The sequence below is a fragment of the Rhodococcus sp. APC 3903 genome (assembly GCF_030407755.1).
Taxonomy (GTDB): Bacteria; Actinomycetota; Actinomycetes; order Mycobacteriales; family Mycobacteriaceae; genus Rhodococcus_F; species Rhodococcus_F erythropolis.
Window position 1 is genome coordinate 1 of record NZ_JASDCV010000006.1, and the last position, 56,022, is coordinate 56,022.

Below are 56,022 nucleotides of genomic sequence, written 5' to 3' on the forward strand. Positions count from 1 at the left end.
ACGCATCGCCCACAACAGGTTCGAGCATCAACAACCGCGCCAACCCGACCAGCAGGCTGCACTCACCGATCTCGAGATTCGTCGAACCATGCAACCACTGAGCGATCGCCCGAAAACCCTTCCCGCCGAGAACCTCCCGGGAAAACATCTCCACAATCAGCAACACCAACCGCGACTGCAACTCGTGTCGGACACGCACCAGATCCAGAACCTCCCCCTTGAGGCCCTCACCATCCAGCTGCCACGCATCCCGACTGTTCATACCGAAAGTTTAATCGAACATACTTTCGAGAACCATAGACAAAACGGACGACTTATATCGCCAACGCAGCCCGATGCCCCTCGATAACCGCTGCGTGCGAACGTCTCGGAGACAAGGCGTCACCGATGCGAAATATCTCGAAAGAACTTCCCTGCAAGGAGTTCCACAACTCGTCGACAGGTTCCTGCGGTGTCGCGAAGACCACCCAGTCGACCGCAACTTCCTCGACCACACCCGTCGGAAGGTGAACCAAGCTCACGGGCGGCGAGGCTCCAGTGCTCACCGAAGTCACCATCAGATCCGTCCGTTGCACGATCGACTTCTCGAACGCCCGGCGGTTCCACCCCTCGAAATCCAGGGTGACGCTCAGATCTTGGGCAACCACCATGCCGTTGGTCGCGATCGTGACAGCGCAACCTCGATCAGCCAGGAATTCAGCCACCGACGTACCTTGATGGAATCCCAACTCGTCGTATACGAGCACCGTTCCGCTCGGCAGAACCCTGCCGTCGAGAACGTCTCGAACACTTACGACACGCTCTGATCCACCCGCCCACGTTGGGCGCACGGGCCGCGCGCCGGTTGCGATCACGACCACGTCGGGCGCCCGTTCCTCCACAATCGCAAGGTCAGCTCCAACACCCAGCTCGATCGTCACACCGCTTCGGCGACACTCCGATTCGAGATTTCGCACGAGGTCGGCGAGCTCACGGCGAACCGATACCACCGAGGCGGTAAGAATCTGTCCGCCAAGTCTTCGTTCACGCTCGAACAGCGTCACCGCATGACCTCGCTGGGCCGCGGTGGCCGCAGCTTGCAGGCCGGCCGGGCCGCCGCCAACTACCACCACCGTGCGGCCCCGTCGCCGCGGCATCGGCAGTGGGACCGATTCCCGACCGGCGCGCGGATTTTCGGTGCACCCCAACCAACGCCCCAGACCCATCCGCCCGACGCATTCCTGGTTGCAGGACAGGCAGGTTCGCACCTGTGACGATTGACCGGCACGCGCCTTGTTCACAAAATCCGGATCGGCGATCTGCCCGCGAACTACGCCCACCAGATCGCATACACCGTCCTCGAGTGCAGCTTCGGCTTGCTCCGGCGTCTTGAAACGGCCGACTCCGACGACTGGAAGATCGATGACCTCCCTGATCGCAGACGGGACAAAGTTGGCGTAGCCGGTGGGTACAGCCATCGATGCTTCGACCAGATGCAGTGTTTCCGTGGCCATTCCGACGGTGGTGTTAATGTAGTCGACGTGACCGTCAGCTTCGATCAGTTGGGCGGTGGTTACCGCGTCGGACAGTTCGATGCCACCCCGCGTTCCTTCGTATCCACTCAGGCGCACACCGAGCACACGATCCGGGCCGATGGCCTTACGCAGTACCCCGAGCACTTCGAGAAGGAAACGCGCACGATTCGCCACGCCCCCGCCGTAGCGATCGGTGCGCAGGTTGGTCGAGGGTGCGAGAAACGCGCGCACGATGGACGACTGCGACGCCTGCAATTCCACCCCGTCGAAGCCACCGGCGACGCAGTTGCGCGCAACAAGGGCGAACCCTGCGAGAATCTCGGCGATGTCCGCGTCGTCGACAGCTTTGGGCACCTCGCGGAACAACGGATCCGCAACGGCGCTCGGCGCCAACAGCGGCGATCGCGAATAGGTTCCAGCGCCCTGACCCCCATTGTGGTTGATCTGCCCGAGAATCGACGAACCATGTGCATGAACGGCGTCGGTGATCCGCCGGTATCCCTCGATCGCTTCCGGCCGATAGCCCGCAATCATCTTCTCGTACGGTCGATCCGAAGGATGCGTCGAGTGCTCCTCGGTGATGATCAGACCCGCACCGCCGCGTGCCCGCGCCTCGTAGTAGCTCGCGTGCTGCTCCGTCGGCAACCCGTTCTCCGCGTAATTGGTCAGGTGTGCGGAGAACACGACCCGATTGCGGAGTGTCAGGTTGCCCAGGCGCAGTGGCGCGAAGAGGCGCGGGTACGGCGTCATCAGACCTTGGAGTTTCCTTGATCGAGAGCGATATGACTTGCCGTGACGGTGCGTGAACCGTCACCCGCGAGCCACAGAACGGTATCGGCGATCTCGTCGGGTTCGGCGAACGCGATGTCCGAGAGGATCGGAGTGAAGTTGGGAAGGTACTGCGGAAACTTTGCAAATACCTCGAGCGCGCCCTGGTCGACCCCCATCGGCGTATTTACTCCGTAAGGGTGGATCGAGTTGACCCTGATCTTGTACTCCCCCAGTTCCTTTGCCGCGGCCTGCGTCAGACCGACGAGACCGAACTTGGCGCTCGCGTAGTGCGCCTGTCCGGGCAGCGCCTTGAGTCCGGCCACCGAACTGACCACGATGATCGATCCACCGCGCCCACCTTCGATGATCGCCGGCACCGATGCCTTGAGGGTTTTCCAGACTCCGGTCAGGTTGATGTCGATCAGGGTTTCCCACTGCTCGTCCGACATTTCCCAGAATCGATTCCAGTTACAGACCCCGGCATTGGCGACCACGATGTCGAGGCGTCCGAACTGCTCGACACCGTCCTTGACCACCGCGGTGAGCGCTGCGCCGTCACGGACATCTACCTCGCGGGCGAGGATCTTCCCACCCTCCGCTTCGACCAGACGTATCGTCTCGGCAAAGTCCTCGGAAGTTGCTGCGTCGTAAGAATTGTCCGACGCCACCGACGCGCACACGTCGACTGCGATGATCGCTGCTCCCTCGCGCGCCATCTTGACCGCGTGCGCACGTCCTTGACCGCGCGCTGCGCCGGTGATGAAAGCAACGCGACCTTCGAGCGAACGAACTGAACCCTGTGTCATGAGATAGCCCTCTCTGCAGAATTGAAACTCGTTCTAGTAGTAAACCCTGCAAAGCGCCCTTCGCGGATGGATTCGAGAACAGTTCTCGGGGCAACCGAGTCACCCACCTGGATGTCGGCCGCTTCCTTCAGCGTTTCGTTCGGCAGACGGGGCGAGCAGTCGATCACCACTTCACACTCGAGCTGTGACCGCTCGCCGGTATGAACGTGCTCGACGCAGACGGCCCCTGAGGCGATTTCGATGACACGGGACGCGAGCACCCTGGTGACCCCGGCCTGCTGGATGCGCGTGTTGGCGCCGACCAGATCCCCACTCGCACCGAGCCTCGAACCGACGATGCTGTCCGGGGTCACAATCGAGACGGAGACGCCCTGGGCCGCGAGTGCTTCTGCGAGCGCCACCGCGATCGGTCCACCGAGCGGATCGATCAGCGCGACCGGACCCGGCCCCACGGTGGTCAACTTCTCGAAAGCTTCCGACGCATCCAACCACCGAACCGAATCGTCGACCGGATACGTCGGCGGCCGCGCAGCGCTACCGGTGGCAAAAACAATCAGCTCGCCCCGACTACGTGCGTCACTCAGGTCCTGCGCCTCGACCGCCGCCCCGGTCCGCATCGTCACGCCGCTACGACGGCATTCGTCCTCGAGCCACTGTGCGAGGAGTGTGAACCGGCTGCGGCCGTCACCTCGCGCAAAAGTTCGGATCATGCCGCCGAACTGCGATGAACTCTCGACGAGTGTGACCGAGTGCCCCGCCACCGCCGAGATCCGCGCGGCTTCCATCCCGGCGGGGCCACCCCCCACGACCAGCACGGCTCCCGGTGTCGAAATCTGCTCTCGCTCATCGGGGTCCACCGTCTCGAAACCCGCGCTCGGATTCCCGACGCACGTCACGACCGGGTTGCGAGGATCACGCACGAGGCACGTCTGATTGCAAAGCACACACGGGCGTGGACGATCGCCGCGCGCGGCTTTCACGACCAGGTCCGGGTCCGCGATCTGGGCCCTGGTCATCTCGACGAACTCGGCCACTTCCAGCGCTGCACGAGCGTCGGCGATGTCCACGACGCTCCCCTGCACGACAACCGGAATCGAAACCGCGGCCTTGATCTCACGGCACAGATCGAGGTTGAAGTTCGGCGGGCAGTGAAAGTCGGGTCGGTACCCCTCTGACGAATAGAGTCCGCCACGAACGACGACAAGGAGATCGAGTAGTGGCGACAGATCGCGTGCAAAACCGGCGGCGAGATCGGGTGTCAGTCCCGCCCATGGTGCTTCCTCGTCGCAGGACAACCGCAGGGAGACAACGTGGTCCGACCCGACTTCCTCGCGCACTGCCGAGATGATCTCGCGAACAAGGGCAACGCGATCAGTGCCGTATCGGTCTTGCCGAGTGTTGGTCAGACCCGAAAGGAACTGCCGCAGAATGCTTCGAGGACCGGCATCGAGTTCCACTCCGTCCATTCCCGAAGCGATGGCCATTGCCGACGCTTCACGAAAGCCGGCCATCAACTGGTCGATTTCCGGCTGCCCCATTGCCATCGGCAACTCACGCGTCACCGGGTCGGCCACTCTTGACGGTCCCCACAGCACCGATTGGGAGTATGCGCTCGATCCCTGCATGCCGGTATGACCGAGCCCGGCAAGAACCAGCGTTCCGTACGGAGCACATGCGGCCGCGATCGACTGCCACCCCGGGCCGCACTCCGACGCCAGCGGTGCACGCTCGTACGGCCAGTCGTTCTCCAATACCGAGGCCACTTCGGTGACGACGATTCCGGCTCCACCCTCGGCGCGGCGCTGGTAGTACGCACGGTGCCGATCGGAAAGTGATCTTCCCACAGCAAGATTGGTCTCATGCGGACCGAAAACAACCCTGGACCGGACGAAGCGTCCGGCCAGGGTTGTGTGTTCGTCGAGTGTCAACTCACAGCTCTATATCGGAACCGCAATCTCAGCTGGCGCCCAGTGAGCGTGTGAAGCCATCCGGGATCACCAGGTCTGCCGGGCTCAGTTCCGTGATGGACGAGTGGCCAAGGCCCATCAGCCCCGAGTCGATGCCCATCCGCATCAGGTCGAGCACGTTCTCGACACCGGCCTGGCCGTTTGCCGAGAGACCCCACAGGTAGGCGCGCCCGAGCATGACGGCCTTGGCTCCGAGTGCTAGCGCCTTGACGACGTCGCCGCCGCGTCGAATGCCGCCGTCGAGAACAACTTCCACCTGATCGCCCACGGCCTCGGCAATGCCCGGGAGCACGCGGATCGGCGCCGGGGTGCCGTCGAGGTTGTTACCACCGTGGTTGGAGACCGAGATAGCGGAGACACCGGCGTCGACAGCTCGCTTGGCGTCGTCGATGCGCATGATGCCCTTGAGCATGAACGGTCCACCCCACTGCTCACGAAGCCAGGCGATGTCTTCCCAAGTCGGAAGCGGGGTCTGCATCCACTCGCCGTACGCGCCGAAGAACGTCGGTGCCGGCTGGCCGGGAGCCGCGAGGTTGGGTGTTGTCAGGTCGGGGATCTTGCCGGTCTTGGCGAACTCCAGCAACCACTTCGGGCGCATGATGCCCTCGGGAGCGAACTGGAACATCGCCTTGAGGTCCATCTTTTCGGGGATGGACGGGCTGCCCCAGTCGCGACCGTACGAGAAGGACCAGTCGGTGGTGATGATCAGGCCCTTGGCACCGGCAGCGCGAGCGCGCTCCATACGCTGCAGGAGCACGTCGCGGCTGCCGACCCAATACATCTGGAAGAAGACCTGCGGATTGGCCGCGGCAACTTCTTCGATGGACTTGCTGGCGAAAGAACTCAGTCCGATGGCTGTTCCCCGTGCTGCAGCCGCACGAGCTACCGCTACCTCACCGTCGGGGTGCACTGCCTGCACACCTGTCGGTGAAATCATGACGGGCAACGAAATGTCCTGGCCCATAATGGTGGTGGACATCTCGCGCTTGTCCGACAGTCCCGCAGCGTGAGGAGCGAAACCCAGTTCGCTGAATGCCGCGACGTTGTCGTCGACCGTCAGCCCTTTCTCGGATCCCGCCACCAACGCCGCGTACACGGACTTGGGCAACCTCTTCTTCGCACGGCGCTGTGCTTCTGCCACCGTCTCGAAGAAAGCATTCTTAGCCATTGAACTGACCTCTCTGGGGTGCAGCTTTCGCCGCACTGTCGGTATCGCGCAGTAGTTACTGCATTCCCGCAAGCGGGTTTTCGTCACAAATCTTGGCGGGCGGACGCATCATCAGTGTCAGTGGCACCGATGCACGTGGGGTCTTACGTTGACCGGAACGGGAGTGATCGACGCTGGACTTCGGGACCTCTCCCGCCGACGCCAATGCCATTTCACCGTTACCGATGACGCATTCGGGGTCAGGTCCGTCCATCGGCAGTCCGGTGAAGAACTTGGCTGCCATGCAGCCACCCCGGCAGGAGTCGTAGTGATTGCACTTGCTGCAGGCGCCACCGGTCTGCGGCGAGCGAAGCTCCTCGAACAGGTCCGAGTGCTGCCAGACTTCCTGGAATCCACCGTCTTTCACGATGTTTCCGGCGAGGAACTGCTCGTGAATCGCGAACGGGCATGCGTACACGTCACCGACCGGGTCGATCAGGCACACGACGCGGCCCGCGCCACAGAGATTGAGACCGGGCAGTGCGTCGCCGAACGCGGAGAGGTGGAAGAACGAGTCGCCCGTCAGGACGCCTTCACCATTGGCCACCAACCAGTTGTAGAGCTCACGCTGCTGCTCGGGGCGTGGGTGCAGGTCGTCCCACACGTCGGCGCCGCGGCCCGAAGGGCGCAGTCGAGTGATGCGCAGGGTCGCGTCGTACTTGTCCGCGAGAGCCTTGAACTCGTCGAGCTGACTGACGTTGTGCCGCGTGACGACCACCGAAATCTTGGCGTCCTTGAAGCCGGCTTCCTTCAGGTTCGCGAGAGCCCGCTCGGCCATTGCGAACGAACCAGGCCCGCGCACAGCGTCATTGACCTCAGCGGTGGCACCGTCGATGGAAATCTGCACGTCGACGTAGTCACTGGCCGCAAGCCGTGCCGCGACCTTCTTGTCGATCTTCACGCCGTTGGTGGAGAACTTCACGCCAACCTGGTGGTCCGTTGCGTAATCGACGAGCTCCCAGAAGTCGGAGCGTACCGTCGGCTCGCCGCCACCGATGTTGACGTAGAAGACCTGCATACGTTGCAGCTCGTCGATGATGGACTTGCACTGTTCGGTGCTCAGCTCGTTGGGGTCACGGCGACCCGACGACGAGAGGCAGTGCACGCAGGACAGGTTGCAGGCGTAGGTGAGTTCCCACGTCAGGCAGATGGGGGCGTCGAGTCCGAGTTCGAACTGATCGACGAGGCGACCCACCTTGGCGGGCGGAGAGGGCTGTTCAAGAACTGAGGTCATGGCTGTGTCCTCGCGAAGAAATGAAGCGGGCGAACGTGCAGAAGGGCTGTTCCGCACGTGGGGGCGAGCGTCTGGCTCAGACAGGCACGATCATGTGCGAATCGGCGAGAGTGCTCAGCGCGCAGGCATATTGGGGAGCCGCGTCATCTTCGATGCCTTGCGCACGTAGTGCGGACCTGACATCAGGATGGTCTGGCAACGCCTTGACCACCGCAACGATGGTCGTGTTCTTCAGGAACGACAGCTTGCGCGTTCCGAAGTGGTAGAGCAACGCCCCGAAAGGTTCGGGGCGAAGCGCTACCTGCGGGTGGAGTTTCCACCCCGCATCGAGATCCAAAGCAGACACGGTCAGTACACGCCGCACATGCCGTCGATGGAAACTTCCTCAACGAGGGACTCCTCGACGAGGTCGTTCTCGAGCGCCTTGTTGTCACGATCTGACATGGATTCCTCCTGCGGTCGCACTCCGTCTGGAAGTCTGTAGATCAGACTTCCAACCTGGGAGTTGGTGGTCACTAGTGGGACTTCACTGTGACTCGGTTCACCACTGTAATGGCATCGAGTGCAGAATGACACACATGGAGCGAAAAAAGTATGCGTAGCCGCAAGAAACCGTCCGCTCGGATAGGTCGTCGCCCCTCCACAACGAGGGAGGGAATCAGCACGATCGGCATCGAACTGTTCTCCACCGTCGGCTTCAACGAGGTGAGCGTCGACCAGATAGCCGACGCCGCCGGCATCGCGCGTCGGACTTTCTTTCGCTACTTTCCGTCCAAGAACGCCGTCCCCTGGGGCGACTTCGACGGACATCTCGACGAGATGCGCGAGCACCTGGATTCACTGCCCGCTGACATACCGTTGGTCGACGCACTCGAATCCGCATTGTTGACGTTCAACACCTTCCCACCGGAAGAGACTGCGGTACATCGCAAACGGATGGAATTGATCCTCGAAGTTCCGACGCTTCAGGCATACTCTGTGGTGATGTACGAAGGTTGGCGGCAGGTGGTCGCCGACTACGTCGCACGCCGAATGAATCTCGAGCCGACCGATCACGGCCCACGCACGGTCGGCTATCTTCTGCTCGGGGTCGCCATGTCGGCGTACGAACAGTGGCTCACCGACGATTCACTCGAGCTACCGGAACTCTTGAAAACAGGCACGCAGTCCTTGCGGACCGGCATCACCACCTGAGAAGCATCACCACCTGAGAAAGGCGATCATGTCCACCATCACGAACGAACCGGTCCTGGATTCACTGGCACCGTCGACGCCGGGCTTGTGGTCGTTCGGGCATGTCACCGTCGAACGTGTCGATTCCGGTCCGATCTCGCTCGATCGTCGAGGCGGCCGACTCCACGTCAGGCACTCCCTCACTCCCGCCGATCTGAGCGAGCGACTCGTGGCCGGAGTCACCTCGTCGATCCAGGACGCGGAGTTCGGTCAGGACGAATTCGAGTTGACGATGGTCGGACTGGTTCGGTCCACCGTGGACGGCGCTCTCGAATCCTGGACCACCTACTACCGGAACTCCCTTGCCGAACTACTGGACGGCACTGCAGATTTCGCGCCGATTCACGACAAAGCCGAAGAACTGGTTCGCGGTTCCGTACTCGATCTGGGTTCCTGCTTCGGTTTCCTGCCCCTGCGGCTCGCGCGTGCCGGAATGGACGTGACCGCCACGGACATCCTGCCCGGAACGATGATCCTGCTCGACGCGGTAGCCCCCGAACTCGGCATCACGATCGACACGGTGATCTGCGACGCGGGTGAAGTACCGGCACCGGACAACAGCGCCGACACCGTCACCGCAATTCATCTCCTCGAGCACGTCGACGACTCGGTCGGCGAAGCCGTGATCGCGCAGGCACTCCGAATCGCACGTCAACGGGTCGTCATAGCCGTCCCCTTCGAAGACGAAGCCACCGCGTGCCACGGCCACATCCGTACCTTCGATCTCGAGTCACTGCGTGCGGTCGGCCGGCAGACCGGTGTGCCGTTCGAGGTATTCGAGCATCACGGCGGCTGGTTGGTGCTGGACGCATCGGCCGCCTGAAAAGAACTAACCTTCTTTCAGCGTATGGGCGACAAGTGCATTCGCGTGCCCATGCCCCATCCCGTGCTCCGACTTCAACCAATTCACCAATTCCATGTGCTTGGTGAGGTCTGAGCTTCTGATCAGCTCTTGCCACTCACCGATCGGCCGACCGTATTTCTTCTCGATCGACGGAAAATACGACGCCGGGCCTTTCACGGGTTCAGTCATGACCGGAATCTACCTCCACCGCCCGACAATATTCGCGCACCTGCGGTGCCCGCATGTCCGCACCTGCGGAATCGCTGGGTAGATACGCGACCATCGGATTATGGTCGAAGTACACCCACCCCAGAGCACAGGAGTTCAGCAATGCGACTGTCCACACGAAATCAACTCACCGGCACCATCACCGAGGTCAACCTCGGCACCGTCATGGCAACGGTCAAGGTGAAATTGGACGGCGGCAACCAGATCGTGACTTCGTCGATCACCCGCGACGCCGCACTGGATCTCGACCTCGAACCAGGCCAAGCTGCAACGGTATTCGTGAAGTCCACCGAGGTGACGATCGGCGTCGAATAACTGGTGATCGCTGCGATCAGGGCCGGGTGAGATGCGTGGTCATCGTGTAGTTCTTGCTCGGCCCCGTCACGGTCCAGACGACCGCCCAAGCCGAACCATCTACTGCAGTGACGTCGATTCGCCCGCGGTAGGTGTCCGCACCACACAGGTGCTCGACTTCCTCCCCCGGTGCCCAGTCGTGGAACTCTCTGCCGTCTTCGAATGTCACGGCCCATTCGAGGCCGCGCTCTGCAATGAACAGAGTCCGGAACACTGGCAATTCCAGATCGCCGTCACGCAGAGTGCCACTCTCGTACCAGCGCATCCGACCGTCACCGGCGTCGGAGATAGTGGTCTCGCCGAAGACATGCTTGGTGGAACCGGAAAGGCGGTCGACGATGTCGCGCTCGAAGTGCCACGTTCCTGCCAGCGCCCTCGGCTCGATCTTCGCGTCGTCAACCATGTGACGATTCTAGTGACCCTGGACAAGGACTTGCGAAGGAGCCGAACGCACTGCGGGGAGTATGTTCCGAGTACATCCGGAACACGCAGGAGATTCACACAGACATGAACGATTCGGCCGCCCTTCACCAACGCACAGTGTTCGCAGAAGACCTCGAGATCGGCCAAGTGATCCCATTGGGCTCGTATTCGGTGACCGAAAAGGAGATCGTCGAGTTCGCAACCCAGTGGGATCCCCAGTGGTTTCACATCGACAAGGAAGCCGCCGGGTCCGGGGTCTTCGGCGGGTTGATCGCCAGCGGGTTGCACACCCTGTCGATCTGCCAGAAGTTGGTGGTCGCCAGTCTCTACGACCAGTGGAACGTGATCGCCGGAAAGACCATGCGCGACGTGAGCTTCCTACGTCCACTTCGCCCCGGTGACACCCTGAGCGGAAAGGTCACCGTCGACAACGTCGTGTTCGACAATCGAGCGCGGGGATTGGTCACCATCACAGCGAAATTGGTCGATGCACACGGCAATCGCGTTCTCGACGTGGTCACTGACGCCTACCTGCACTGTCGCCCGACTCGCGGACAGTGAATTATCGGTAAATTCCGCGCCGCATTGTCTGAATTGCCGTACTTTCAGTGACGTTGCGACGCAACAGTACCCATCCCCGCAAACAGGAGTTCCTCACACATGAGCAGCCTCGGCGAGATCAATCCTCTCGGCATTCTTCAGATCCTCATCTACATGCTCTTCGGTGGGTCGTCCAGCACTCCCGAGTAGACCCTAGCTTGCCATAGCCATAGTCAGCATCTAGGGTGCTGACTATGGCAATTAATAGTCAGGCGTCCGCGACGGTAGCGCCGTCGACCGACGCAGCGTGTCATCACACCGAATTCGACTCCAGCTGGCGGAGTTTCGACGGCATTCAGGGCGGACTCGCCGTTGCACGGATGCTGCGAGTGGCCGCAGACGCGTCCGGAGCCGAACCTCTGGCAGTCACGGCGCACCTGGACCGCCCCGTCCCTCCGGGGCCGGCCGAGCTGACTGTCGACGATATGCGGGGCGGGCGGACCGTCAGTTGCCACGTCACGCTGACCGGTTCGGGATCCGCTCTCGTTCGGCTAGCCCGCGACACAGGAGGCACAACGATGTCCGCCCCTGTCGCCGAACCGACTCCGGCCGACCCGTCAACCCTGCCGCCGCTGGAGATCCCGGTGGATTTTGTGCCGTTCTCCCAGCACCTCGACATCCGGCCGATCAATTCCGCGAGGCCGTTCGCCGGTGGCGATTCCCCGGAATTCGACGTCTGGATCCGATTGCTCACAGACCTCGATTTCACGGCCCAAGAGCGCGCCGCGGTCCTTCTCGACGCGCTTCCGCCCGGATTGTTCGCAACACTGACGATGCCCGTGGCTATACCCACTATCGAGTTCACCGCGCATTTCACACCGGAGCACCTCACGGCAGATCCCCGAACACTGTCACCGTGGTATCGCCTACGCCACGGGACCGCCTGGGCGACAGACACTCTCTGTGTTGACGAATCCGAACTATTCGACTCGACCGGACGGCTCGCCGCTCGGGCTCGCCAGCTTCGTCGAATTCTGGGTTGAACTCCCAATTGAGTTCAGCCCTACTACCCCTGGAGGTCGCGACGACGGAACGCAACAAGCGATGCTGTCGAAAGCACTACTGCCACAACGATCATTGCCAGCAGCGGTAGAACTGTCACTGGCTCGGCGGGGGCACCCGGCACGTGGGTGAAGGGTGACAGATCCAGCACTAACTGTGGAAGCTTCAGCAACGTTCCGAGTTGCCCGAGCACGATGCATGCCGCCAAGATTCCCCAGGAGAGCGCCGACGCGTAGGTCGGAAACAGTCCGAAAGCCAACGACACCAACCCCACGACTACAAGCACCGCGGGTAGATAGGCCAAGGCGGCGCCAGTCATCCGGAGTGTGTTGCCGCCGACGTCGTCCGTGACGAGCCCGAAGGCAAATCCGGTGAAGGCACCCATCAAGACGTGCGCGAGGATCACCCCACCCACAACCACACCCAGGTGGGAAAGCATCCACCTCCACCGCGACAAAGAGGTTGCCAGCAACGGTTCGAGCCGTCCCGATGTTTCCTCACCCCGCATCCGGAGAAGACTCTGGACCGAATATGCCGCGATGACAATCGAGGTGAGACCGAGCGCAGTGGCCAAGTACGAATCCACCAGATCCGTACCGCCGCCACCAAGTTTCTCGAACATCTCCGCGGTCTGCTGCGACGATCCCACCATCGCGTCGATCTCGTTGCCCACAGCGCCGTAGGCGAACCCGAGAATGACAACGGCAAAGATCCACCAGAACATCGTCATTCGCTGCATGCGCCACGCCAGGCCCCAAGCCGACGGCAACCACGATGCTGCGGTCGGCGGGCCGGGCCGGGGCTGCACGAGCCCCGCTCCCTGATCGCGATGGCCGATGAGAACAAACGCCACCACCACGTGCACAACCGCAAATCCGATCAGCAACAGCAGGATCCACCAGGCGTCGTCGTCGAAAGGTCTGATCTGTTGCGCCCATCCGATCGGCGAAAGCCACGACAACCAACCGCTCACCACGCGAGTTCCGTCGTCGACGACCGTACTGTTCACGTCGCCGATCGCGCGCAGCATGAAGGCAACACCGATCGCGGCACCCGCCAGACCGTTGGCCGTACGAGCACCGTCGGTGATCTGCGCAGTCACCGCCGCCACACCGGCAAACGCGATTCCGGTCCCACCTATCGAAGCACCCAACGCGAGCGAACCAACGACAGGCAAACCGACGGCGATCGATCCCAGGGCAATTCCCAGTGTCAGAACCACGTTCGCACCGACCGTGACAATCAGTGCGGAGGTCAGAAGCGCTCGCCGACCCACCACCGCAGCACCGATCATCTCGGCACGGCCGGTCTCCTCGTTCTGTCGTGTATGCCGAACCACCGCAAGGGTGCTCATCAATGCCGCCACCAACGCGAACACGAGCACCGACTGACTGGCGACTATCGCGCCCTGCGAATCGCCGGACACGATTCCGTTGGTCGCCAGCGCCACCGGCGATACCGCGGAACTGACTGCGATGTTTCGCAATTCCTCGGGGGTCGAGTACAGCCCGGTCACACTGGCGACGACGAGCAGCATGAACAGGACGATCGAGATGACCCACACGGAAAGCTGAATTCGGTCCCGTCGCAAAGCCAACCGGACCAGTCGGCGCGTGCCGGTGAATTGACTTGCCGAGGCCGGTACCGGTGGAGCGGCCTCGACAACAACGGTCATGGCCGTACACCGGTCTCGGCTCGCAGGTGGACCGAAGTCTCCCTGGCGCGCTCGTCACCGTAATGACGCAAGAAGAGTTCTTCGAGTGTCGGCGGAGTGGAAGTGAGCGCCACGATTCCGAATCCGACCAAGTACGTCATGAGTGGTCCGAGTTGCGCGCTGTCAACTTCGCAGGTGACGTGGTTATCGTCGATCACCGCGTCGTGGACACCGCCGAGCCCGTCGAGTCCGCCGATCTGGCGCTGTGTCTCCGCCGAGATGGACGTGCGCGTGAGATGCCTGAGTTCGGACAGCGTTCCCTCTTCCACCGTCCGCCCGTCGCGGATGATGCTCACGCGATCGCACAGCGCTTCGACCTCGGCGAGGATATGGCTCGACAGCAGGACCGTCTTTCCGGCGTGAGCCACCTCCTCGACGCAGTCCTGAAACACCGCTTCCATCAACGGGTCGAGCCCCGATGTCGGTTCGTCGAGTACGTAAAGGTCGACGTCGGACGAAAACGCCGCCACGAGTGCAACCTTCTGCCGATTACCTTTCGAGTACGTCCGCGCCTTCTTGGTCGGGTCAAGTTCGAAGCGATCGAGCAACTCGCTGCGGCGTTTTCGGTCCAAGCCACCGCGCAGACCCGCCAACAGATCGATAGCCTCCCCGCCGGTGAGGTTGGGCCACAGATTCACGTCGCCAGGCACGTAAGCGAGACGTCGATGCAAGGTAACAGCGTCTCGCCACGGATCGCCGCCGAGAACAGTTGCGTCTCCGGAGTCCGAGCGGAGCAGGCCGAGGAGCACCCGAATAGTGGTCGACTTTCCAGAGCCGTTCGGTCCCAGGAATCCGTGCACTTCACCTGCTGAGACTTCGAGGTCGAGGCCGTCCAGCGCGCGGGTGGTACCGAAGGTCTTGACGAGGCTTTTCACTGAAATTGCCGCACCCATGAATTTGACCGTACGCCGATTTCACAAATGTGTGAAGATAGAAAAGAAGAAAGATCGAAGGGTTCCGATGACCGACACCAGCCACACCGTTGCACCGGACGAGAGCCGACATTTTGTCGAACGACTCTCACTCGTTCTGAGCGACATGGGTTTTCCGCCGATGCCTGCCCGCGTGTGGGCCGCGTTGATGACCAGCGAGACACCCTCGTCCACGCCAGGAGATCTCGGATCCCGATTGGGAGTGAGCCCCGCCGCCATTTCCGGAGCAGTCAGATACCTCCAGCAAGTCGGATTGATCGAGCGAGTGGCCGTCCCCGGATCGAGGCGTCAGCACTACTGCGTCAGCGTCGACATGTGGGCCGACGCGTTTGTCACGAAACAATCGTCCCTCTACCAGGTCTCGGCAGTTGCGGACGAGGGCATTCGGGTCCTCGGTGAAGGCACTACGGCCGGCGATCGTATGGAAGATCTGCGCGACTTCTTCGACTTCATGGCCGCGGAAATGCCGCGCATGCTCGCGGACTGGCGCTCCCAGCGAAAAGACCGGACACCTGGAAGGTAACTTCAGGTTTACCCGCATTTTCGGTGGGGTACCTCAATTCTCGTTCCAGCATGATGAGGTGCGCTGTACCCGAGGAGTTGTTGATGAAGCTGTCGATCAGGGGCGCGAAGACTTCACCGACGCCACCCTCCGCACGAACCGCTTCACCCGAAACCTGTGAACAATCGATTTCCTTGAACCGCAACGCCGCCGGGGCATTCGCCGGCGATCATCACGCACTGTCGAAACTCCTGGCCCGATTGCACCCTCGCGTCGTTCTCTACTATCGCGCCAGGCTTCTCGGGACGCCTGTCGCAACATTCGCCGACGATCTCGCCCATCAATGCACCCTGGACGTCGTCACACGAATGTCCGAAACGATCTCGGCCGACACACGAATCGAGAACTTCGCCTACGAGTTGGCCTCGCAACGGATTGCGTCAATTCCCCAGTCACGCAACATCGACGGACAATTCAAACGCCCACGTCGCCTCACCGACGACCAACGTGAGGTCCTGGTATTGCGAATCGCAGTGGGTCTGACTGCCGAGATGACCGCGTCGACTCTGCGCACAACTCGATCGAGCGTGCTCCTCGTACAGCACCAGGCGCTGCGCGCCTGGGCGGTCTCCGAGCGGAGCTAGATCAGACCTTGCTTACTCGCGGCGTAGACGGCCTCTGCTCGCCGACTCACCTCGAGTTTGCGCATGATGTTGCTGACGTGGAACTTGACCGTGGTCGGCGAGATGAACAATCGCTCACCGATCTTGATGTTGGACAAGCCGTTTGCGAGCAGTCTCAGTACTTCGAGTTCACGATCGGTCAGTCGTTCTTTGGATGACGACTGCCCGTTGAGCGATCGGACGACAGCCGATGCGCTGCGAGAATCGAACGCACTCTCACCCCGCGAGACAGCCCTGATCGCACGCACCAATTCGGTGGTGTCGACGTCTTTGACGACATAGCCGCGAGCGCCCGCGTGTACCGCTCGCACCACCAGTTGATCGTCGAGAAAGGTGGTGAGAACCAACAGTCCGAGCCCGGGATGCGCCGTAGACAACTGGCCACAAAGGGTCAGTCCCTCGTAGTCGGAACTGGCGGATAGTTTCAGATCCATCAAGACGATGTCCGGGCCCACCTTGTCGACCACGGCAAGCGCCTCGGCGAGAGACGAAGCCTCCCCCACGATCTCGAGGTCGCTTTCGCGCTCGAGAACCGAGCGGAGCCCTTGCCGCAAAATTGCATGGTCGTCGACCAGGACGATTCGAACCAATCCCTGAACCGGCGATGCTCCGCGGGTGATGACGGGACGCGCAGTGGTCATGATTCCTCGCTCTCGATTTCAGTGGTGGAGCAAAGATTGTCGACATCCGCCTGGAGCGGAAGTGCCTGTGGCAGTGGTAGTGGCAGTCGCACGAGAATCTGAATTCCACCGATCCGCGCGCGCCGAACTTCGAGCGCACCACCCAACTCGAGAGTTCGTGTCTGCATGTTCGCCAGTCCGCGATGACGGCCGTCGACGTCGTTGGTGGCTGCGAGTTTGAGGATCAGACGCATCCGCGCAGGGTCGCCGTCACCGTCGTCGGAAACCGACAGCAGCACCGTATCCGCTCGATAGGTCAACCGCAGGACCGCTCGACTCGCATGGGCATGCACCGCAACATTGAACAGCGCCTCCCCCGCGATCCGCAGAAGAGCGTGTTCGGCATCGCCTGGAAGCTCGGTCGGGGTGCCGCCGACGCGAACGCTGACCGCCAACTCGTCCGGCATGTGAACCACGCCGAGCTGCTCGAGCATCTCGGGCAGCGACGTCCGGTCCGCGTCCGAGGAATGATTGAGCGCGTAGATCGCCGAGCGAAGCTGCTCGACCGCCCGCCTGGTCAAATCCTTTGCCAAGTCCAGTCTTTCACTGCGTTCCGCCTCCGGGATGTCGCTCCGGCAGACCTCGATCTGCATGCCGGCCGACAACACCGCCTGTGTCACGCTGTCGTGAAGTTCGCGGGCGATCCGGTGCCGTTCGTCGTCGACCACCTGGTGCCGGTGAGCCACTCCGAGTTGACGCTGCGTGGACTCCAATTCACTGTTGCGCACCGCGAGGTCGGCTGCAGTGCGGTTGGCCTCCGCATATGCGTCTTCGGCTCGTTCGAGCAGTAGTTGTCCGCGCTGATAGAGCGCCGAGTTCTGCAGAGCCACGGCAGTCTGGCTGGCCAGAATGCTGAGCACAGCACCGTCCGTCGTGTCGAGCGTCCGGTTGGCCGGCGTCCAGGCCGCAAAGGCGCCGACCACACCGCCGCCGAGCACGATCGGCACAAACGCGTAGTGAGCGTCGATCACCGAGTTGGATTCGATTCTTCCGCACCGGATGTCGTCGAGGCATTCGACGACATCCTCCGGAAGTGGTGGCCCCTCCACGTTGTCGACCAGAAATGGGGTGGCGTCCGGGCCGAGAACCAATCGCCGTGGTCCGGCGTCGGGCAATGTTCCGTCGGCCAAGGCGAAGACTATCCAGTTGGCACTCAGATGAGCACGGGCGGCTTCCGCGACCGCGCAGACGAGGGTTTCCGGCCCCTCGACGGTCCGCACCAAAGCCCGCGAGATCAATTCCAACGCATGCACGACGCGTTCGAGACGCTCGGCAGCGCCGCGGTACTGCGGATAAAACGAACTCTTACCCGAACGTAATCCGGTGAGCCGCGACAGGTCCGCGGTCATCGTCTGCACCGCTTCACCCTGCACCGCATCACCCTGCACCGCATCACACTGTCCCTCTTCACAACGCACCTCGGAACAACGCCACCATCTGCTCCTGCGTCGCTTCCCTGGGATTGGTGGACATGCAGGCGTCGAGCAACGCGAAGCTGGCAAGTCGACTGAGGTCTTCCTCGCGAACACCCAACTCCCCCAGCCCCTTCGGGACCCCAACCTCCCGGGCGAGACGCTCGACCCGGTCGGCCACCGCCAGCGCTGCTTCCTCCGGGGTGCCGTGCTGTTCAGGAAGGCTCAGTGCCGCAGCGATGGCGACAAAGGGGGCAGCGTCCGTCGTGGAATTGAATCGGATGACGTGGGGCAACAGAATTCCGTTGATGACGCCATGTGGCAGATCAAGCATGCCGCCCACCTGATGGCTCATGGCGTGCGCGGCTCCGAGTATCGCGTTGGTGAACGCCAACCCGGCCTCGAGACTCGCCTGCGCCATCACCGATCGAGCTTCCATCTCCATCGGGTCCTGGATCGTGTTCACCAGATTCTCCGTCACGAGGCCGACCGCGCGGAGCGCGTGATGATCGGTCAACGGATTGTGCGCCAGTGAGACGAAGGCTTCGATTCCGTGCGTCAGTGCGTCCAATCCCGTTGCTGCATTGAGCCACTCGGGCATCGTCGTGAGCAACCGCGGATCGATGACCGTCACATCTGGCACGAGGGCACGACCGATGATGGTGATCTTGGTGCCGCGGGTCGTGTCCGTGACGATGCAGAACTGCGACACGTCAGCGCCCGTTCCGGACGTAGTGGGAACCATCACCAACGGCGGGATCGGTTTTGTCGCCTGATCGACACCCTCGTAGTCGAGTATGTTGCCGCCGTTGGCAGCGAGGACGGCTACACCTTTAGCCGCGTCGATGACGGAACCGCCACCGAGCGCGATGATGACGTCGCACTCGCCTTCCTGGTACACCTCGAAACCGGCCGCGATCTCGAAGTCCTTGGGGTTGGGCGTCAGCCCTGACCACACTGTCGCGGTCAAGCCCTGCTCCGTGAGATGGTCCTCGAGTTCGCTGACCCACCCCGCGTCGATCAAGCCGGGATCGGTGACCAGAAACGGGCGGAACCCGCCGAACCGCAGAGTCGCGTGTGCTGCCTCGACCAGGGAACCGATACCGAAGACGATCTCGGGGGCGTGAAATTTGACCAGTCGAGCAGCAGTGCCGCGGCGATGAACACCGTGGTTCACAGCATCCGGATATGCCACGGACACGACCCCACTCTCCTCTCGCGCGGCACCGAGATCACCGCTTCGCGAATTCCCAGCTCGCTCGCCCGAGCACCAACTGGTGTGATCCACCTTACAAGTGCTGGTCCCGAGCCTACGCGGACAGCAGTCGGGGCACACCCACCGAAGGAGAGGCACTTACCTACCCGTTCGGGCAGGTAGTCGTCGCCGGAAAATAGATGGCGCGGCAATCAGGTCCCGTTGTACTTTCGGTTCTGGCCAGAGCGGCCCGTAGTACCGATCCAGAAGGTGTTTATGACCCAGCCCGCGCCGAGCGCGCCTCTCGCCCCTGCACTGCCGGCAACCTCGAGGGTCACTTGCTGACCCCCGAAACGACGGACTGACAGCCGCGAGGCCACTCGGCCTGCTCCTACCTGCTTTGTTCACTCAGCTAGGAGTTCTCCAGTGCCTCAATCGCACAATTCCATCTCGAAAACCGACACCTTCTCGTGCATTCAGTGCGGACTCACCGTCATGACGTACGGCCCCGATGGTGATCGCCGAAACCACTGCCCCAGTTGCCTGCATTCCCGACACCTGTTCGACCAGGTGGAAGGTGGACCGTCGGACTGCGGAATGCGGATGGCCCCCATTTCGATCGCGGTGCTGCGAAGCGGCGATTGGATGATCATCCACCGCTGCGCACAGTGCCTCGAACTCACCTCCAACCCCGTCAGCCGTGACGACAACCAGTTGTTGTTGATGAGGATGGCGGTGCGGCCGCTCGCACAACCACCCTTCCCGCTCGAAGCCTTCGGCGACTTGTGAGGGGTGAGAAAGCAGATGCCACGTAGGAATCCCAGCACCCGCGCGCGGCGGGCACCGCAACGGACCAAGCACGTATTGCACGGAATCGGCGGCGAACAAGGATCGAGCTTCCGTTGTCTCACATGCCGTTTGGACATTTCCACTGCGGCCCCGGGTACCGCACATCGGAACCATTGCCCGAACTGTCTGGCCAGCCGCCACGTCGATGGTCGTGTTCCGGGTGACCGGGCACAACAGTGCAGAGGTGCCATGGCGGCGCTGTCCCTGTCGGTCCGGCAAGACGGTGAGTGGATGCTCGTTCACCAGTGCATCGAGTGCAATACGTTGAAAGTCAACAGGATCGCCGGCGACGACAACGCCCTGGTCTTGCTGCGGTTGGCGCTACGCCCGTTGGCGGATCCTCGACTGGGCTCGCGCGCGTTGCTAGCGCTCTGATCGATCGTCCGGCGTAATCGCGCGGTCCTGCGCGCGATTACGCCGGACGAACACCACGAACACGATCCCGGCAAGCAAGCCGACCGCCGTCGGTCCGAGGACCAGTCCCGAATACAGCCACGGGGCAGGTTCTGCCGGAAAGAGGTCCATGAATATGGGCCCGGTGTATGTCGGCTCGGCAAACGGCTCCCGATAGGACCCGCCGGTGAGAATGTGAGGTGATGCCAACGAGTTCCACCACCACTGAAACACGCCGAGCGCCACCAGCCCACACACGGCGCCGAGCACTGTCAGCGCCGCGATCGGCCGCCAGATCGATCCCCTGATTTCGGACATGAGATCAAACTAGTTCACGACGGATCGCGCAGTGACATCGGTGAAGTGCAGTGACATCAGCGAAGTGCGTGCCCCAGTTCAGCGGCCTTTGCCATCAGTTGCGCGGCATCTCGGGCAACAACAACCTCGTCGCAGATCTCCGAATACTCCGGCATCGCGCACGATGCCTGGTTCCAGTAACGCTGAGGTTCAGGCGTGATCCAGGCCAGACGGTGAACCTTTCGGCGGAGTTCCTCGAGCTTGTCCACCTGTGGGGGCAACCCGTTGCACCGACCGTCGCCCACGATGATGACCGACGTCCGTGAGTTCAAGGTGTTTCCGTGCTCGTCCAACAATTCTGTGAGCACTCGACCGTAATCGCTGCTGGCTTCCAGATCCAGACCCGGGTGCGCAAGTACCGCAGCCAGTGCGCCGTCACCGCTACTGGCGAGAAGGGTGTCGGTCACGTCGACCGGACGATCGACGAATGCGAGGACTTCACAACGATCTGCCCGGCGATGCATTGCCTGAGCCAACCGCAGAGTGAACGCGGTGATCGGGCGCACGGACAGCGACACGTCTGCGATGAGAAGTAGTCGAACACGATCGGGGCGAGGAGCTTTCACGACCAGATGGAAGGGAATTCCGTCGGTGCGCAGACTCGAACGCACCGTGCGTCGCATGTCGAGATGTCCTCGAGAGCGCTCCCGAGGACGAGGCCTGGACGGTCCTCTCATCCGCCGAAGCACCTCGTGGCACGCGAGTTCGATGTCGTTGTGCGTTGCGCCCGCAGCAGATTCGCTGTCGGGCGCATCGGGAGCGCTTTCGGCGAGTGCAGCGGCCGAGAGTGCTTGCACGAACGCTTCGACCGCCTCGACGAGCCGGTTCAGTTGCGCCTGCGTCAGCGGCCGGTCGTCGGAGAGGTCCGCATACGCTTTGCTCGGGTCGTATGCATCCAGCCAGGCGAGGATCGACGTCGGATCGTCCCAGGACAACGAACCGATCACTGCTGCAGCAACACTGGTGCTCAGGTCGCCGACCACTGCCGACGCGGCACGGTCCACGTCGACCGTGTAGCTGACTCCCCGTCGACCGGTCTCCGAACCGGTATCCACCGACAGTTCCGCATCGCTGGACGTCATCGACACATCGTCGTCGTCCTTGTGCGGGTTGAACCCCTTCTCCGCTTCCGGAGTGTCGAAGTAGTCGCCGACCTCGGCTGCACGCTCGTTGTACTCGGCATACCGGCCTACTTCTTGATCCTCGTCGATCCCCAGCGCGGTGGGCAGACCGTCCGCCACCTCGGCGCGCGAAGCCATCCGCTCGGCGTGCGCTTTGCCTGCGGCAGGCCGGAACAGCGCGTCGAACGCCCGATCGAAACCGGCCTGTTCGTGAGAATACTTGGCGCACACTGCCCGAAGACATGCGCGCAACGTCTCACGATCCGAAGCTCCGACCATCGCGAGTACACGCCGAACCTCGATGACCTCGGCCGGTGACGCGGAAACTCCGGCCGCCCTCAGCAATCGGCCGAAACTCGCGGACACCACGTCGAGAACAAACGACGGTTGCCACACGGCGAGGCCACCGAGCGTCGTCATCGCGTCGAACGGATTCCGCTGCTGCCGCGGATTCCCTGTTGATGAGGGTCACGTCCACCCGTGCCCCGGAACACGGCCGTCGTCGTGTTGGCGGGTTTGCTTGCCACCGTGGATCGCTCGATCGGCTCGCCACCGTCACGCGACGGTGATTCGAGACGCTTTCCGTCGAATCGTTCTTTGGCCAGCGTCACATCTGACGAGTACTTGAGCAACGCCGTGAGCAGGATGTCGCGCACCTTGGCGTCGGAAGCGGTGTCGAATCCGCTGGCGGCGAGCACTGTTGCCGCTCTGGCCGCGTCGATGACCTCCGAGATGGACGGGCTCTTGCGCAGCGGGAGATCACGCAAGATGCGAGCCAATTCGACAACCTCGGTGGCCGTAGCCGCATCCACCTCCGGCGCTCGGGCCGTGACGATCTCGCGTTCACGCTCCGACGTCGGATAGCCGAGATGGTAATGCAGACAACGACGCTTGAGCGCGGGTGAGAGCTCGCGGGTGTCGTTGGACGTCAGGATGACCCAGGGCTGCGAGCGGGCAACGAACGTACCGACCTCGGGAATGGTGATCTGCTGTTCGGCGAGAATCTCCAGGAGCAGTGCTTCCATCGATTCCTCGGTGCGGTCCACCTCGTCGACCAGAAGCACTACCGGATCGGGTGAGAGGATCGCTTCGAGCAGCGGACGGACGGACAGGAAGTTCTCGGAGTACAACCCGAAATCCTGATCGGCCAGAAACTTGGATGCTTCGGCGACGCTGTCGAATTCGGAAACCTGATCACTGATCCGGTCACGAAGCATCTGCACGTGCAGGAGTTGCTTCGCGTAGTCCCATTCGTACAGGGCCCGATTGTCGTCCAGCCCTTCGTAGCACTGCAATCGCACCAGTTTGCGGCCCCCGATCGCAGCCAGAGACTTCGCCAGTTCCGTCTTGCCGACACCGGCCGGCCCTTCGAGCAGGAGCGGACGCCCCAGCGCCGTCGCCAGATGAACGACTACCGCGAACTCGTCATCGGCAATGTAGTCCTGCTCTCGCAGAGCATCTTTCACTTCGATTCCGCTGGAGAAACTGCGACCGGACATGGAATACCTTTCGATAGGGGCACAGCCCCTGTGCGCGCTCGAGGAGTCTCTGGACTCCTTAAGCGCGCACGGGGCCGAAGGCCCTGCTAGAAGTACGACTTGTTGATCGCGTGATCGACAACCGGGATCATCGACTCCACAGTGACCTCACGAGGGTTACCCGGGGTGCACCAGTCGTCCTGAATGTGCTCGGAGATGGCGCGCACAGTCTTCTCGTCACCCTTGATGACATCACCACGACCCTCGTACTTCTTGGTGTTCATCTGGTTCTTCGCGTACGAGTCTGTGCGAACCTGCCCGAAGTTGTCGGGGATACCGACGTCCTTGGCCAGACGGATGGCAGCCTCGACGGCAGCATCCGCGGCCTGAACCGTGGTGAGGTTGCGAGTGTCGACACCGAGTGCGCCGGCCAACTGGGCGTAGCGCTCGTAGCGCGAAGGCAGGTTGTACTCCCACACACGCGGCAACGCGATGGCGTTGTTCAAACCGTGGTGGCTGTCGAAGAATGCACTGACCGCGTGCGAGATCGAGTGAACGATGCCGAGGCCACCGGAGTTGAAGGCCTGTCCGGCAATGTACTGCGCGTTCATCATTCCCTCGCGCGCCTTGAGGTTACGCGGCTCGAAGACGGCCTCGCGCAGGTTCTTCGCGACCAACTCGACCGAGTAGATCGCGTTACCGAGCGAAGGCGCGAAATCGAGACGAGAAACGAAAGGCTCACTGCCGTGCGCGAGTACGTCGAAGCCGCAGTACGCGGTGAAATGCTGAGGGCAGGTGTAGTAGAGCAGCGGATCGTCGATCGCCAACGTGACGATGGTCGCCTCGTCGAAGCCCACCCACTTGTGCGGGTTGTTCATGTCCGAGGTGTCAGTGATGACGTATGCCCACGACGTCTCGGAACCCGTTCCAGCCGTAGTGGATACGGCGATGTGCGGCGGGTTCTCCTTGTTGGTGGACTTGGCGAAGCCCTCGAACTCGTTGATGTTGCGACCGTCGTGTGCGATCACGACGCGAGCACCCTTGGCGGCGTCGTGGCTCGAACCACCGCCGATCGAGATGATCGAGTCGCACTTCTCCTTCTGATAGAGAGCCGCGGCCTCCATGACGTTGTAGTCCTTGGGATTCGACTCGACCTTGTCGTAGAGCACGACCTCGACACCCTGGTACTCGATCTTGCCGACGAGTTCCTCGATGATGCCCGAACCGCGCAGACCGGTCGTCATCAGAAGGGTGCGTTTGAAGCCGAGATTCTTGGCCTCCACACCGATGATGTCGTGAGCGCCCACACCCATCAGGGCGCGCGGGAAGGGGTGGAACTCCTTGATCGGAAAGTCCCAGATCTGGTTGAGCTCGATAGCCATCGGTATCTCCTCATGGATGTGCACGAATGTGACTGCGGGAGGGATTCGAGCCGATTCTTTGTGACCGGCGTCTCACCTGGTTCCCACTGTGTACCGACAAACACCCCGCGCACAGACTTCGGCAGCTCAACCGCCCGGACGCCGCCCGCGAACCGCCCGTTCGGGCAGGTCGTCGCCACCCCGGACCGCCAGGAAGGCCGGATCAGACTGCCGTGGTTCCCGCTGATCGGGAACGTGTTGCTCGGCGACTACGATCCCCAGTAGCTTTTCATCACTGCTAACATTGAACTAGAACACGTTCTAAATGTTGCACTTCACTGACCTGCGCTTTACCCAGCTTCACGAGAGGACTAGCTTCGCGATGACGACAGTCGAGGTACCGCACAGCTCGCGATCGGCGGTACTCACCGTGTCCGGAGTCATCGAAGAGACTTCCGACGCCCGGTCGCTGGTGTTCGAGATTCCCGCAGAACTGAAGGACAAGTTCGACTACAAGCCAGGTCAATTCCTGACCCTGCGCATCCCGAGTGATCAGACCGGCTCGGTCGCACGCTGCTACTCCCTGGCCAGTTCACCCTTCACCGACGACGCCCCCAAGGTGACCGTCAAGCGAACCGTCGACGGCTACGGCTCCAACTGGTTGTGCGACAAGCTCCAGGTCGGCGACACCATCGAAGTGCTGCCGCCGTCAGGTGTCTTCACGCCCAAATCGCTCGATCACGACTTCCTGCTCTTCGGTGCAGGCAGCGGAATCACTCCGGTGATCTCGATTCTCAAGTCCGCCCTCACACAGGGCAGCGGCAATGTCGTGCTGATCTACGCGAATCGCGACGAGAAGTCCGTCATCTTCGGCGCCGAACTGCGCGAGCTGGCAGCGCAACACCCCGGCCGCCTCACCGTGGTCCACTGGATCGAAACCGTGCAGGGACTCCCCGCCGTCTCACAACTGGCGACGCTCGCCAAGCCTTTTGTCGCGTACGAGGCCTTCATGTGCGGCCCGGGCCCCTTCATGGACGCCGTCCACAAGGCACTGGCAGAAGCGGGCATGCCCCGCACGCAGGTTCACGCCGAGGTCTTCAATTCACTCGCCGGCGACCCGTTCCGTGACGTCGAGGTAGCCGAGGTCTCCGACGAGGAAGCTGCCGACGCCGCAACCGTCGAGGTCGAACTGGACGGTGAAACCCACACCCTCGTCTGGCCGCGCAAGCAGACGCTCGTCGACATCATGCTCGCCAAGGGTCTCGACGTTCCGTACTCCTGCCAGGAAGGTGAGTGCGGGTCGTGTGCCTGCACCGTCACCGAAGGCGAAGTTCAGATGGACAACTCCGAAATCCTCGACGCCGAGGACGTGGCGAACGGCTACATCCTCGGTTGCCAGGCGAAGCCGATCACCGATCGCCTGAAGATCGAGTTCTGAACCCTGCTTCGATGCATGACGGCCCCTGATTCCCTGTGGAATCGGGGGCTTTGTCATCTTCTGAGCCATCATCCGCGCCATCTTCCGAGTCCCGCCCCGTCATCCACTCCGGCGCCGTTGTGGGCAACCGCCACAGCGCAAGAATCAGCACCAGGGTCACGATCAGGAAGCCTTCACGAAGGACCAACCCCAGCGGCAGCAGGAGCGGCGACGTCTCGATGAACTGCTGCCCCATGCTCGGCCCGCAATAGACGACGGCCAACCCCACAGCGGCCGCACCGAACTGCAGCGGCGATCGAAGCCGAAAGAGAACCGTGACGGCAGCAGGCACGAGATACACCCAGTGATGAATCCAGCTGATCGGCGAAAGGATCGGCGCACTCAAACCGATCACCAACGCCGCATCGACCCCACGACCGACGCGATATACATCTCGGGCGACCCAGAGCGCTACCGCCGCGCACAGCACGGTCAACGGCATCGCCAGAGACGCCGTCCATGTGCCCAGTGCCGCAAACCCGCCCTGCAGTGAACTGTTACCGGCACTCGCGATCGCCTGCCCGCTCAAGTCCACCCGGTCACTGAGGTTCCAGACGACGTCCGACCAGAAGGTCCAGCTGACGGCCGGGTCCACCATTGCTGCGACGGCGGTCGCCGCGGCAAATCCGATCGAACTCCAGATCGCGAGTCGCCACTGCTTCGTGACGACGAAGTAGACGATGAACAGCGCCGGCGTCAGCTTGATCGCGGCTGCGACGCCGATCAAAAGTCCTCGTGGAAACCACCGGCCGAATTTCGAATCGCCTCTGCGGGTCACGTCGAGCAGTACGAGCACCATCAGCACCAGGTTCACCTGGCCGAAGGAGATGTGCGCGCTGACGATGGGTGTCACCGACACGGCCAGGACCAATGCCGCCATGACGAGCGGCCGCTTGGGGACGCGAGCGGGAGTGAACTTGGCGACTGTCCACACCACCGCCGCGATGCACAACGCCGACCACAGCAGATAGGCCGTCCACCAGTCGAAGAGAACAGTCGGCCAGAGGAAGATCACCGCGAACGGGGTGTAGGTGAACGGCATGCCCTCGTCGACGATCAACGGGCCGACAAGGTTGCTCTCGTAGATGTTCGAGCCTGCGGCAAATGCCTGGGCAGCGTAGCGGTAGACGAGAAAATCAACGGGTTCGACGGCCCGAACGGAGTACACGAGATAACACAGAGCTGCGACGCCGGCAGCGATCAGTGAACCGATCGTCACAATTCGAGACGCCTCGACACGGGTGGCGGGCATACCGAGAATCGTCCCACAACCTACCGAGCGGTACTTCGCTAGCGGGCCGCCCGGAAGTGCGCTCGCTCGTCTGCGGTCAGGTGTTCGCACGCGTAGCTCAGCGCCGTGCGTCCCATGTCTGCTGCATTCTCAGTAAGGAAGCCTGTCAACAAATCCCGATCCACCCGCTTGCCCACCTCGCGGAGCATCCAGCCCATCGCTTTCTGGGTCAGGTCTCGTCGATCACCCAGCACCTGCGCGGCAAGCTCTAGCGTGGTCGACGCGTCGCCGCGAGTGATGAATCCGTACGTCGTCAGCAGCGCCACCCGTCGTCGCCACAGGTCACCCGAATCGGAAAGCTCGAAGATCAGCCGGCGATCTCGGTCGTACAGCCAGCCGCCGAGGATCTGTCCGGCGGACGAATCCACCAGATCCCAATTGTTGACCCGCCCGTCCTCGACAGCGGTCAGATAGAAGCCTGCGATGCGAGCGCGGCCCTCGTCGTCGAAAAATTTTGGGCGACTGACTTTTTCGAATTGAGCGACCAGGATCAGCAGCCCGGCCAATCGGTGCTCGTGAACGTCACTGTCGAGAAGGAGACGTATCTGAGGCAACGCGAGTCCGACGTGCTTCTTCACCACCGATCGCGTCTTCGGTACTCGCACGCCGATGAATACGTCACCCTCGCCGTACTCCCCCGGCGCTGTCTTGAAGAACCGCTGCAAGTGGACGGCATCTGCGGGATCCGCGAGGTCGGCCAACTGCTCGATCACGTCCGGGGCACTCGATTGCGTCACCCCAGAACCTTCTCACGGGTCGTCTGTGCGGACTCTTCGATTCTCTCAGCGTCCTCACACCGTCTGCCCTGCTCGGCCACAGGTCGGCAGACGACACTCGAGGACAGTCAGCGAAAGGACCACCCATGATCACCGCCGCTATCGCATTCACCACTCTCACCCTCATGGCACTCTCGGGACATATCGCGGCAAGCGCGCCGCGCGGGCTCGTGGCCATCCGGACGAATGGTCACAAATCTTGATATTCGAGCCTCCGCATCGCCTCTAACTGCAACGCGAATGCAATTGGCGGAGAGTTGATCTCGATCTTCCGCGGGCGTGTACTACAGGTGGACACACTCTCGTCTTTGGAGGTCTCGTCATGAAGTCGTGGAATCGAATGCAAGATGCCGTCGCGGTGGTTCTCGGCGTCTTTGCGGCTCTCTCGCCGATGTGGCTCGACACCACCGATCGGGCAATGTGGTCACTCGTCGTCCTGGGTGTCCTGGTTGCACTGTCGGGTCTGGCGCACATGGCACGTCCGGACATGGCCATGGCGGATTACGCGATGGGTGTTTTCGGCGTCTTGATGTTCATTTCACCCTGGGTGATGAACTTCGACGCTCTGCGCGGTGCGTCGTGGACGGCCTGGGTGGTCGGGGTTCTGACCGTTGTGGTCGCGGTGAGTGCGATGCCGGTGATGAGTGCGCGGATGCATCACGGGGGTCACGGCGGCGTAGCCGCCCATTGACGGAGCGGCTGGATCAGGCTTTGATCGCGCCCAACAACCGCCCGGCGTCGAAGGCTTCGGCGCTGGGCGGTAGTGCGCCCGGACGACCGCTCACGAACACCTCGACGGTTCCCGATCCTTCGCCCGCGGCACCGAGCCCGTCGATCCGCCGCAGAGTCTGTCGTGCAACGGCTTCGGCGCTGTCGAAGAGTGTGACGCCGGCGGGTAACCGTGCTGCGATCTCGTCGGCGAGCAGTGGGTAGTGGGTGCACCCGAGGACAACGCCGCTGACGTCGTCCGGCGTCCGGGCAACCGCGGAATCGATGGCAGCAAGTGCGGCTGCGCGATCACCGAGATCTATCGAATCGGCCAGGCCGTGGCACGGCACTCCGACGACCTTGGCGCCGTTGCCGAACTGCTCGATCAGATCGGCTTGGTACCGGCTGGCCGTCGTCGCGGCTGTAGCCCAGATCGCCACTGAATCGCACGCGGCAGCGGCGGGTTTGATCGCGGGCACCGTTCCGATGACCGGTACTTCCGGCCCGACCAGTTCTCGCACGTGTGGCAGCGCGGTGACGCTGGCGGTATTGCATGGAAGAACGATGACCTGAGCCCCACGATCGAGGCTCCGCCGCACCGCACCGAGTACCCGGTCGACGACCCACGGCTCAGGCTTGGGGCCCCAGGGGGCGCCGTCCGGATCCAGGGAGAGCACCAGATCGAGATCCGGGCGCAGGCGTCTGAGCCACGCAGAGGTAGGGAGCAGGCCCAGTCCCGAGTCGATGAGTGCAACGATCACCGCACAAATCTATCGCCTCGGAACCGGTCCTGCCTCATCCGTTCAGGCCGGTGTGGACTCCAACACGTCAGAGATGGGCGTGCCGGCTGCGATCTTGGCGCGCATCTTCATCACCGCTCCCGCGCTACCTCCGCCGACGACAGCTGCCAGCACACCGTCGCGCTCGTAGTAGGCGACGAACTTTCGGCCGTCGTCCTTGACGATGTGAACGGTGTCCGTGGGTGCGACGGTCCCCAACGCCTGGATCTTGACGTCGTACTGATCGCTCCAGAAGTAGGGAACCTGCGCCGGAGCATCGGGATCACCCGTTCCGGTGAGCGCTCCCGCCAGGATCTTGGCCTGGTCGCCCGCATTGGTCCAGTGCTCGACGCGCTTACGTCGATCACCGATCTGCCAGGACGCGACGTCGCCGACGGCCCAGACGTGTTCGGTACTGGTGCGGCCGACGCCGTCGCAGAGCACTCCGTTGTCGAGTTCGATTCCCGAACCATCGAGCCATCCCGTGACCGGCACCGAACCGACTCCGATCGCCACCACGTCGACCGGGATCTCCGAACCGTCGCTCAAGGTCGCAGTGGCAACCGCTCCGTCGCCGGACAACGAGGTCAAGCCGGTGCCGACGCGGACATCGACGCCCTCGTTCCGATGCAGACGTTCGACGAGGGCGCCAACGGTGGGGCCGAGCACCGACGCCAGCGGTGTCGGCTGAGGCTCGAGCAACACGACGTCGACGCCGTGAGACTTCATGCTGGCGGCCAGTTCGCAGCCGATGAAGCCGGCCCCGACGATCAGCGCACGCTTGCCGGGAGCCAGCTCGGCGCGAAGGGCCAGCGCCTCCTCGATGGAGCGCAGAACGTGCACTCCGGACAGCTCCGGAAGGCCGGCAATGCGACGCGGAGTCAGTCCGGTCGCGATGACCAACTCGTCGTAGTCGAGGGTGGATCCGTCCGCGAACGCCACCGACTTTGCGGCAGTGTCCACCGAGGTCGCGAGCGAACCGAGCTTGAGATCCACCTTGTTCTCGACGTAGAACTCTGCCGGACGCAGCGTCGTCTCGTCCTTGTCGCCGCGGATCACTTCCTTCGACAGCGGCGGCCGGTCGTAGGGCAGATGTGTTTCCCCACCGGCGAGCGTCAACTCACCCTCGAAGCCTGCTCGTCGCAGTTCCTCCACGGTCCGCAGCCCCGACAACCCCGCACCCACGATCACTATCCGTGCCACCACGTACCACCCTGTCCGACCCACGTCACTAGCAGCGCTCACTATGAACGCCGTCACTATTTGACCCCGACTCTGCCATACCAAATGCCGGAGTAGGTGTGGTGCATCCCGCATGGCCACCTACCAGTCACTACAGTTGGAGGTACTTCAGACGCACGCACTGACACATGAGCAGGGAGCCCCCATGACCAGCGATTCCAGTGAAAAGAACAGCGTCCGATTCGGCGCCGACGGTGGCGCGGAACTAGTCAGCACCCAGGGCAAGACGATCATCGCCGACGCCGTGGTCGCCAAGATCGCCGGTATCGCGACCCGCGAGATCAACGGCGTGTACGACGTCGGTGGGGGCACCGCGCGCGCGGTGGGGGCACTTCGCGACCGTATTCCGGGCGCCCGCGTCAACCATGCCCAGGGCGTCGCGGTGGAAGTGGGCGAGAAACAAGCCGCCATCGACATCGGCATTGTCGCCGAATACGGCGTCGCACTCCACGAATTGGCGGTAGGTATCCGCCGAAACGTCATTGCCGCAGTCGAAAGCATGACGGGTCTCGAGGTCACCGAGGTCAACATCACCGTCTTCGACGTCATGCTCTTCGAGGATGCAGAGAGCGGCGGCAGTACCGATCCGGAAGCCAAGCCGAGGGTTCAGTGAGTACCGCCGACGCCGGCCGCGAGATCGACGCGGCCGAGGTCGTCGCCGACGCAGTTCTTGCGATCCCGGAAGTGGCAGATCTGCACGGCGGGCAATTCGGTGAGGTGGGAACCTACCTCCCCGGACGCCGAGTCACCGGCGTCGTCGTCGACGAAAACTCTTGTGCGGTACACATTTCCGTTCACTATCCGGCCGACGTTCGCGGCGTCGCCGAACGCGTCCGAGCGGTGGTGGCACGGTTGGTCGACGTACCGGTGAATGTGACCGTCGGAGACTTGTCGACAGCGGGATATCCACCCGAAAATTCTGAAGATGCAGTCACCGAGCTTTCCACCGTCACCGAGATCGCACCGAACATTCGAGAAGGGAACTGACATGAACAGCACTACCGTCGGACTGCTGGTCGGTCTGCTCCTCGCGCTCGCCGGAATCATGGGCGGATTCAGCGGATTCGTCTTCGCCGTCCTGCTCGGCGCCGCCGGTATGGCGATCGGAGCACACCGCGACGGACATCTCGATCTCGGCGCGATCCTCCGAAGCCGTGGCCGTGGCTGAGCCGACCACTCCGAACGCGGCAGACGATCCCGGCCTACGAGGTTCACTGGTCATCAAGGACCGGGCGATGGCCAAGATAGCCACTGCCGCAGCGGTGAACGTCCCGGGGGTGGTCCGCCAGTCCGGTGGCTTGACCCGCCTGACCGGGCGCGACCTTCCGCGAGCCGACATCTCGATGGGCAGCGACGCCGTGGCCATCAATCTGTTCCTCGCTGTGTCCTGGCCATGTTCGGTCACCGAACTGACCGGTCGCGTGCGGGCAGAAGTCGGGCGCAGCGTCGAGTCGCTGACCGGCCTGCCCCTCCACGACATGAACGTCATGATCGCGGCAACCGAGGGTTCTGACGAATCCTGTGTTTCCGGCGTCGAAAGCGCGGAAGGCCCCGCACAGGAGGCACTCTCGGATCCGATTCCACCCCGAGTTCCCTCCGCGAACCCCGCCGCCGCGGTGTCAGCCGTCGTCATCGCGTGCGGTCTACTCGCACTCGCTTTCGTGGTCTCGCGCGAATGGTTCATCAATCGCGGAACCTTCGATTCGGCGCCCTGGATCCGGAACTCCGTGGAGTGGACGTCGCGTCTGCACTGGCAACCGTGGCTGCTTCCGGTGGCGATCGCTGCCGTTGTCGCGGGTGTTGTCCTGATCATGTCCGCCCTCAAACGCCGGGCGAAAACCCATGTGCCGTTGGGTAACCCGAGTGCATCGACGGTATGGATGCGGCCGACGGACATTGCACGCCTGTGCAGTAGCCACGCAGCGGTCGTTCCCGGCGTCGACTCGGCCCACACCAGCGTCGACCGCAAACACATCAAGGTCCACATCGAATCCACCGGCGGCGATCGAACCGAACTTGCCGCGGCCGTCGACGCGGCAGTTCGGCCTCATCTCGCGATACTCCAGCAGCCACTGCAGCTTTCGATAGTCGTGAGAGAAGCGCCAGTACGACGAAAGGACGCCTCGTGAACCGTTGGATCTCCGCGGTCGATCGGACCATCGTCCTCATCGTCGGAATCGCACTCCTCGCGGCGGGCGCATACGCCATCGCGTGGGACGCGGGTGCCTCACTGATCAGGACCTGGGTGTCACGACTCGATCGTGAGGTCCTCTTCGGTCTTCCGGAGCAGCCTTGGTGGCACTGGGTGCTGTCGGGCACCTTTGTCCTCTGCGTCTTCGCCGGTTTCGGGCTGTTGTACCTGAACCTTCGTCGACGCCGAACGAGCGCAGTCACATTGCGGCACAACGAGTCCGGCACAGACGTCAGTGTGGATCTGGGACCAGTCGCCGACGGCGTAGCGGCAGAACTCGCCCAGCTGAGCGGCGTGCGAAGCACCAGAAGCAAAGCGACGATCGATCGCGGACTGCCAACGCTGTCGATTGTCGTCACCGCAGACCCGGCGATCGATGTCGTCGGCTTCACCACTTCGGCCGAACACATCGCCCGTGCAACCAGGCGAAGCCTCGACGGCTCACCTGTCGCGGTACAGGTTTTGTTGCATCTCGACCGGGTAGAAGCCTCCAAGTAGAAGCACCCCGAACAACCGATCGCAGACCACCTGACCACAGACATAGAAAAGGCGCTCACTCCCCGAAGGGAATGAGCGCCTTTTCTAGTGCTGTGAATCAGCTAGCGAGACAAGAGTCTCACTTGATGATCTTGGCAACCTTGCCGGCGCCGACCGTACGGCCGCCTTCGCGAATTGCGAAGCGCAGGCCCTCGTCCATGGCGACAGGCTGGATGAGCTTGACGGACATCTCGGTGTTGTCACCGGGCATGACCATCTCGGTGCCCTCAGGCAGCGTCACGACGCCCGTAACGTCCGTGGTACGGAAGTAGAACTGCGGGCGGTAGTTGTTGAAGAACGGGGTGTGGCGGCCGCCCTCGTCCTTCGACAGGATGTATGCCTGGCCCTCGAACTCCGTGTGGGGAGTCGTGGTGCCCGGCTTGACGACAACCTGTCCACGCTCGACATCTTCGCGCTTGATGCCACGAACGAGCAGTCCGACGTTGTCGCCGGCCTGACCCGAGTCGAGCAGCTTGCGGAACATCTCGATACCCGTGACGGTGGTCTTGGTGGAGGTCTCCTTGATGCCGACGATCTCCACCTCCTCGTTCACGTTGACCGAGCCACGCTCGATACGACCGGTGACAACCGTGCCACGGCCGGTGATCGTGAAGACATCCTCGACGGGCATGAGGAAGGGCTTGTCCGTCTCGCGGACCGGGTCCGGGATGGACTCGTCGACTGCAGCCATCAGGTCGAGGATGGACTGCGTCCACTTCGGGTCACCCTCGAGTGCCTTGAGTGCCGAGATCGGAATGACGGGGGCTTCCTCGTCGAATTCCTGAGCGGCCAGCAGTTCGCGGACCTCCATCTCGACGAGCTCGAGGATCTCGTCATCGTCAACCATGTCGGCCTTGTTCAGGGCGACGAGGATGTAAGGAACGCCAACCTGGCGAGCGAGCAGGACATGCTCGCGCGTCTGGGGCATCGGGCCGTCGGTAGCTGCGACGACGAGGATAGCGCCGTCCATCTGAGCTGCGCCGGTGATCATGTTCTTGATGTAGTCGGCGTGACCCGGTGCATCGACGTGCGCGTAGTGGCGCTTTTCCGTCTGGTACTCAACATGCGAGATGTTGATCGTGATGCCACGAGCCTTTTCCTCGGGAGCCTTGTCGATCTGATCGAAGGCCGAAGCCTCGTTCAGGTCGGGGAATGCATCCGCGAGAACCTTGGTGATGGCCGCCGTCGTCGTGGTCTTGCCGTGGTCGACGTGACCAATGGTGCCGATGTTCACGTGCGGCTTCGTCCGCTCGAACTTCGCCTTCGCCACTTTGTGTCCTCCTGGACTGTTGTTGCTTGCCGTATGCAGCAGTGCGGTTGGTTGTTACTTGGTCGTGCTTCGTGCCGGAAGCAACCGAGGTCACTTGCCGGCGCGGGCTGGGGAGCTCGCTGTGCTTACTCGCCCGTCGCCTTGGCGATGATTTCCTTCGAGACGTTCGCGGGAACCTCTGCGTAGGAATCGAACACCATGGAGAAGTTCGCACGGCCCTGGGTCTTCGACCGCAGGTCACCGATGTAACCGAACATCTCCGAGAGCGGAACCAGCGCCTTCACGACACGGGCACCACTGCGTTCCTCCATGGCCTGGATCTGGCCACGGCGGGAGTTGAGGTCGCCGATCACGTCGCCCATGTACTCCTCGGGCGTTGTGACCTCGACAGCCATGAGCGGCTCGAGAATGACGGGGCCGGCCTTGCGGGCGGCTTCCTTCAGTGCCTGCGAACCGGCAACCTTGAACGCCATTTCCGAGGAGTCGACGTCGTGGTAAGCACCATCGAGCAGCGACAACTTCAGGTTCACGAGCGGGTAGCCGGCGAGAACACCGTACTGCATCGCGTCCTGCGCGCCGGCATCCACGGAGGGAATGTACTCGCGCGGGATACGTCCGCCGGAGACTTTGTTCTCGAACTCGTAGGTAGCACCGTCTTCGCCCACGAAAGGCTCCAGAGCGATGATGACCTTTGCGAACTGGCCCGAGCCACCCGTCTGCTTCTTGTGGGTGTAGTCGTGCTTCTCGACCTTCTTGGTGATGGTCTCGCGGTACGCAACCTGCGGCTTACCGACGTTCGCCTCGACCTTGAACTCGCGACGCATGCGGTCGACGAGGATGTCGAGGTGGAGCTCGCCCATACCGCCGATGACGGTCTGACCGGTCTCTTCGTCGAGTTCGACCGAGAAGGTCGGATCCTCTTCGGCGAGCTTCTGGATCGCGACGCCCAGCTTTTCCTGGTCGGACTTGGTCTTGGGCTCGATGGAGACCTGGATGACCGGCGCGGGGAACGACATCGACTCGAGGACGATGGGGCTCGCCTGATCGCACAAGGTGTCACCGGTGGTGGTGTCCTTGAGGCCGATCATTGCGTAGATGTGGCCGGCTACGGCCTCGTCTACCGGGTTCTCCTTGTTGGCGTGCATCTGGAAGAGCTTTCCGATGCGCTCCTTCTTGCCCTTGGTTGCGTTGAGCACCTGAGCGCCCGGATCGATACGACCCGAGTACACGCGGACGAAGGTCAGCTTGCCGAAGAACGGGTGAGCAGCGATCTTGAAGGCGAGAGCCGAGAACGGCTCTTCCTTGCTCGGCTTGCGAGTGATCTCTACTTCTTCGTCACCGAGCTTGTGGCCGACGACCTCGCCGATGTCCAGCGGGTTCGGCAGGTAATCGATGACTGCGTCGAGCATGGGCTGAACGCCCTTGTTCTTGAACGCGGAGCCACAGATGACCGGGTACAGCTCGGAAGCGACCGTCATCTTGCGGATGGCGCCCTTGATTTCCTCGACCGTGAGCTCTTCGCCGCCGAAGTACTTCTCCATGAGAGCTTCGTCGGACTCGGCAACGGTTTCGAGCAGCTTCTCGCGGTACTCTGCAGCCTTCTCGACGAGGTCCGCGGGGATCTCTTCGATGGTCGGCAGTGCACCGGTCGGAACTACGCCGCGCCAGGTGATGGCACGCATCTCGACCAGGTCGACGACGCCGTCGAAGTCGTCCTCAGCGCCGATGGGCAGCTGGAGAACGAGCGGCTTCGCGCCGAGACGGTCGATGATGGTCTGGACTGTGAAGTAGAAGTCCGCGCCCATCTTGTCCATCTTGTTGACGAAGCAGATGCGCGGAACGTCGTACTTGGCAGCCTGACGCCAAACCTGCTCGGACTGCGGCTCGACACCTTCCTTACCGTCGAAGACAGCAACTGCGCCGTCCAGCACGCGCAGCGACCGCTCCACCTCGACCGTGAAGTCGACGTGGCCGGGGGTGTCGATGATGTTGATCTGGTTGTTGTTCCAGAAGCAAGTCACGGCGGCAGACGTGATCGTGATGCCGCGTTCCTTCTCCTGCTCCATCCAGTCCGTCGTCGACGCACCGTCGTGCGTCTCACCGATCTTGTAATTGACACCGGTGTAGAACAGGATGCGCTCGGTGGTGGTGGTCTTGCCGGCATCGATGTGCGCCATGATGCCGATGTTGCGGACCTTGTTCAGGTCAGTCAGCACTTCCTGTGCCACAGGTTTCTTCCCCGCTCGTTGCTTGGTTTTCGGGTGTCGGCCGTATCCGGTGTGTTCCACCGTCAAGGCCATGGTCTTTCAATTATGTCTCTGCCGAGGCGAACCTGGCCACCTGCGTCCGGAAACCGGCGAGATGATCAGGTCGCCAACGGCGACAAGCGTCGGAGCCCCACCCGATGGCAGTTGCTCCGACGCTTTACATCACCAGCGGTAGTGGGCGAATGCCTTGTTGGCTTCGGCCATCTTGTGAGTGTCTTCGCGACGCTTCACAGCTGCACCGAGGCCATTGCTGGCATCGAGGAGCTCGTTGGCGAGACGCTCGACCATGGTCTTCTCACGACGTGCACGCGAGAAGGTGACCAGCCAGCGCAGTGCCAGCGTGGTGGAACGACCGGGACGAACCTCGACCGGCACCTGGTAGGTAGCGCCACCGACGCGGCGGCTACGAACCTCGAGTGCAGGCTTGACGTTGTCCAGGGCGCGCTTGAGAGTGACGACCGGATCGGTGCCGGTCTTCTCGCGTGCCTGCTCGAGAGCCTGGTACACGATTCGCTCTGCGGTGGACTTCTTGCCGTCCAGCAGGATCTTGTTGACGAGCTGCGTCACCAACGGGGAACCGTAAACCGGGTCGTTGATGAGCGGGCGCTTCGGAGCGGGGCCCTTACGTGGCATTAGCTCTTCTCCTTCTTGGCGCCGTAGCGGCTGCGTGCCTGCTTGCGACCCTTGACACCCTGGGTGTCCAGGGAGCCGCGGATGATCTTGTAACGGACACCCGGGAGGTCCTTCACACGACCGCCACGGACGAGCACCATGGAGTGCTCCTGAAGGTTGTGACCTTCACCGGGGATGTACGCGGTGACCTCGACCGAAGTCGTGAGGCGAACACGTGCGACCTTACGGAGCGCGGAGTTCGGCTTCTTGGGGGTGGTGGTGTACACGCGAGTGCACACGCCACGACGCTGCGGGCTGCCCTTGAGGGCTGCCGTCTTGACCTTGGCGGTCTTGTCGCGGCGACCCTTGCGGACCAGCTGGTTGATGGTTGGCATTTACCGGCTTTCTTGTGACGAACAGACTGCTCGAGCGAACTCGGGCCGTTCGAAAACGTGGCTGTTCTGAAATTAGGGATCTAGCAGTTGGAGCAAGAGAGCTGCTGCTCCTCACCCACCTCAGAGTCTGTACTCAGCACTTTCATGCCGCGCACTGCCCCCGAGGTCGGGCGTGTCGCATACCCCCACACAGGCAGCCGGATGCTCGTTCATCAGCAGTTTCTGCTCGAACGCGCGCACGGCAATACCTAGCTAGGCACACAGATCGGCCCGGGCATGCCGGACACGACCCATAACGATACCTGTCGGCGCGCCACGAGGTCAAAGCGAGGCCACGGTGATAGTGACCTCACGCTCTGACCAGACACTCTGGCTGCAAACTCAGACCACGCAGCCGGACCGGTCACGATCAGATGCTGCGGTTCAACGTCAACGCGCCGAGCTTTGCCGCAGCCTCGCACGGATCCGCGCCGCCCTGCGGCTCGGTGACCCACCAACCGAACACTCCCCCGGCCGGTGCGCTCGCGCTCACGCCGCAACTCTGCGGATCGGCCGGCTGGCGAACCTCGTAACCGCCACTGCCGTTGATGTCGATTTTCGCCACCACGTATCCCAGATGTTCGAATGCAGCGCGCTCGTGATCGAGGGTGCCCGTCTCGAACCAGTTGAAGGTGATCTTGATCGGACCCGCGGCCCCGATGCCGTCCCAACGGCAGATAGCGCCGAAGAACCCACGCCCGACGGCGTCGGCACCCACGGCACCGGCGATCTGCTCGTCGGTGACGGCCTCGCATTCTTGGAGGACGTTGGCGAATTCCTGGCTGTCACTACCGCCGTAGCTGCCCTCCGCACGGGGAGTCCCGATGACCACCGAGCCGCAGCCTGTCAGCAGAACCAGCGATCCAGCCAGGGCGAGCCCGATCCGTACGCGCTTCACGGCGCCCTCGAACTTCACTGTGCCCTCGAAACTGTTTTTTCCATCAGATCCCGCGCCACCGTGCATGGATCCGCGGTCGGTGGCAGCAAACCGTAGGTGATCGACCAGTGCACGAAGTCTCCGCCGAACGCGATACCCAACTCGCACAGCGAACCTGCCGTGGACGCGATGAAGCCTTGATGACCGCCGATCGTGATGTCGGCGGCGGGACGTCCGAGCAGGTCGGACCCGGCCCGTTCGCGGCCGATCGGGCTACCGCGGTACCAGGAGAAACTGACGCTCGGACCGCTCGAACCAGCGACCTCCCACTGGCAACCGACACCGTTGCGCGTCGTCGTCGCAAAAGCGCCGAGGTTGAAGGCATTGACAACTTCTTCGTCGGTCACCGAGCCGCATTCGGCGAACATCGGACCGGGATCGGTGGGTGCGAGTGCCGGCGAACTGGCGTCGTCGCCCGGCTGATCGACGGCCCCGTCGTCGGAGCTGCAGCCGACCACCGCCGAAAGCACGGCAGCCGAGACCAATACCGAAGTCCCGATCGAAGTGAGGGTGCGTGCGGCCATGGAGCCGACTGTACTTCTCGGTGGCCCCCGACACACGCCACGTGCGCACCTCGCTTATCGGTCGCCGCCACGCCGCTACCGATTCAGGGAGTTGCGACCGGTACCCGAACCAGCGTGGAATCCAATTGCGCCGCCCATTGTTTGACCACCTCGGTGCGTCGCCGCGAGTCGTCGGTCAAGACATCTGCCAGCCCCAGCCCGCGGGCCAGGTCCAGGGTCGCCTGTACCAAACGGTGCGTCACCGGATCGGAGTCGTCGACGCCCAGACTCTCGACGGCCATGCGGTGCGCGATGCGCCCGAACCGTTCCTCGAGGGGCAACACGCGGGCCCGCAGGTCGGGGTCGGAGGCAGCGGCCGTCCACACCTGCAGTGCTGCTTTGAACAGAGTCCCGGTGTAGTACTCGACCAACCGCGAAATGACCGCCTCGGTTCGTCCGGCACCCACCGGAAGGTCGGTCGATTCCTTTCGTGCCTGATCCATCCTGGCGTCGAACATCACCTCGAGCGCCGCGGTGATGAGGTCCTCGCGGGTCGGGAAGTGATGCTGCATCGCACCGCGGGACACCCCGGCACGCTGGGCGACGACGCTCATCGTCGTTGCGCTCCATCCGAGTTCGGCGAGACACTCCACAGTCACTTCGAGCAGGTGGGAGCGCGTGACTCGACTTCGGTCCTGCTTGGGTTCTCGAGTCATCGCGCCGCCATCCTTTCTACCGCTGTGTTCCAGTGCGCAGTTCTACTGCGCCCAGGCTGCTGGACGCTTCTGCAAGAAAGACATCATGCCCTCACGAGCCTCGTCAGAGGAAAACAGCCGGGCCGACTGCGCGATCATCTCCTCGCCGTCACGGTCGAATCCGGCCAGGACCGAACGCGTCGTGATCCACTTCGATTCGGCAAGTCCCTGCGGTGAACATTGGCGCAAGGTGCCGAGCAGTTCGGTGATCGACTCCCCCGTGTCCTGCGACGCGGCGGTGACGAGTCCGATGGATTCGGCCTCGTGCTGGCCGAACTTCTCTCCGGTGAGCAGGTATCGGCTCGCAGATCGCTGGTCGAGCCTCGGTAGGACCGTGAGCGAAATGATGGACGCTGCCAAACCCAACCGTGATTCCGTCACCGCGAAGGTGCTCGCCGGTCCGGCGACGACGATGTCGCACGCCCCGACAAGACCCATACCCCCGGCTCGGACGTGACCGTCGATGCGCCCGATCACCGGCTTGGGAAGCTCGAGAATGCTGCGCAAGAGCGTCAGCATTCCCCGCCCTCGTTCTTTGACGGCCTCTTCCGGTGACGCGGACGATCCGGAAGCCTCGCTGAGATCGGCTCCCGCACAGAATGTTCCACCGGTGTGGGTGAGCACCACCGCTCGAACTGCCGGATCGGCGGCCGCTGACGTCAACCCCGCTTGTAACTCCGTGACCAACCGCGTCGAAATCGCGTTGCGGTTGTGGGGTGAGTCGAGAGTGATCGTGGCAGCACCGCCCGATACTTCGTACCGTACGTATGGCTTGTCCTGATCCGTCATGAGTCTCCTCTTCAGTAGGACCGTTTAGTACGACCGCGGCAGACCGAGAGAGTGCTGCGAGACGAAGTTGAGGATCATCTCGCGGCTCACCGGCGCGACGCGGGCGATACGGGCCGCGCCGAGCATGGCGGCCAACCCGTATTCCTTCGTCAGGCCTGCGCCGCCGTGCGTCTGGATCGCCTGATCGAGCGCCTTGATGCTGGCTTCGGCGGCGGCGTACTTTGCCATGTTCGCGGCTTCGGCAGCACCGAAATCGTCGCCGCTGTCGTAGAGCACCGCGGCCTTCTGCATCATCAGCTTGGCGAGCTCGAGTTCGATCTTCACCTGCGCGAGTGGATGCGAAATACCTTGGTGCGCACCGATCGGCGTCTTCCACACCGTGCGCTCGTTGGCGAACTTCACCGCAGCGTTCAGGGCGTAACGGCCCATACCGATGGCCATCGACGCACCCAGGATGCGCTCGGGGTTGAGGCCGGCGAACAACTGCATCAGGGCGGCATCGGCTTCACCGACCAGAGCGTCGGCCGGCAAACGGACGTCGTCGAGGAACAAGATGAACTGGTGGTCCGGCTCGATGATGTCCATCTCCATCTGCGTCTTCACGAATCCGGGAGAATCCGTGGGGACGATGAACAGAGCGGGCTTGAGCTTGCCGGTCTTGGAGTCCTCGGTGCGCGCGACGATGAGGACCGCGTCAGCCTGATCGACACCCGAGATGTAGATCTTGTTGCCGCTCAGGATCCAGTCGTCGCCATCCCTGCGTGCCGTCGTGGTGATCTGATGAGAGTTGGAACCGGCGTCGGCCTCGGTGATTCCGAACGCCATGATCTTGGAGCCGTCGGCGAGGCTGGGTAGCCACTGCTGCTTCTGCTCCGCCGTGCCGTACTTGCCGATGATGGTGCCGCAGATGGCCGGGGATACGACAACCAGGAGCAGACCGGCACCCTGCGCCGCCAATTCCTCCTGCACCAGCGCGAGTTCGTAGATACCGGCACCGCCGCCGCCGTATTCCTCCGGCAGGTTGACGCCCAGGAATCCGAGTTTGCCCGCCTCGTTCCACAATTCGGTGAGCGGCTCACCCTTGCGCGCCTTGGGCAGCACGTAGTCGACGTAGTTGAAGCGCTCACCCAGTTTGGAAACGGATGCCCGCAGTTCCTTCTGCTCTTCGGTTTCGATGAAACTCATCATGCTTCCTCTTCTGTAGCGGGTTCTTCCACACGTGCGAGTACCGATCCGACCTCGACCTGCTGACCGACGGCGACCGGAAGTTCTACCAGGACACCGGCAGTCGGCGCGGTGACGGTGTGTTCCATCTTCATGGCCTCTAGCCACAGAATCGGCTGGCCGGCAGTGACGGTGTCACCGAGTGCGGCACCGAGGCGGATAACCGATCCCGGCATCGGAGCGAGCAACGAACCGGCGGCGACTTCCGCCGACGGATCCACGAAGCGCGGTGCTGCCGTCAACGCGACCGGCCCCAGCGAGGAGTCGACAAAAATCTCACTCCCGTATGCCGCCACGTCAAACGAACGCCGTACTCCGCCCTGCTCGAGCACTACCCGTGCAGCAGTTGCCGATACCAGGCTCACGTCGTCGAAGCCTTCTGCGTTCAACACGCCGCTTCGGCTCAGGGAGTAGCGGACGTCGTAGTCGCCCGACGCAGTGGAGTAGCTCTTGCTCTGCGGCTGCGACGGGAGGTTGCGCCACCCGCTGGGCAAGCGGCCGATGACGCGCGCCGACGCCCGGTTGTGCGCGGCATCGGCAAGTGCCGCCGCCAGCGCCGAAAGCCTTTCGGCGTCGGTGTCGGCCAGAGGCGTTGACAACTTCTCGAGGTCATGGGTCTCGAAGAACGCCGTATCGGTGTCCCCGGCAATGAAGGCGGGGTGAGCCAGGACATTGACGAGCAGATCGCGGTTGGTGCGCAGGCCGTGAATCCTGGTGCGCGCCAGCGTCGACGCGAGCAGCCGCGCAGCTGCGGTCCGCGTCGGCGCGTACGAGATGACCTTGGCCAACATCGGGTCGTAGTGGACGCCGACAACACTGCCGTCGACGACGCCGGAGTCGAGGCGAACGCCCTGCTCACGCAGAACACTGAATTCTTGCGGGTCACCGGGCAACTCGATGTGGTGAACGGTTCCGCTCTGCGGTTGCCAGTTCTTGGCGGGGTCCTCGGCGTACAGGCGCACCTCGATGGAATGTCCGCGAATCTCCGGCTGCTCGTCCGGAAGCACTTCACCTGAAGCGACCTGCAATTGCAGTTCCACCAGATCGAGTCCGGTGGTGCACTCGGTGACGGGATGCTCCACCTGCAGGCGAGTGTTCATCTCCAGAAAAAAGAAGTCACCCTTTTCGTCTGCCAGGAATTCAACGGTTCCCGCACCCTCGTAGCCGATGGCGTTGGCTGCGAGCCGCGAGGCGTCGAACAGCTTGTCGCGCATGGCGGGGATGCGTTGCACGAGCGGCGACGGTGCCTCTTCGACCACCTTCTGATGCCGACGCTGGATCGAGCACTCGCGCTCCCCCACCGCCCACACCCCGCCGTGGCGGTCGGCCATCACCTGGACCTCGATGTGACGACCGGTCTCGAGGTAGCGCTCACAGAAGACAGTCGGGTCACCGAAGGCGGACTGCGCCTCACGCCGCGCTGCTTCCAGTTCGCCTTCCAGCGCTGACAATTCACGAACGACACGCATTCCGCGTCCGCCGCCGCCCGCCGACGCCTTGATCAGCACTGGCAGATGAGCTTCGGTCACCGCAATGGGATCGAGTTCGGAAAGCACCGGCACTCCGGCGGCGTCCATGATCTTCTTGGACTCGACCTTCGACCCCATGAGCTCGATGGATTCGACGGGCGGGCCGATCCACGTCAGCCCCGCGTCGATGACGCTGCGCGCGAACTCCGCGTTCTCGGAGAGGAATCCGTAGCCGGGGTGAATCGCGTCGGCGCCTGAAGCCTTGGCGGCGGCGATGATGAGCTCACCCCGCAGGTAGGTCTCGGCAGGCGTGTTACCCGGCAGGCGAACCGAAGCATCGGCTTCGGCGACGTGCGGGCTGTCGGCATCCGCGTCGGAAAAAACCGCAACCGTGCCGATTCCGTTCTTGCGGCAGGTTGCAAAGACACGGCGGGCGATTTCGCCACGATTGGCGACCAGTACTGAAGTGATTGTCACGGCGTGCCTCACATACGGAAGACGCCGAAGTTCTCGGTGCCTTCGATCGGGGCGGTGGCAATGGCCGACAGGCACATTCCCACCACGGTGCGGGTGTCTCGGGGATCGATGACGCCGTCGTCGTACAGACGCCCGGACAGGAACATCGGAAGTGACTCGGCCTCGATCTGGTTCTCGATCATCGCGCGCATGCCGGCATCAGCCTGCTCGTCGAAAACCTGGCCGCGGGCCTCGGCAGCAGCGCGTCCCACGATGGAGATGACGCCGGCGAGCTGCGCACCGCCCATGACGGCGGACTTGGAACTGGGCCAGGCAAAGAGGAATCTCGGATCGAATGCCCGTCCGCACATGCCGTAGTGACCGGCGCCGTACGACGCTCCGAGCAGGATCGAGATGTGCGGAACCTTGGAGTTGGCAACCGCATTGATCATCATCGATCCGTGCTTGATCATGCCGCCCTCCTCGTACTCCTTACCCACCATGTAGCCGGTGGTGTTGTGCAGGAACAGCAACGGCGTGTTGGAGCGGTTGGCAAGCTGGATGAACTGCGTTGCCTTCTGGGACTCTTCGCTGAAGAGAACTCCACGTGCGTTGGCCAGGATGCCGATCGGGTAACCGTTGAGTTCGGCCCAGCCGGTCACGAGGGAGGAACCGTAGAGCGGCTTGAACTCGTCGAAGTCGGAACCGTCGACGATACGGGCGATGACCTCACGCGGATCGAACGGAATCTTCAGGTCGGCCGGAACGATGCCGAGCAACTCTTCCGGATCCTCGAGCGGTTCGATGATCTCCGCGCGAGGCGCCGGCCCCTTCTTGGTCCAGTTGAGTCGCTTGACGATCGAGCGACCGATGCGGATCGCGTCCTGCTCGTCGGCTGCGAAGTAGTCAGCCAACCCGGACTTGCGAGCGTGCATTTCGGCGCCGCCGAGTGCCTCGTCATCTGATTCCTCACCGGTGGCCATCTTGACCAGCGGCGGGCCTGCGAGGAACACCTTGGAGCGTTCCTTGATCATCACGACGTGGTCGGACATGCCCGGGATGTACGCGCCGCCGGCAGTCGAGTTACCGAAGACCAGTGCAATGGTGGGGATACCGGCTGCGGAAAGCTGTGTGAGGTCACGGAACATACGCCCGCCCGGGATGAACACCTCCTTCTGCGTCGGCAGGTCTGCACCGCCGGACTCGACCAGCGAGATCACCGGGAGGCGATTTTGCATGGCGATGTCGTTGGCGCGGAATCCCTTACGCAGCGTCCACGGATTGCTGGTGCCGCCGCGCACGGTGGGATCGTTGGCGACGATCAGGCATTCGACACCTTCGACAACGCCGATACCGACCACGGTGCTGGCGCCGACCGGGAAGTCACTCCCCCACGCAGCGAGGGGACACAGCTCGAGGAACGGCGAATCCTGATCGAGCAGGAGTTCGATCCGCTCGCGCGCCAGAAGCTTTCCCCGCTTGTGGTGCCGCTCGGTGTACTTCTCGCCGCCACCGGCAAGCGCCTTGGCGTGCTCGACCTCGATCTCGGCGAGCTTGGTGTTCATGGTCGATGTTGCGGTCTGATACACCTCGGAATTGGTGTCCAGCGTTGACCGGATGACACTCATGACTGATACCCCAATCGCTTGGCCGCGAGGCCGGTGAGGATTTCGGTGGTTCCGCCACCGATTCCCAGAATTCGCATGTCCCGGTATTGCCTCTCCACTTCACTTTCCTGCATGTATCCGAGGCCGCCGAACAGCTGAACGGCTTGGTTCGCAACCCATTCGCCCGTCTCGACTGCCGTGTTCTTCGCGAAGCACACCTCGGCGATCAGGTCGCCGTCACCGGCCATGTACCGCTCGATCACCGAGTGGGTGTACACCTTGGCGACGTCGATCTTGCGGGCCATCTCGGTGACGGTGTTCTGCACGGCCTGCCGGCTGATCAGGGGGCGACCGAAAGTTTCGCGGGCGCGGCACCATTCGAGGGTCAGCTCCAGGCAACGTTCTGCACTGGCATACGCCTGCGCGGCGAGCGCGACACGTTCGGAAACAAATGCCTGGGCGATCTGCGCGAAGCCGCTGTTCTCTGCGCCGACCAGATTCTCCACCGGAACCCGGGCATCGACAAAGGACAGTTCCGCGGTATCGGATGCACGCCAGCCCATCTTCTCGAGTTTGCGTGAGACGGTGAATCCCGGTGTGCCCTTCTCGATCACGAGCAGTGAGACACCACCCGCGCCGGGGCCACCGGTGCGCACTGCGGTAACGACGAAGTCGGCTCGAACGCCGGAGGTGATGAACGTCTTGGCGCCGTTCACGACGTAATGATCGCCGTCGCGCTTGGCTGTGGTTGTCAGATGCCCGACGTCGCTGCCTCCGCCAGGCTCGGTGATGGCGAGCGAGCCGATCTTGTCGCCGCGCAGGGTCGGCTTGACCCACTTCTCGATCTGCGCCTCGTCGCCCGCTGCAATCAGGTGCGGCACCGCGATGCCGCAGGTGAAGAGCGATGCGAACAGCCCGCCCGACGCACCTGCCTGATGCATCTCCTCACAGATCACGATGGAGTCGACGGCGTCGCCGCCCTCACCGCCCGCCGATTCGGGAGCACTGGCGCCGAGCAGCCCGAGAGCGCCTGCCTTGCGGTGCAATTCGCGCGGAATCTCACCGTCGCGCTCCCACTGCGTCAGATGCGGCAGAATCTCCTGGTTCACGAATCCGCGTACGGTCTCGCGAAGCGCAAGCCTTTCCGGTGTGGTCCACACGGTCACCGTGAATCCTCTTTCTCGTCAGTTACGGGGAGTAGCGAAATCGGGATGTCGATGTGGCGCGAACGCAGCCATTCACCAATTCCCTTGGCCTGCGGATCGAACCGCGCCTGCGAGGCAACACCCTGACCGAGGATTCCCTCGATCACGAAGTTGACGGCACGAAGGTGCGGAAGCTGGTAGCGAGTGACGTTCAGGTCTGCTGCTTCCGGTAGCAGTTCCTTGAGCATCTCGACGGTCAGATTGTGCGCCAACCACTTCCACTGATCGTCCGTGCGAACCCAGACGCCGACGTTGGCATTTCCACCCTTGTCGCCACTACGGGCACCGGCGATCGTGCCGAGTGGCACCGAAAGCGAAGACTGTGGCGGCAACGGCTCCGGACGCTCAGGTTCGTCGACGGCTTCGAGGTCCTGCGTCAGCGTCGACGGAGCGATGTCCACGCGAGTGCCGTCGGGCAGTACGGCCACGTGAGGCACCGATCCGGCGTCGACGTAGCCGGGGGTGAACACTCCGTACGGTTGTCCGTTGCTCGGCGGCGCGGTCAGCGAGAAGCCTGGGTAACTGGCAAGCGCCATTTCCACCGCAACCGCAGAGAAGGGACGACCGATCACCTTGGGATCGGAATCGCGAACCACGCAGCGCAGTAACGCACTCGCGGTTTCCTCGGTGTCGGAATCCGGGTGATCCGTGCGAGCGAGAGTCCAGACCAGTTCGGCGGGCTTCTTCGTCAGCCAGGATTCGAGTTGAGTCTTCGCCAGATCGGCCTTGGCCTCGATGTCGAGACCGGTGAGAATGAAAGTGGCCTCGTTGCGGAACCCGGCCAGCGTGTTGAGTGAGACCTTGTACTGCGGCGGCGGAGCCTCGCCCGTGACTCCGCTGATCAGCACCCGATCCGGGCCTTCCTGGGTGAGCACCGCGTTGTCGATGCGGGTGGTCACGTCCGGGCCTGCGTAGCGTCCACCCGTGATCTCGTACAGCAGCTGCGCCGTCACGGTGCCGACGCTCACCTCGCCGTCCGTACCGGCATGCTTGGTGATGACCGAAGATCCGTCCGCGTTGATCTCGGCGATCGGGAAGCCCGGACGGCCCAGATTCGGAATCTCGGTGAAGAACGCGTAGTTGCCGCCGGTGGCCTGGGTTCCGCACTCGATGACGTGGCCCGCCGCGACAGCACCGGCCAGCTGATCGAAATCATCTCGCTTCCAACCGAAATGGTGAGCGGCGGGACCGACGATCACCGAAGCGTCGGTGACACGTCCGGTGACCACGACATCGGCGTCGGCTGACAATGCTTCGACGATGCCCCAGGCGCCGAGGTACGCGTTGGCCGTCAGCGGGGAGCCGAGTCCGAGTTCGTCTGCCCGAGAGACCAGATCGTCGCCCTCGACGTGGGCGATCTTCGCGTTCAACCCCAGCCTGGTGTTGACCTCGCGCAGCGCCTCGGCCAGTCCAGCCGGGTTGAGACCGCCGGCATTCGCGACGATCTTCACGCCCTTGTCGAGCGCAAGTCCGAGGGTGTCTTCCACCTGTCGCAGGAACGTCTTCGCGTAGCCGAGCGACGGGTCCTTCATCCGGTCCCGTCCGAGGATCAACATCGTCAGTTCGGCAAGGTAGTCGCCGGTCAGGTAGTCGAGTTCGCCGCCCTCGAGCATCTCGCGCATCGCCGAGACGCGGTCGCCGTAGAAACCGGAGCAGTTACCGATCCGTACCGAACTCATTTGCCCACCTTCGCTTCTCGTGCGGCTCGTCCCTCGCCGCTGGGTCCGGCAAATGCCTGCGCGAACCCCAACCACTCGTCTGCGTCGGCGCCAACGGCGACCAGATCGAGATCGGCGCGATTGGCACGCTGGGTGACCAGCAGGCAGAAGTCCAACGCCGGCCCGGTCACCTTCTGCGGTGCATCTTCCGGCCCCCAGGTCCAGAGCGAACCGTCCGGCGCCGTCAACTCAACCCGGAAATCGTCGGCGGGCGGCGTCTTCTCGTTGACCGAGTACGCAAAGTTCCGCGTGCGGACACCCAGATGAGCGATGTTCTTGATGCGCGCCGTCGGGGCTCGCTCGACGCCGAGCGCGTCGGCAACGTCCTGCCCGTGCGCCCACGTCTCCATCAATCGCGCAGTTGCCATGGACACTCCGCCCATGGGCGGGCCGTACCAAGGAAACTTGGTACCGGACGGGGCGGCGGTGAGAGCCTCGACGAGAGCGGTGCGCCCCGCTCGCCAATCGGCGAGCAACTCCGCCGGCGGGCGGGCCGCCTGCTCGGCAGCACCGTCGTCGACAAATCCCGCCGGATTCACGAACGCCGCCTTCAACTGCTCCGCAAACCCGTCCGGGTCGGTGATCGCCAGGATCGCAGCACTGTCCGTCCAGTGCAGGTGCCCGATCTGATGCGCGACGCTCCACCCTTCCGCCGGCGTCATTGTCGCCCACTTCTCCTCGGGCAGATCCGCAACCAGGGCGTCGAGGCTCTCGCCTTCGGCCCGCAAGTCATCGATGAACGTCTGAAGTTCGGCCATGCGACCAGCATCACACTCGGGTTCATAAAAATCAAGCACGAATGATTGTTATTGAGAAATCTTGTGGTGAGAGACTGAGCTCAACTGCCATCGACTACCAGGAGCACCCATGAGCGACGCCGTACTGATCTCGCGAACCGGCGATGTGGTCACGTGGACCCTCAATCGCCCGGACACCCGCAACGCGATCTCCGAGATCGACATGATCGAGGCCCTCGAAGACGCGGTCACCGCAGTCAACCGAGATCAGAGTGTGCGCGCGGTCATCCTCACGGGGGCCGGGTCGGCTTTCTCCTCCGGCGGCAACGTCAAACACATGCGAGACAAGGAAGGCATGTTCGGTGGTGCTCCCGGCGAGATCCGCCAGGGCTACCGGCACGGCATCCAGCGCATTCCGCTCGCGCTGTACACATGTGAGGTGCCGACCATCGCAGCCGTCAACGGCCCGGCCATCGGAGCGGGCTGCGACCTCTCCCTCATGTGTGACCTCCGCATCGCCTCGACCGCCGCAGTCTTCGCCGAGAGCTTCGTCAAGGTGGGACTCATCCCCGGCGACGGCGGAGCCTGGCTGCTCCCCCGCGCGATCGGCAACGCCCGCGCCGCCGAGATGGCGTTCACCGGCGAACCCATCGATGCTGCGAAGGCACTCGACTGGGGTCTGGTCTCGCAGATCACCGAACCCGAGGAATTGCTTTCCGCAGCGCACGCTTTGGCAGCTCGAGTAGCCGCCAATCCCCCGCAGGTACTCCGCATGACCAAGAAACTCCTCCGCGAAGGCCAGCACCAGAGCCTCGAGAGCCTGCTCGAACTCTCGGCCGCCATGCAGTCGATCGCCCACCACACCCGAGATCACCACGAAGCCGTCGCCGCGATGCTCGAGCGTCGAAGTCCCGAGTTCACCGGAGAATGAAGGCGGGCAGTCAGCTACTGCCGGTCGGCGCGGTCCTCACCTCGATACTGTCGCTCCAGTTCGGAGCGGCATTCGCGACGACCCTGTTCTCGCAGATCGGGCCGGCCGGAGCCACGACGCTTCGGCTGACGATCGCCGCGATCATCCTCGGCGTCATCGTCCGCCCGCGATGGAGCAGGTGGTCGAACCGGCAACGCAAAGGCATCTTCGCGCTGGGCATCGCCCTCGCCGTGATGAACGGCGCCTTCTACCTCGCCCTCGACACGGTGCCCATCGGCACCGCCGTCACCATCGAGTTCCTCGGACCGTTGACGCTGGCCGCAGTTCTGTCGCGTCGGTGGGCCGACGGAGCGTGGGTGCTGCTCGCCTTCGGCGGAGTGTTGCTGCTCGGGTTGGGGGATCACGGCGAATCCGGATTGGACCCGATCGGGGTGATGTTCGCGTTGATCGCCGCCACTGCGTGGGCCGGATACATCGTGGCCGGTTCCCACCTGGCCGCGACGCTCCCGAGCGCCGACGGGTTGGCAGGCGCAAGCATCGTCGCAGCCGTATTGACGCTGCCCTTCGGCGTCGTCTCGGGCGGAAGTGAACTGCTGGATCCGAAGATGCTCGCCGCAGGCGCCGCCGTCGCCATCCTCTCGTCCGTCATCCCGTACAGCTTGGAAATGTGGGCGCTGCGCTCCTTGGCCAAGAAGGTCTTCGCGGTCCTCATCGCCCTCGAACCGGCAGCGGCCGCACTGGCCGGAGTCCTCGTGATCGGGCAAACGCTCGACGCTTTCACACTCGTCGCCATCGGACTGGTGGTGACCGCGGGTGTCGGGACGGTCGTCATGAATCGAAAGTCCACACCGAAATAGTCCAGGTACCGTCAGAGCACGTCATTCCAACGCACAGGAGAACCATGACCAACCCGATCATCGCCACCGTTCTCGGTAACACCCCGCAGATCGACGAAAGTGCATTCATCGCACCCAACGCCACCGTTGTCGGCGCTGTGACCATCGCTGCGGGAGCCAGCATCTGGTACGGCGCGGTTATCCGCGGCGACGCAGAATCGATCTCCATCGGCGCTGACACCAACATTCAGGACAACTGCACGGTGCACGCCGACCCCACGTTCCCCGCAGTGCTGGGCGAGCGAATCTCGGTCGGCCACAACGCAGTGCTGCACGGGTGCACCGTCGAAGACGACGTTCTCGTCGGCATGGGTGCCGTGGTGCTCAACGGCGCACACATCGGTTCGGGATCACTGATTGCAGCCGGTGCGGTCGTGTCTCAGGGGATGCAAATCCCGCCTGGATCACTGGTCGCCGGCGTGCCCGCCAAGGTCAAACGTGAACTCTCCGAAGGCGAAAAGGCCGGTATCACCGCCAACGGCGCCGGCTACATCATGCTCGCGAAGGCTCACCAGGACATCGAACAGGCCTGATCGAGACGATGCTCGCGGACGGTAGCCGCAAGAGCACCGACTAGCCTCGGGGCCGCAACGTACTGTTCGGCAACTCGGGTGCCGGGAGCGCCGGGCCGTCGTATCCCGGCACGACGCCGAAACGCTGGTCCGGGACGCTGCCGTCGAATCCGGAGGCCAGCTCGGCCTGCCACTTGCGTCGATACTCGACGATCTCTTCGTGGGTACGACCCATGAAGTTCCACCACATGATGACCTGCTCGCCCAACGGTTTCCCGCCGAGCAGTAGCAGTCGAGCCGGTTCGGATCCCGGATTGCGCAAAGTCAGTTTTCCGAAACCTGGTGCTTGATAACCCAACTCGGCCCAGCCGACGGTGGTACCACGCAGAACAACCGATCCTTGATCGACGATCACGCCGTGCTCATGTGAACGATCGACATCGAGGGCGATCTCGGCCCCAGGATCGAGAATCACCTCGGCACCGAGTAATTCGGTGAAGGTAGACACCGGAGACGTTTCACCGGCGAGCGAGCCGAGGAACACACTGAGCGTGACACCATCGGTGGTCACCGGCTCCGGTCGATAGTGAACGAACGCGGGTGCGGTATCGCGCGCCGCATCCGGCAGCGCCACCCACAACTGCATCCCGTGCAGAACCTTCGTATTCGGCGTCGACACCTCGGAGTGCGCGATCCCACTCCCGGCCGTCATCAAATTCAGTTCACCCGGCCGCACCATCGCATGGGAACCGATGCTGTCACGGTGCTCGATCTCTCCGGTGAACAGCCAACTCACCGTTTGCAATCCGGTATGCGGATGCGGCGGCACATGCATGCCCGGTCCTGAGCCGACGTCATCCGGACCGTAATGATCGGCAAAACACCATGCCCCGATCAGCGAACGCTCGCGTTGCGGAAGGGTGCGACGCACTCGCATCGCCCGCGGGCCACCGAGCGGTACGTCGCGCGGGGTGAGAATCTGAATCTCGCTCTCCGCCGGATGGCCTTCGCATTCCTGCTCGACGGGCTGCGCTTCGAGGTTGCTCATATCGTCCATCCTGCCTCTAGTCATGACTGCGCGAGACGCAGACGCGTGCACAATTCGGCCAACATTCGAAGTTCATCCGCGTCCAGGGCCGGTCCGACGTGGCGACGAATGCTCGCCGCATGACGGCGGCCCACTGATTTCTGCAGCGCTGCACCCGCTTCGGTGAGTTGCACGATCGTCCCGCGGCGATCCTGTGGATCAACACTTCTCGATACCAGACCTTCACCCTCCAACCGTTCTACCAGGCGGCTGAGTGACGGCTGGCTCAACAGGATCTCGCGATTCAGGTCATGCAGGCGAAGTGAACTACTCGGTGTGAGGCTCAATGTGAACAGCACGTCGTACTCGCGCATCGACACCTGATCCCAGACGTCGTCGGCAGCCAACCGCCGCAGCACCGACACCTGGGCGCGAAACAAGGCTTCCCAGGCGTCGGTGGCGAGTTCGGTGGTACTGACCGGAACCTCAGGCGGTTGCTCGTCAGGCAGTGACACTGCTTGCCTCACGAGCCGCCTTCATCGACGCGTGAGTGGGCGGGTTGTCCGGCACATGTGCGGGCCGCCTGGCCGCGAACTCACGGCGCAGAACCGGAACAACTTCCTCACCGAGCAGATCGAGTTGCTCGAGCACCGTCTTGAGCGGCAGCCCGGCGTGATCCATCAGGAACAGCTGGCGCTGGTAGTCGCCGAAGAAATCGGCAAACGCCAACGTCTTCTCGATGACCTGCTCAGGGGAACCGACGGTCAGCGGCGTCTGCTCGGTGAACTCTTCGAGTGAGGGCCCGTGGCCGTACACCGGAGCATTGTCGAAATACGGACGGAATTCCTTGACCGCGTCCTGACTGTTCTTGCGCATGAAGACCTGACCACCGAGACCGACAATCGCCTGATCCGCGGAGCCGTGGCCGTAATGCTCGTAACGCTGGCGGTAGAGATTGATCAGCTCGATGTAGTGCTCTTTCGGCCAGAAGATGTTGTTCGCGAAGAATCCGTCGCCGTGATACGCCGCGATCTCCGCGATCTCGGGGCTGCGGATCGAACCGTGCCACACGAACGGCGCGACGCCGTCCAGCGGGCGCGGGGTGGACGTGAATCCCTGGAGTGGAGTGCGGTACTCCCCTTGCCAGTTCACGACCTCCTCGTCCCAGAGCCGGCGAAGAAGTTGATAGTTCTCGAGCGCCAGCGGGATACCGGCGCGAATGTCCTTGCCGAACCACGGGTACACCGGCGCGGTGTTTCCGCGTCCCATCATCAGATCGACACGCCCCTCAGCGAGGTGTTGAAGCATCGCGTAGTCCTCGGCGATCTTCACCGGGTCGTTGGTGGTGATCAGCGTCGTGGACGTGGAGAGCGTGATCTTCTCGGTCTGGGCCGCGATGTATCCGAGCATCGTGGTCGGAGATGACGGCACGAACGGCTTGTTGTGGTGCTCGCCGGTCGCGAAGACGTCGAGACCGACTTCCTCGGCGTGCTTGGCGATGGTCGTCATGGCCTTGATGCGCTCGTGCTCTGTCGGGGTCTTACCCGTCGTGGGATCAGTGGTGACGTCACCAACCGTGAAGATTCCGAACTGCATGGTTGCTCCTCCGCGAACTAGATCCATGCGTTTGCATGTAACTGATCAAACATTCAACCATCCAGCTGTATTCCACGGCAAAAAGATGAGGGCGGCACACAAGATGTGTGCCGCCCTCATCTGGACAAACGATCTACCGAAAAGCGGTCAGTGCATAACGATCGGCGTTGCCGTCTCGCCCTCGGCCACCGGCCTGGTGGTCTTGCTCCGCGGCAGGAAGAACGCCGGGATGAGGGTCAGGACGATCAGCACAGTGGCAACGAGGAAGGTGTTGCCGAAAGCGTCCGACGCCGCACTGAGAATCGAATTCGCAGCAGACTCCTGCGGACTTCCCGGCTCGGTCGGAATGTGCGACGCCGCACCGACCATCGTCGTATCGAGGCCACGATCGAGAAGCTGGTTGGTCAAGACCACCGACATCACGGCGGTACCGATCGAACCTGCGGTCTGCTGAACGATGTTCATCAGAGTGGAGCCGCGAGCGATCTGCTCGTTGGAGAGCGTCACGATAGCTGCGGTCATCAGCGGCATCATGGTGCAACCCATACCGAGGCCCATGACGAACAAGGCGCCCATCAGCAGCCACGTCGGGGAATCCGAGGCAACCTGTGTGAACACACCCAAACCGATGAGAATCAGCGGCAAACCGGTCAGGACGATCTTGCCCGGGCCGATCTTGTCGACCAGTCGACCAGCGATCGGCATGGTGACCATAGCGCCCAGACCCTGTGGAGCCATCAACAATCCGGCCGCGAGCGTGGTGTGCCCGCCGACCTGAATGAAGTAGCTCGGGAACAGCAACCCGGCGCCCATGAACGCGACGATGAACAGCGACGTCGTGATGACGGCGGTGGTCAACTGACGGTTCTTGAACAGGTGCAGGTCGATCAGCGGGTGATCCTTGTTGAGCGCGTGGAACACGAAGGCGATGATCAGTGCCAGACCGATACCGGCCGACACCAGAACCCGAGCGGACGCGACGGTTCCCACCTCAGGGATGGACGACACACCGAACAGGAACAGCGCCAGGCCGGGCGACAGCAGGATCATGCCGAGGAAGTCGAAGGACTCCGAAGGCTTCGCCTTGTCGGACGGCAGAATGATGAACGCAGCAGCCAGAGCGATGATGCCGATCGGCAAGTTGATCAGGAAGATCCAGTGCCAGCTCGCGGCCTCGATCAGCCAACCACCGAGAATCGGGCCGCCGATAGGACCG

59 protein-coding genes and 1 pseudogene (1 of these 60 only partly in view) are annotated in these 56,022 nt (G+C 62.9%); 19 read left to right on the forward strand and 41 right to left on the reverse strand.

Annotation, left to right across the window (positions count from 1 at the left end; genetic code table 11):
* From QMA15_RS09880 to mftA, 8 genes and pseudogenes are all read right to left on the reverse strand, one after another.
* A pseudogene (locus QMA15_RS09880) lies at positions 1-262 on the reverse strand (HNH endonuclease); the annotation flags it as partial.
* 52 nt (positions 263-314) lie between these two features.
* Positions 315-2,264: a mycofactocin system FadH/OYE family oxidoreductase 2 gene (locus QMA15_RS09885; RefSeq protein ID WP_290284210.1), complete on the reverse strand. Its 1,950-nt coding sequence runs from the start codon at positions 2,262-2,264 to the stop codon at positions 315-317.
* Positions 2,264-3,091, reverse strand: a complete 828-nt coding sequence (locus QMA15_RS09890) for a mycofactocin-coupled SDR family oxidoreductase (RefSeq protein ID WP_003941966.1) — start codon at positions 3,089-3,091, stop codon at positions 2,264-2,266. Before QMA15_RS09890 ends, QMA15_RS09885 begins: the two co-directional genes overlap by 1 nt.
* Positions 3,088-5,019 carry a mycofactocin system FadH/OYE family oxidoreductase 1 gene (locus QMA15_RS09895; RefSeq protein WP_290284212.1) on the reverse strand — a complete coding sequence of 644 codons (1,932 nt, stop codon included), beginning with the start codon at positions 5,017-5,019 and terminating at the stop codon, positions 3,088-3,090. The genes QMA15_RS09890 and QMA15_RS09895 overlap by 4 nt, the downstream gene beginning before the upstream one ends.
* Before the next feature lie 28 nt (positions 5,020-5,047).
* Positions 5,048-6,226, reverse strand: a complete 1,179-nt coding sequence (gene mftD / locus QMA15_RS09900) for a pre-mycofactocin synthase MftD (protein WP_019744252.1) — start codon at positions 6,224-6,226, stop codon at positions 5,048-5,050.
* A 55-nt stretch (positions 6,227-6,281) separates the two neighbouring features.
* On the reverse strand, positions 6,282-7,499 hold the full coding sequence (mftC, locus tag QMA15_RS09905; protein WP_003942089.1) for a mycofactocin radical SAM maturase: 1,218 nt from the start codon (positions 7,497-7,499) through the stop codon (positions 6,282-6,284).
* A 76-nt stretch (positions 7,500-7,575) separates the two neighbouring features.
* On the reverse strand, positions 7,576-7,863 hold the full coding sequence (gene mftB / locus QMA15_RS09910; RefSeq protein ID WP_290284215.1) for a mycofactocin biosynthesis chaperone MftB: 288 nt from the start codon (positions 7,861-7,863) through the stop codon (positions 7,576-7,578).
* Positions 7,848-7,943: a mycofactocin precursor MftA gene (gene mftA, locus QMA15_RS09915; protein WP_063836238.1), complete on the reverse strand. Its 96-nt coding sequence runs from the start codon at positions 7,941-7,943 to the stop codon at positions 7,848-7,850. The genes mftB and mftA overlap by 16 nt, the downstream gene beginning before the upstream one ends.
* 150 nt (positions 7,944-8,093) lie before the next feature.
* On the opposite strand from mftA, the gene mftR reads away from it, so the two are divergent.
* A complete protein-coding gene (gene mftR, locus QMA15_RS09920) occupies positions 8,094-8,693 on the forward strand; it encodes a mycofactocin system transcriptional regulator (protein WP_019744253.1) in 600 nt (199 codons plus the stop codon).
* Positions 8,694-8,721: 28 nt separating this feature from the next.
* Positions 8,722-9,555, forward strand: a complete 834-nt coding sequence (gene mftM, locus QMA15_RS09925; RefSeq protein WP_019744254.1) for a mycofactocin oligosaccharide methyltransferase MftM — start codon at positions 8,722-8,724, stop codon at positions 9,553-9,555.
* Positions 9,556-9,561: 6 nt separating this feature from the next.
* Here the strand turns inward: mftM and QMA15_RS09930 are convergent, their stop codons facing one another.
* Positions 9,562-9,765, reverse strand: a complete 204-nt coding sequence (locus tag QMA15_RS09930) for a DUF4287 domain-containing protein (protein WP_007728313.1) — start codon at positions 9,763-9,765, stop codon at positions 9,562-9,564.
* A gap of 141 nt (positions 9,766-9,906) precedes the next feature.
* Here QMA15_RS09930 and QMA15_RS09935 point away from each other — a divergent pair, with 141 nt between their 5' ends.
* Positions 9,907-10,119 carry a TOBE domain-containing protein gene (locus QMA15_RS09935; protein ID WP_003942061.1) on the forward strand — a complete coding sequence of 71 codons (213 nt, stop codon included), beginning with the start codon at positions 9,907-9,909 and terminating at the stop codon, positions 10,117-10,119.
* A gap of 16 nt (positions 10,120-10,135) precedes the next feature.
* On the opposite strand, the gene QMA15_RS09940 is transcribed toward QMA15_RS09935, so the two are convergent.
* Positions 10,136-10,561, reverse strand: coding sequence for a DUF6314 family protein (locus tag QMA15_RS09940; protein WP_070796645.1), 426 nt, complete (start codon positions 10,559-10,561; stop codon positions 10,136-10,138).
* 104 nt (positions 10,562-10,665) lie between these two features.
* On the opposite strand from QMA15_RS09940, the gene QMA15_RS09945 reads away from it, so the two are divergent.
* Positions 10,666-11,142: a MaoC/PaaZ C-terminal domain-containing protein gene (locus QMA15_RS09945; RefSeq protein ID WP_290284223.1), complete on the forward strand. Its 477-nt coding sequence runs from the start codon at positions 10,666-10,668 to the stop codon at positions 11,140-11,142.
* Positions 11,143-11,375: 233 nt separating this feature from the next.
* On the forward strand, positions 11,376-12,164 hold the full coding sequence (locus tag QMA15_RS09950; RefSeq protein WP_290284225.1) for a thioesterase family protein: 789 nt from the start codon (positions 11,376-11,378) through the stop codon (positions 12,162-12,164).
* 23 nt (positions 12,165-12,187) lie between these two features.
* On the opposite strand, the gene QMA15_RS09955 is transcribed toward QMA15_RS09950, so the two are convergent.
* Both QMA15_RS09955 and QMA15_RS09960 read right to left on the reverse strand, forming a co-directional pair.
* Positions 12,188-13,858: an anibiotic ABC transporter gene (locus QMA15_RS09955; protein ID WP_290284228.1), complete on the reverse strand. Its 1,671-nt coding sequence runs from the start codon at positions 13,856-13,858 to the stop codon at positions 12,188-12,190.
* Positions 13,855-14,790, reverse strand: a complete 936-nt coding sequence (locus QMA15_RS09960) for an ABC transporter ATP-binding protein (protein WP_290284230.1) — start codon at positions 14,788-14,790, stop codon at positions 13,855-13,857. The genes QMA15_RS09955 and QMA15_RS09960 overlap by 4 nt, the downstream gene beginning before the upstream one ends.
* Positions 14,791-14,857: 67 nt before the next feature.
* On the opposite strand from QMA15_RS09960, the gene QMA15_RS09965 reads away from it, so the two are divergent.
* Together QMA15_RS09965 and QMA15_RS09970 are read left to right on the forward strand one after the other, a co-directional pair.
* Positions 14,858-15,352: a helix-turn-helix domain-containing protein gene (locus QMA15_RS09965; protein WP_019744262.1), complete on the forward strand. Its 495-nt coding sequence runs from the start codon at positions 14,858-14,860 to the stop codon at positions 15,350-15,352.
* Between the two features lie 83 nt (positions 15,353-15,435).
* Positions 15,436-15,975, forward strand: coding sequence for an RNA polymerase subunit sigma (locus QMA15_RS09970; protein WP_041815731.1), 540 nt, complete (start codon positions 15,436-15,438; stop codon positions 15,973-15,975).
* Here QMA15_RS09970 and QMA15_RS09975 read toward each other — a convergent pair.
* From QMA15_RS09975 to QMA15_RS09985, 3 genes are read right to left on the reverse strand one after another with little or no spacing between them, the layout of a single operon-like run.
* Entirely contained in the window at positions 15,972-16,655 is a 684-nt protein-coding gene (locus QMA15_RS09975; RefSeq protein ID WP_019744264.1) for a response regulator transcription factor, read from the reverse strand. The two genes, QMA15_RS09970 and QMA15_RS09975, sit on opposite strands and share 4 nt — an antisense overlap.
* Entirely contained in the window at positions 16,652-18,043 is a 1,392-nt protein-coding gene (locus QMA15_RS09980) for a GAF domain-containing sensor histidine kinase (protein WP_024487311.1), read from the reverse strand. Before QMA15_RS09980 ends, QMA15_RS09975 begins: the two co-directional genes overlap by 4 nt.
* Before the next feature lie 58 nt (positions 18,044-18,101).
* Positions 18,102-19,307 carry an iron-containing alcohol dehydrogenase gene (locus tag QMA15_RS09985; protein ID WP_080910022.1) on the reverse strand — a complete coding sequence of 402 codons (1,206 nt, stop codon included), beginning with the start codon at positions 19,305-19,307 and terminating at the stop codon, positions 18,102-18,104.
* A gap of 420 nt (positions 19,308-19,727) precedes the next feature.
* Between QMA15_RS09985 and QMA15_RS09990 the strand changes: the two genes are divergently transcribed.
* Together QMA15_RS09990 and QMA15_RS09995 are read left to right on the forward strand one after the other, a co-directional pair.
* Positions 19,728-20,090: an RNHCP domain-containing protein gene (locus QMA15_RS09990; protein WP_003941922.1), complete on the forward strand. Its 363-nt coding sequence runs from the start codon at positions 19,728-19,730 to the stop codon at positions 20,088-20,090.
* Positions 20,091-20,105: 15 nt separating this feature from the next.
* Positions 20,106-20,525 (forward strand): RNHCP domain-containing protein, encoded by a 420-nt coding sequence (locus QMA15_RS09995; protein WP_113682390.1) that lies wholly within the window; start codon positions 20,106-20,108, stop codon positions 20,523-20,525.
* Here the strand turns inward: QMA15_RS09995 and QMA15_RS10000 are convergent.
* From QMA15_RS10000 to mdo, 4 genes are all read right to left on the reverse strand, one after another.
* Positions 20,514-20,861 (reverse strand): hypothetical protein, encoded by a 348-nt coding sequence (locus QMA15_RS10000; protein WP_020968992.1) that lies wholly within the window; start codon positions 20,859-20,861, stop codon positions 20,514-20,516. The genes QMA15_RS09995 and QMA15_RS10000 overlap by 12 nt on opposite strands.
* Positions 20,862-20,917: 56 nt before the next feature.
* On the reverse strand, positions 20,918-22,441 hold the full coding sequence (locus tag QMA15_RS10005; protein ID WP_290284241.1) for a VWA domain-containing protein: 1,524 nt from the start codon (positions 22,439-22,441) through the stop codon (positions 20,918-20,920).
* Positions 22,438-23,520 (reverse strand): MoxR family ATPase, encoded by a 1,083-nt coding sequence (locus QMA15_RS10010; RefSeq protein WP_279218241.1) that lies wholly within the window; start codon positions 23,518-23,520, stop codon positions 22,438-22,440. Before QMA15_RS10010 ends, QMA15_RS10005 begins: the two co-directional genes overlap by 4 nt.
* Before the next feature lie 86 nt (positions 23,521-23,606).
* Positions 23,607-24,881: an NDMA-dependent methanol dehydrogenase gene (gene mdo / locus QMA15_RS10015; RefSeq protein WP_003942095.1), complete on the reverse strand. Its 1,275-nt coding sequence runs from the start codon at positions 24,879-24,881 to the stop codon at positions 23,607-23,609.
* 361 nt (positions 24,882-25,242) lie between these two features.
* Here mdo and QMA15_RS10020 point away from each other — a divergent pair, with 361 nt between their 5' ends.
* Positions 25,243-26,298, forward strand: coding sequence for a ferredoxin--NADP reductase (locus QMA15_RS10020; RefSeq protein ID WP_020906844.1), 1,056 nt, complete (start codon positions 25,243-25,245; stop codon positions 26,296-26,298).
* Here the strand turns inward: QMA15_RS10020 and QMA15_RS10025 are convergent.
* On the reverse strand, positions 26,270-27,589 hold the full coding sequence (locus tag QMA15_RS10025) for a glycosyltransferase 87 family protein (protein WP_021334048.1): 1,320 nt from the start codon (positions 27,587-27,589) through the stop codon (positions 26,270-26,272). The two genes, QMA15_RS10020 and QMA15_RS10025, sit on opposite strands and share 29 nt — an antisense overlap.
* A 38-nt stretch (positions 27,590-27,627) precedes the next feature.
* Positions 27,628-28,365: a DNA alkylation repair protein gene (locus QMA15_RS10030; protein ID WP_019744275.1), complete on the reverse strand. Its 738-nt coding sequence runs from the start codon at positions 28,363-28,365 to the stop codon at positions 27,628-27,630.
* 361 nt (positions 28,366-28,726) lie between these two features.
* On the opposite strand from QMA15_RS10030, the gene QMA15_RS10035 reads away from it, so the two are divergent.
* Positions 28,727-29,095: an SPW repeat protein gene (locus QMA15_RS10035; RefSeq protein WP_019744276.1), complete on the forward strand. Its 369-nt coding sequence runs from the start codon at positions 28,727-28,729 to the stop codon at positions 29,093-29,095.
* Positions 29,096-29,108: 13 nt separating this feature from the next.
* Here the strand turns inward: QMA15_RS10035 and QMA15_RS10040 are convergent, their stop codons facing one another.
* Together QMA15_RS10040 and QMA15_RS10045 are read right to left on the reverse strand one after the other, a co-directional pair.
* On the reverse strand, positions 29,109-29,873 hold the full coding sequence (locus tag QMA15_RS10040; RefSeq protein ID WP_019744277.1) for an aspartate/glutamate racemase family protein: 765 nt from the start codon (positions 29,871-29,873) through the stop codon (positions 29,109-29,111).
* 42 nt (positions 29,874-29,915) lie between these two features.
* Positions 29,916-31,082: an FAD-dependent oxidoreductase gene (locus tag QMA15_RS10045; protein ID WP_290284526.1), complete on the reverse strand. Its 1,167-nt coding sequence runs from the start codon at positions 31,080-31,082 to the stop codon at positions 29,916-29,918.
* Between the two features lie 196 nt (positions 31,083-31,278).
* Here QMA15_RS10045 and QMA15_RS10050 point away from each other — a divergent pair, with 196 nt between their 5' ends.
* From QMA15_RS10050 to QMA15_RS10070, 5 genes are read left to right on the forward strand one after another with little or no spacing between them, the layout of a single operon-like run.
* The gene (locus QMA15_RS10050; protein WP_003941912.1) at positions 31,279-31,746 is read left to right on the forward strand and encodes an Asp23/Gls24 family envelope stress response protein; all 468 of its coding nucleotides are present in this window, start codon (positions 31,279-31,281) and stop codon (positions 31,744-31,746) included.
* Complete coding sequence (locus QMA15_RS10055) at positions 31,743-32,120, forward strand: hypothetical protein (protein WP_020906840.1); 378 nt, start codon at positions 31,743-31,745, stop codon at positions 32,118-32,120. Before QMA15_RS10050 ends, QMA15_RS10055 begins: the two co-directional genes overlap by 4 nt.
* 1 nt (position 32,121) lies before the next feature.
* Positions 32,122-32,301: a hypothetical protein gene (locus QMA15_RS10060; protein WP_003942043.1), complete on the forward strand. Its 180-nt coding sequence runs from the start codon at positions 32,122-32,124 to the stop codon at positions 32,299-32,301.
* A complete protein-coding gene (locus QMA15_RS10065; protein WP_290284254.1) occupies positions 32,294-33,262 on the forward strand; it encodes a DUF6286 domain-containing Asp23/Gls24 family envelope stress response protein in 969 nt (322 codons plus the stop codon). The genes QMA15_RS10060 and QMA15_RS10065 overlap by 8 nt, the downstream gene beginning before the upstream one ends.
* Positions 33,259-33,822 (forward strand): hypothetical protein, encoded by a 564-nt coding sequence (locus QMA15_RS10070; RefSeq protein ID WP_279164373.1) that lies wholly within the window; start codon positions 33,259-33,261, stop codon positions 33,820-33,822. Before QMA15_RS10065 ends, QMA15_RS10070 begins: the two co-directional genes overlap by 4 nt.
* Before the next feature lie 118 nt (positions 33,823-33,940).
* On the opposite strand, the gene tuf is transcribed toward QMA15_RS10070, so the two are convergent.
* From tuf to QMA15_RS10140, 14 genes are all read right to left on the reverse strand, one after another.
* Positions 33,941-35,131, reverse strand: a complete 1,191-nt coding sequence (gene tuf / locus QMA15_RS10075; RefSeq protein WP_019744283.1) for an elongation factor Tu — start codon at positions 35,129-35,131, stop codon at positions 33,941-33,943.
* Positions 35,132-35,256: 125 nt separating this feature from the next.
* Positions 35,257-37,359, reverse strand: coding sequence for an elongation factor G (gene fusA / locus QMA15_RS10080; protein ID WP_003942073.1), 2,103 nt, complete (start codon positions 37,357-37,359; stop codon positions 35,257-35,259).
* Between the two features lie 201 nt (positions 37,360-37,560).
* A complete protein-coding gene (gene rpsG / locus QMA15_RS10085) occupies positions 37,561-38,031 on the reverse strand; it encodes a 30S ribosomal protein S7 (RefSeq protein WP_003941856.1) in 471 nt (156 codons plus the stop codon).
* Positions 38,031-38,405: a 30S ribosomal protein S12 gene (gene rpsL, locus QMA15_RS10090; protein WP_003941908.1), complete on the reverse strand. Its 375-nt coding sequence runs from the start codon at positions 38,403-38,405 to the stop codon at positions 38,031-38,033. The genes rpsG and rpsL overlap by 1 nt, the downstream gene beginning before the upstream one ends.
* A 409-nt stretch (positions 38,406-38,814) precedes the next feature.
* Complete coding sequence (locus QMA15_RS10095; protein WP_060939051.1) at positions 38,815-39,360, reverse strand: DUF3558 domain-containing protein; 546 nt, start codon at positions 39,358-39,360, stop codon at positions 38,815-38,817.
* The gene (locus tag QMA15_RS10100) at positions 39,357-39,905 is read right to left on the reverse strand and encodes a DUF3558 domain-containing protein (RefSeq protein ID WP_070384958.1); all 549 of its coding nucleotides are present in this window, start codon (positions 39,903-39,905) and stop codon (positions 39,357-39,359) included. The genes QMA15_RS10095 and QMA15_RS10100 overlap by 4 nt, the downstream gene beginning before the upstream one ends.
* A gap of 83 nt (positions 39,906-39,988) precedes the next feature.
* Positions 39,989-40,600, reverse strand: coding sequence for a TetR/AcrR family transcriptional regulator (locus tag QMA15_RS10105; RefSeq protein WP_047889739.1), 612 nt, complete (start codon positions 40,598-40,600; stop codon positions 39,989-39,991).
* 42 nt (positions 40,601-40,642) lie between these two features.
* On the reverse strand, positions 40,643-41,428 hold the full coding sequence (locus QMA15_RS10110; RefSeq protein ID WP_020906835.1) for an enoyl-CoA hydratase family protein: 786 nt from the start codon (positions 41,426-41,428) through the stop codon (positions 40,643-40,645).
* A gap of 24 nt (positions 41,429-41,452) precedes the next feature.
* The gene (locus QMA15_RS10115; protein WP_029536739.1) at positions 41,453-42,613 is read right to left on the reverse strand and encodes an acyl-CoA dehydrogenase family protein; all 1,161 of its coding nucleotides are present in this window, start codon (positions 42,611-42,613) and stop codon (positions 41,453-41,455) included.
* Positions 42,613-44,598, reverse strand: a complete 1,986-nt coding sequence (locus tag QMA15_RS10120; RefSeq protein WP_290284263.1) for a biotin carboxylase N-terminal domain-containing protein — start codon at positions 44,596-44,598, stop codon at positions 42,613-42,615. Before QMA15_RS10120 ends, QMA15_RS10115 begins: the two co-directional genes overlap by 1 nt.
* A gap of 8 nt (positions 44,599-44,606) precedes the next feature.
* Positions 44,607-46,205 carry a carboxyl transferase domain-containing protein gene (locus tag QMA15_RS10125; RefSeq protein ID WP_019744291.1) on the reverse strand — a complete coding sequence of 533 codons (1,599 nt, stop codon included), beginning with the start codon at positions 46,203-46,205 and terminating at the stop codon, positions 44,607-44,609.
* Positions 46,202-47,350: an acyl-CoA dehydrogenase family protein gene (locus QMA15_RS10130; protein WP_007728404.1), complete on the reverse strand. Its 1,149-nt coding sequence runs from the start codon at positions 47,348-47,350 to the stop codon at positions 46,202-46,204. The genes QMA15_RS10125 and QMA15_RS10130 overlap by 4 nt, the downstream gene beginning before the upstream one ends.
* The gene (locus QMA15_RS10135) at positions 47,347-49,068 is read right to left on the reverse strand and encodes an acyclic terpene utilization AtuA family protein (protein ID WP_290284266.1); all 1,722 of its coding nucleotides are present in this window, start codon (positions 49,066-49,068) and stop codon (positions 47,347-47,349) included. The genes QMA15_RS10130 and QMA15_RS10135 overlap by 4 nt, the downstream gene beginning before the upstream one ends.
* Entirely contained in the window at positions 49,065-49,865 is an 801-nt protein-coding gene (locus tag QMA15_RS10140; protein ID WP_031331858.1) for a TIGR03084 family metal-binding protein, read from the reverse strand. The genes QMA15_RS10135 and QMA15_RS10140 overlap by 4 nt, the downstream gene beginning before the upstream one ends.
* A gap of 109 nt (positions 49,866-49,974) precedes the next feature.
* Between QMA15_RS10140 and QMA15_RS10145 the strand changes: the two genes are divergently transcribed.
* From QMA15_RS10145 to QMA15_RS10155, 3 genes are read left to right on the forward strand one after another with little or no spacing between them, the layout of a single operon-like run.
* On the forward strand, positions 49,975-50,775 hold the full coding sequence (locus tag QMA15_RS10145; protein WP_020906831.1) for a crotonase/enoyl-CoA hydratase family protein: 801 nt from the start codon (positions 49,975-49,977) through the stop codon (positions 50,773-50,775).
* Positions 50,772-51,632, forward strand: coding sequence for an EamA family transporter (locus QMA15_RS10150; RefSeq protein WP_020906830.1), 861 nt, complete (start codon positions 50,772-50,774; stop codon positions 51,630-51,632). Before QMA15_RS10145 ends, QMA15_RS10150 begins: the two co-directional genes overlap by 4 nt.
* 44 nt (positions 51,633-51,676) lie before the next feature.
* Entirely contained in the window at positions 51,677-52,204 is a 528-nt protein-coding gene (locus QMA15_RS10155) for a gamma carbonic anhydrase family protein (protein WP_003941993.1), read from the forward strand.
* Between the two features lie 40 nt (positions 52,205-52,244).
* On the opposite strand, the gene QMA15_RS10160 is transcribed toward QMA15_RS10155, so the two are convergent.
* The 4 genes from QMA15_RS10160 to QMA15_RS10175 form a co-directional block, all read right to left on the reverse strand.
* On the reverse strand, positions 52,245-53,231 hold the full coding sequence (locus QMA15_RS10160; protein WP_070385008.1) for a pirin family protein: 987 nt from the start codon (positions 53,229-53,231) through the stop codon (positions 52,245-52,247).
* A 20-nt stretch (positions 53,232-53,251) separates the two neighbouring features.
* On the reverse strand, positions 53,252-53,725 hold the full coding sequence (locus tag QMA15_RS10165; protein ID WP_172933348.1) for a MarR family transcriptional regulator: 474 nt from the start codon (positions 53,723-53,725) through the stop codon (positions 53,252-53,254).
* Positions 53,712-54,806 carry an LLM class flavin-dependent oxidoreductase gene (locus QMA15_RS10170; protein ID WP_020906827.1) on the reverse strand — a complete coding sequence of 365 codons (1,095 nt, stop codon included), beginning with the start codon at positions 54,804-54,806 and terminating at the stop codon, positions 53,712-53,714. Before QMA15_RS10170 ends, QMA15_RS10165 begins: the two co-directional genes overlap by 14 nt.
* Positions 54,807-54,953: 147 nt before the next feature.
* Positions 54,954-56,022, reverse strand: the 3' portion of a protein-coding gene (locus QMA15_RS10175; RefSeq protein WP_003942006.1) for a DHA2 family efflux MFS transporter permease subunit. It continues 464 nt past the right edge of the window; only the last 1,069 of its 1,533 coding nucleotides appear in the window; its start codon lies beyond the right edge, outside the window — the gene reads right to left on this strand; its stop codon occupies positions 54,954-54,956.

Coding starts and splice junctions, on each gene's coding strand:
- QMA15_RS10135 (WP_290284266.1), bottom strand. CDS start 49,068: ATGAGTTCGGTACGGATCGGTAACTGCTCCGGTTTCTACGGCGACCGC.
- QMA15_RS09965 (WP_019744262.1), top strand. CDS start 14,858: ATGACCGACACCAGCCACACCGTTGCACCGGACGAGAGCCGACATTTT.
- QMA15_RS10145 (WP_020906831.1), top strand. CDS start 49,975: ATGAGCGACGCCGTACTGATCTCGCGAACCGGCGATGTGGTCACGTGG.
- QMA15_RS10010 (WP_279218241.1), bottom strand. CDS start 23,520: ATGTCCGGTCGCAGTTTCTCCAGCGGAATCGAAGTGAAAGATGCTCTG.
- QMA15_RS09885 (WP_290284210.1), bottom strand. CDS start 2,264: ATGACGCCGTACCCGCGCCTCTTCGCGCCACTGCGCCTGGGCAACCTG.
- QMA15_RS09940 (WP_070796645.1), bottom strand. CDS start 10,561: ATGGTTGACGACGCGAAGATCGAGCCGAGGGCGCTGGCAGGAACGTGG.
- QMA15_RS09945 (WP_290284223.1), top strand. CDS start 10,666: ATGAACGATTCGGCCGCCCTTCACCAACGCACAGTGTTCGCAGAAGAC.
- QMA15_RS10020 (WP_020906844.1), top strand. CDS start 25,243: ATGACGACAGTCGAGGTACCGCACAGCTCGCGATCGGCGGTACTCACC.
- QMA15_RS10035 (WP_019744276.1), top strand. CDS start 28,727: ATGAAGTCGTGGAATCGAATGCAAGATGCCGTCGCGGTGGTTCTCGGC.
- QMA15_RS10140 (WP_031331858.1), bottom strand. CDS start 49,865: ATGGCCGAACTTCAGACGTTCATCGATGACTTGCGGGCCGAAGGCGAG.
- QMA15_RS09980 (WP_024487311.1), bottom strand. CDS start 18,043: ATGACCGCGGACCTGTCGCGGCTCACCGGATTACGTTCGGGTAAGAGT.
- mftR (WP_019744253.1), top strand. CDS start 8,094: ATGCGTAGCCGCAAGAAACCGTCCGCTCGGATAGGTCGTCGCCCCTCC.
- QMA15_RS10110 (WP_020906835.1), bottom strand. CDS start 41,428: ATGACGGATCAGGACAAGCCATACGTACGGTACGAAGTATCGGGCGGT.
- QMA15_RS09935 (WP_003942061.1), top strand. CDS start 9,907: ATGCGACTGTCCACACGAAATCAACTCACCGGCACCATCACCGAGGTC.
- QMA15_RS10000 (WP_020968992.1), bottom strand. CDS start 20,861: ATGTCCGAAATCAGGGGATCGATCTGGCGGCCGATCGCGGCGCTGACA.
- QMA15_RS10005 (WP_290284241.1), bottom strand. CDS start 22,441: ATGACGACGCTCGGTGGCCTCGCCGTGTGGCAACCGTCGTTTGTTCTC.
- rpsG (WP_003941856.1), bottom strand. CDS start 38,031: ATGCCACGTAAGGGCCCCGCTCCGAAGCGCCCGCTCATCAACGACCCG.
- mdo (WP_003942095.1), bottom strand. CDS start 24,881: ATGGCTATCGAGCTCAACCAGATCTGGGACTTTCCGATCAAGGAGTTC.
- QMA15_RS09930 (WP_007728313.1), bottom strand. CDS start 9,765: ATGACTGAACCCGTGAAAGGCCCGGCGTCGTATTTTCCGTCGATCGAG.
- QMA15_RS10050 (WP_003941912.1), top strand. CDS start 31,279: ATGACCAGCGATTCCAGTGAAAAGAACAGCGTCCGATTCGGCGCCGAC.
- QMA15_RS09975 (WP_019744264.1), bottom strand. CDS start 16,655: ATGACCACTGCGCGTCCCGTCATCACCCGCGGAGCATCGCCGGTTCAG.
- QMA15_RS09960 (WP_290284230.1), bottom strand. CDS start 14,790: ATGGGTGCGGCAATTTCAGTGAAAAGCCTCGTCAAGACCTTCGGTACC.
- mftA (WP_063836238.1), bottom strand. CDS start 7,943: ATGTCAGATCGTGACAACAAGGCGCTCGAGAACGACCTCGTCGAGGAG.
- QMA15_RS10025 (WP_021334048.1), bottom strand. CDS start 27,589: ATGCCCGCCACCCGTGTCGAGGCGTCTCGAATTGTGACGATCGGTTCA.
- QMA15_RS09995 (WP_113682390.1), top strand. CDS start 20,106: ATGCCACGTAGGAATCCCAGCACCCGCGCGCGGCGGGCACCGCAACGG.
- QMA15_RS10060 (WP_003942043.1), top strand. CDS start 32,122: ATGAACAGCACTACCGTCGGACTGCTGGTCGGTCTGCTCCTCGCGCTC.
- mftM (WP_019744254.1), top strand. CDS start 8,722: ATGTCCACCATCACGAACGAACCGGTCCTGGATTCACTGGCACCGTCG.
- mftD (WP_019744252.1), bottom strand. CDS start 6,226: ATGGCTAAGAATGCTTTCTTCGAGACGGTGGCAGAAGCACAGCGCCGT.
- QMA15_RS10170 (WP_020906827.1), bottom strand. CDS start 54,806: ATGCAGTTCGGAATCTTCACGGTTGGTGACGTCACCACTGATCCCACG.
- QMA15_RS10125 (WP_019744291.1), bottom strand. CDS start 46,205: ATGAGTGTCATCCGGTCAACGCTGGACACCAATTCCGAGGTGTATCAG.
- QMA15_RS10100 (WP_070384958.1), bottom strand. CDS start 39,905: ATGGCCGCACGCACCCTCACTTCGATCGGGACTTCGGTATTGGTCTCG.
- QMA15_RS09890 (WP_003941966.1), bottom strand. CDS start 3,091: ATGACACAGGGTTCAGTTCGTTCGCTCGAAGGTCGCGTTGCTTTCATC.
- QMA15_RS09950 (WP_290284225.1), top strand. CDS start 11,376: ATGGCAATTAATAGTCAGGCGTCCGCGACGGTAGCGCCGTCGACCGAC.
- QMA15_RS10150 (WP_020906830.1), top strand. CDS start 50,772: ATGAAGGCGGGCAGTCAGCTACTGCCGGTCGGCGCGGTCCTCACCTCG.
- mftC (WP_003942089.1), bottom strand. CDS start 7,499: ATGACCTCAGTTCTTGAACAGCCCTCTCCGCCCGCCAAGGTGGGTCGC.
- QMA15_RS10115 (WP_029536739.1), bottom strand. CDS start 42,613: ATGAGTTTCATCGAAACCGAAGAGCAGAAGGAACTGCGGGCATCCGTT.
- QMA15_RS09970 (WP_041815731.1), top strand. CDS start 15,436: ATGAAGCTGTCGATCAGGGGCGCGAAGACTTCACCGACGCCACCCTCC.
- rpsL (WP_003941908.1), bottom strand. CDS start 38,405: ATGCCAACCATCAACCAGCTGGTCCGCAAGGGTCGCCGCGACAAGACC.
- QMA15_RS10160 (WP_070385008.1), bottom strand. CDS start 53,231: ATGAGCAACCTCGAAGCGCAGCCCGTCGAGCAGGAATGCGAAGGCCAT.
- QMA15_RS10105 (WP_047889739.1), bottom strand. CDS start 40,600: ATGACTCGAGAACCCAAGCAGGACCGAAGTCGAGTCACGCGCTCCCAC.
- QMA15_RS09955 (WP_290284228.1), bottom strand. CDS start 13,858: ATGACCGTTGTTGTCGAGGCCGCTCCACCGGTACCGGCCTCGGCAAGT.
- QMA15_RS10155 (WP_003941993.1), top strand. CDS start 51,677: ATGACCAACCCGATCATCGCCACCGTTCTCGGTAACACCCCGCAGATC.